Origin of the sequence: Nostoc sp. DedSLP04, from assembly GCF_034530775.1 — a bacterium.
Lineage (GTDB): Bacteria > Cyanobacteriota > Cyanobacteriia > Cyanobacteriales > Nostocaceae > Nostoc.
In genome coordinates this window covers 1-57,671 of sequence record NZ_JAVRCL010000014.1, presented here as the reverse complement: position 1 = coordinate 57,671, position 57,671 = coordinate 1, and the positions used below count along the sequence as shown (strand labels likewise).

The 57,671-nt window shown below is 42.2% G+C and carries 51 protein-coding genes and 1 pseudogene; 31 read left to right on the top strand and 21 right to left on the bottom strand.

Going from position 1 to position 57,671, the window contains the following annotated elements; all coding sequences use genetic code 11:
• Positions 1–14: 14 nt before the first annotated feature.
• Positions 15–1,478 (top strand): ABC transporter substrate-binding protein, encoded by a 1,464-nt coding sequence (locus tag RMX89_RS10875; protein ID WP_322688933.1) that lies wholly within the window; start codon positions 15–17, stop codon positions 1,476–1,478.
• Between the two features lie 263 nt (positions 1,479–1,741).
• Positions 1,742–2,794 (top strand): hemerythrin domain-containing protein, encoded by a 1,053-nt coding sequence (locus tag RMX89_RS10870; protein WP_322675242.1) that lies wholly within the window; start codon positions 1,742–1,744, stop codon positions 2,792–2,794.
• Positions 2,795–2,874: 80 nt separating this feature from the next.
• On the opposite strand, the gene RMX89_RS10865 is transcribed toward RMX89_RS10870, so the two are convergent.
• The 7 genes from RMX89_RS10865 to RMX89_RS10835 form a co-directional block, all read right to left on the bottom strand.
• Positions 2,875–4,059, bottom strand: a complete 1,185-nt coding sequence (locus tag RMX89_RS10865) for a M20 family metallopeptidase (protein ID WP_322688932.1) — start codon at positions 4,057–4,059, stop codon at positions 2,875–2,877.
• A gap of 283 nt (positions 4,060–4,342) precedes the next feature.
• A complete protein-coding gene (locus tag RMX89_RS10860; protein ID WP_322675240.1) occupies positions 4,343–4,906 on the bottom strand; it encodes a pentapeptide repeat-containing protein in 564 nt (187 codons plus the stop codon).
• 377 nt (positions 4,907–5,283) lie between these two features.
• On the bottom strand, positions 5,284–7,047 hold the full coding sequence (locus RMX89_RS10855) for a serine/threonine-protein kinase (protein WP_322688931.1): 1,764 nt from the start codon (positions 7,045–7,047) through the stop codon (positions 5,284–5,286).
• A 270-nt stretch (positions 7,048–7,317) separates the two neighbouring features.
• On the bottom strand, positions 7,318–7,506 hold the full coding sequence (gene rpsU / locus RMX89_RS10850) for a 30S ribosomal protein S21 (RefSeq protein ID WP_012407716.1): 189 nt from the start codon (positions 7,504–7,506) through the stop codon (positions 7,318–7,320).
• Positions 7,507–7,622: 116 nt separating this feature from the next.
• The gene (locus tag RMX89_RS10845) at positions 7,623–7,955 is read right to left on the bottom strand and encodes an RNA recognition motif domain-containing protein (protein ID WP_094351322.1); all 333 of its coding nucleotides are present in this window, start codon (positions 7,953–7,955) and stop codon (positions 7,623–7,625) included.
• Between the two features lie 541 nt (positions 7,956–8,496).
• Complete coding sequence (locus tag RMX89_RS10840; RefSeq protein WP_322688930.1) at positions 8,497–10,176, bottom strand: hypothetical protein; 1,680 nt, start codon at positions 10,174–10,176, stop codon at positions 8,497–8,499.
• 2 nt (positions 10,177–10,178) lie between these two features.
• On the bottom strand, positions 10,179–10,412 hold the full coding sequence (locus tag RMX89_RS10835; protein WP_322688929.1) for a hypothetical protein: 234 nt from the start codon (positions 10,410–10,412) through the stop codon (positions 10,179–10,181).
• Between the two features lie 1,067 nt (positions 10,413–11,479).
• Here RMX89_RS10835 and RMX89_RS10830 point away from each other — a divergent pair.
• On the top strand, positions 11,480–11,662 hold the full coding sequence (locus RMX89_RS10830; protein ID WP_322675236.1) for a CsbD family protein: 183 nt from the start codon (positions 11,480–11,482) through the stop codon (positions 11,660–11,662).
• Positions 11,663–12,012: 350 nt separating this feature from the next.
• On the opposite strand, the gene RMX89_RS10825 is transcribed toward RMX89_RS10830, so the two are convergent.
• Positions 12,013–13,107 carry a hybrid sensor histidine kinase/response regulator gene (locus tag RMX89_RS10825; RefSeq protein WP_322688928.1) on the bottom strand — a complete coding sequence of 365 codons (1,095 nt, stop codon included), beginning with the start codon at positions 13,105–13,107 and terminating at the stop codon, positions 12,013–12,015.
• Positions 13,108–13,694: 587 nt separating this feature from the next.
• Here RMX89_RS10825 and RMX89_RS10820 point away from each other — a divergent pair.
• The 9 genes and pseudogenes from RMX89_RS10820 to RMX89_RS10780 all read left to right on the top strand — a co-directional run bounded on the left by RMX89_RS10820 (position 13,695) and on the right by RMX89_RS10780 (position 21,958).
• Entirely contained in the window at positions 13,695–14,414 is a 720-nt protein-coding gene (locus RMX89_RS10820; protein ID WP_322675234.1) for a response regulator transcription factor, read from the top strand.
• 184 nt (positions 14,415–14,598) lie between these two features.
• A complete protein-coding gene (locus RMX89_RS10815; RefSeq protein WP_322688927.1) occupies positions 14,599–16,287 on the top strand; it encodes an NAD(P)H-quinone oxidoreductase subunit 4 in 1,689 nt (562 codons plus the stop codon).
• Between the two features lie 186 nt (positions 16,288–16,473).
• Positions 16,474–16,662: a hypothetical protein gene (locus tag RMX89_RS10810; RefSeq protein WP_322685876.1), complete on the top strand. Its 189-nt coding sequence runs from the start codon at positions 16,474–16,476 to the stop codon at positions 16,660–16,662.
• Positions 16,647–16,952: pseudogene (locus tag RMX89_RS10805) on the top strand (type II toxin-antitoxin system RelE/ParE family toxin). Before RMX89_RS10810 ends, RMX89_RS10805 begins: the two are co-directional and overlap by 16 nt.
• A gap of 108 nt (positions 16,953–17,060) precedes the next feature.
• Entirely contained in the window at positions 17,061–17,975 is a 915-nt protein-coding gene (thrB, locus tag RMX89_RS10800; RefSeq protein ID WP_322685874.1) for a homoserine kinase, read from the top strand.
• Positions 17,976–18,004: 29 nt separating this feature from the next.
• Positions 18,005–18,517, top strand: coding sequence for a hypothetical protein (locus tag RMX89_RS10795; RefSeq protein ID WP_322675229.1), 513 nt, complete (start codon positions 18,005–18,007; stop codon positions 18,515–18,517).
• A 550-nt stretch (positions 18,518–19,067) separates the two neighbouring features.
• Positions 19,068–19,604, top strand: coding sequence for a universal stress protein (locus RMX89_RS10790; RefSeq protein ID WP_322688962.1), 537 nt, complete (start codon positions 19,068–19,070; stop codon positions 19,602–19,604).
• A 286-nt stretch (positions 19,605–19,890) separates the two neighbouring features.
• Positions 19,891–20,256, top strand: a complete 366-nt coding sequence (locus RMX89_RS10785) for a DOPA 4,5-dioxygenase family protein (RefSeq protein ID WP_322688926.1) — start codon at positions 19,891–19,893, stop codon at positions 20,254–20,256.
• A gap of 298 nt (positions 20,257–20,554) precedes the next feature.
• Complete coding sequence (locus RMX89_RS10780) at positions 20,555–21,958, top strand: hypothetical protein (protein ID WP_322688925.1); 1,404 nt, start codon at positions 20,555–20,557, stop codon at positions 21,956–21,958.
• Between the two features lie 53 nt (positions 21,959–22,011).
• Here the strand turns inward: RMX89_RS10780 and RMX89_RS10775 are convergent, their stop codons facing one another.
• From RMX89_RS10775 to RMX89_RS10760, 4 genes are all read right to left on the bottom strand, one after another.
• On the bottom strand, positions 22,012–27,153 hold the full coding sequence (locus RMX89_RS10775; protein ID WP_322688924.1) for an eIF2A-related protein: 5,142 nt from the start codon (positions 27,151–27,153) through the stop codon (positions 22,012–22,014).
• The gene (locus RMX89_RS10770; protein ID WP_322688923.1) at positions 27,129–28,460 is read right to left on the bottom strand and encodes a P-loop NTPase fold protein; all 1,332 of its coding nucleotides are present in this window, start codon (positions 28,458–28,460) and stop codon (positions 27,129–27,131) included. The genes RMX89_RS10775 and RMX89_RS10770 overlap by 25 nt, the downstream gene beginning before the upstream one ends.
• A 656-nt stretch (positions 28,461–29,116) precedes the next feature.
• The gene (locus RMX89_RS10765) at positions 29,117–29,974 is read right to left on the bottom strand and encodes an SDR family oxidoreductase (protein WP_322688922.1); all 858 of its coding nucleotides are present in this window, start codon (positions 29,972–29,974) and stop codon (positions 29,117–29,119) included.
• Between the two features lie 71 nt (positions 29,975–30,045).
• Positions 30,046–30,276: a hypothetical protein gene (locus tag RMX89_RS10760; protein ID WP_322675223.1), complete on the bottom strand. Its 231-nt coding sequence runs from the start codon at positions 30,274–30,276 to the stop codon at positions 30,046–30,048.
• Between the two features lie 523 nt (positions 30,277–30,799).
• On the opposite strand from RMX89_RS10760, the gene tatC reads away from it, so the two are divergent.
• The 5 genes from tatC (at position 30,800) to RMX89_RS10735 (ending at position 34,142) form a co-directional block, all read left to right on the top strand.
• Complete coding sequence (gene tatC / locus RMX89_RS10755) at positions 30,800–31,594, top strand: twin-arginine translocase subunit TatC (protein WP_322673130.1); 795 nt, start codon at positions 30,800–30,802, stop codon at positions 31,592–31,594.
• 177 nt (positions 31,595–31,771) lie between these two features.
• Positions 31,772–32,200, top strand: a complete 429-nt coding sequence (locus RMX89_RS10750) for a hypothetical protein (RefSeq protein ID WP_322688921.1) — start codon at positions 31,772–31,774, stop codon at positions 32,198–32,200.
• Positions 32,197–33,411 carry an Nramp family divalent metal transporter gene (locus RMX89_RS10745; protein WP_322673128.1) on the top strand — a complete coding sequence of 405 codons (1,215 nt, stop codon included), beginning with the start codon at positions 32,197–32,199 and terminating at the stop codon, positions 33,409–33,411. The genes RMX89_RS10750 and RMX89_RS10745 overlap by 4 nt, the downstream gene beginning before the upstream one ends.
• A gap of 46 nt (positions 33,412–33,457) precedes the next feature.
• A complete protein-coding gene (locus tag RMX89_RS10740) occupies positions 33,458–33,826 on the top strand; it encodes a hypothetical protein (protein ID WP_322673127.1) in 369 nt (122 codons plus the stop codon).
• Positions 33,816–34,142, top strand: a complete 327-nt coding sequence (locus RMX89_RS10735; RefSeq protein ID WP_322682743.1) for a hypothetical protein — start codon at positions 33,816–33,818, stop codon at positions 34,140–34,142. Before RMX89_RS10740 ends, RMX89_RS10735 begins: the two co-directional genes overlap by 11 nt.
• 40 nt (positions 34,143–34,182) lie before the next feature.
• On the opposite strand, the gene RMX89_RS10730 is transcribed toward RMX89_RS10735, so the two are convergent.
• Positions 34,183–34,335, bottom strand: a complete 153-nt coding sequence (locus tag RMX89_RS10730) for a hypothetical protein (protein WP_322688920.1) — start codon at positions 34,333–34,335, stop codon at positions 34,183–34,185.
• A gap of 135 nt (positions 34,336–34,470) precedes the next feature.
• Entirely contained in the window at positions 34,471–34,779 is a 309-nt protein-coding gene (locus RMX89_RS10725) for a DUF3067 family protein (RefSeq protein ID WP_179063611.1), read from the bottom strand.
• A 230-nt stretch (positions 34,780–35,009) separates the two neighbouring features.
• Here RMX89_RS10725 and petC point away from each other — a divergent pair, with 230 nt between their 5' ends.
• From petC to RMX89_RS10695, 6 genes are all read left to right on the top strand, one after another.
• Positions 35,010–35,549 (top strand): cytochrome b6-f complex iron-sulfur subunit, encoded by a 540-nt coding sequence (gene petC / locus RMX89_RS10720; protein WP_292774200.1) that lies wholly within the window; start codon positions 35,010–35,012, stop codon positions 35,547–35,549.
• Between the two features lie 98 nt (positions 35,550–35,647).
• Positions 35,648–36,649, top strand: a complete 1,002-nt coding sequence (petA, locus tag RMX89_RS10715; protein ID WP_322688961.1) for a cytochrome f — start codon at positions 35,648–35,650, stop codon at positions 36,647–36,649.
• Positions 36,650–36,774: 125 nt separating this feature from the next.
• Positions 36,775–37,842 (top strand): SDR family oxidoreductase, encoded by a 1,068-nt coding sequence (locus RMX89_RS10710; protein WP_322688919.1) that lies wholly within the window; start codon positions 36,775–36,777, stop codon positions 37,840–37,842.
• Between the two features lie 30 nt (positions 37,843–37,872).
• Complete coding sequence (locus RMX89_RS10705) at positions 37,873–38,019, top strand: hypothetical protein (RefSeq protein ID WP_322688918.1); 147 nt, start codon at positions 37,873–37,875, stop codon at positions 38,017–38,019.
• A complete protein-coding gene (locus RMX89_RS10700) occupies positions 38,000–38,122 on the top strand; it encodes a hypothetical protein (RefSeq protein WP_322688917.1) in 123 nt (40 codons plus the stop codon). The genes RMX89_RS10705 and RMX89_RS10700 overlap by 20 nt, the downstream gene beginning before the upstream one ends.
• A gap of 9 nt (positions 38,123–38,131) precedes the next feature.
• Positions 38,132–38,719 carry a Uma2 family endonuclease gene (locus RMX89_RS10695; RefSeq protein ID WP_322688916.1) on the top strand — a complete coding sequence of 196 codons (588 nt, stop codon included), beginning with the start codon at positions 38,132–38,134 and terminating at the stop codon, positions 38,717–38,719.
• 57 nt (positions 38,720–38,776) lie between these two features.
• On the opposite strand, the gene RMX89_RS10690 is transcribed toward RMX89_RS10695, so the two are convergent.
• Positions 38,777–40,366 (bottom strand): glycoside hydrolase family 57 protein, encoded by a 1,590-nt coding sequence (locus tag RMX89_RS10690; RefSeq protein ID WP_322673121.1) that lies wholly within the window; start codon positions 40,364–40,366, stop codon positions 38,777–38,779.
• 483 nt (positions 40,367–40,849) lie between these two features.
• Here RMX89_RS10690 and RMX89_RS10685 point away from each other — a divergent pair, with 483 nt between their 5' ends.
• Entirely contained in the window at positions 40,850–41,365 is a 516-nt protein-coding gene (locus RMX89_RS10685) for a hypothetical protein (RefSeq protein ID WP_322688915.1), read from the top strand.
• Positions 41,366–41,442: 77 nt separating this feature from the next.
• Here the strand turns inward: RMX89_RS10685 and rsgA are convergent, their stop codons facing one another.
• From rsgA to dnaJ, 3 genes are read right to left on the bottom strand one after another with little or no spacing between them, the layout of a single operon-like run.
• Positions 41,443–42,564, bottom strand: coding sequence for a small ribosomal subunit biogenesis GTPase RsgA (gene rsgA, locus RMX89_RS10680; RefSeq protein WP_322688914.1), 1,122 nt, complete (start codon positions 42,562–42,564; stop codon positions 41,443–41,445).
• Complete coding sequence (locus tag RMX89_RS10675; protein WP_322688913.1) at positions 42,561–42,818, bottom strand: sulfurtransferase TusA family protein; 258 nt, start codon at positions 42,816–42,818, stop codon at positions 42,561–42,563. Before RMX89_RS10675 ends, rsgA begins: the two co-directional genes overlap by 4 nt.
• Positions 42,818–43,945: a molecular chaperone DnaJ gene (gene dnaJ, locus RMX89_RS10670; RefSeq protein ID WP_322668135.1), complete on the bottom strand. Its 1,128-nt coding sequence runs from the start codon at positions 43,943–43,945 to the stop codon at positions 42,818–42,820. The genes RMX89_RS10675 and dnaJ overlap by 1 nt, the downstream gene beginning before the upstream one ends.
• Before the next feature lie 167 nt (positions 43,946–44,112).
• Between dnaJ and RMX89_RS10665 the strand changes: the two genes are divergently transcribed.
• Positions 44,113–44,391: a hypothetical protein gene (locus tag RMX89_RS10665; RefSeq protein ID WP_322688912.1), complete on the top strand. Its 279-nt coding sequence runs from the start codon at positions 44,113–44,115 to the stop codon at positions 44,389–44,391.
• A 256-nt stretch (positions 44,392–44,647) separates the two neighbouring features.
• Here the strand turns inward: RMX89_RS10665 and dnaK are convergent, their stop codons facing one another.
• Together dnaK and grpE are read right to left on the bottom strand one after the other, a co-directional pair.
• The gene (gene dnaK / locus RMX89_RS10660) at positions 44,648–46,606 is read right to left on the bottom strand and encodes a molecular chaperone DnaK (protein ID WP_322688911.1); all 1,959 of its coding nucleotides are present in this window, start codon (positions 46,604–46,606) and stop codon (positions 44,648–44,650) included.
• Positions 46,607–46,832: 226 nt separating this feature from the next.
• Positions 46,833–47,582 (bottom strand): nucleotide exchange factor GrpE, encoded by a 750-nt coding sequence (gene grpE / locus RMX89_RS10655; RefSeq protein WP_322673113.1) that lies wholly within the window; start codon positions 47,580–47,582, stop codon positions 46,833–46,835.
• Between the two features lie 369 nt (positions 47,583–47,951).
• On the opposite strand from grpE, the gene RMX89_RS10650 reads away from it, so the two are divergent.
• The 6 genes from RMX89_RS10650 (at position 47,952) to RMX89_RS10625 (ending at position 57,397) form a co-directional block, all read left to right on the top strand.
• The gene (locus RMX89_RS10650) at positions 47,952–49,958 is read left to right on the top strand and encodes a GspE/PulE family protein (RefSeq protein WP_322673112.1); all 2,007 of its coding nucleotides are present in this window, start codon (positions 47,952–47,954) and stop codon (positions 49,956–49,958) included.
• Positions 49,959–50,086: 128 nt separating this feature from the next.
• Positions 50,087–51,214 (top strand): type IV pilus twitching motility protein PilT, encoded by a 1,128-nt coding sequence (locus tag RMX89_RS10645; RefSeq protein ID WP_289797446.1) that lies wholly within the window; start codon positions 50,087–50,089, stop codon positions 51,212–51,214.
• Positions 51,215–51,348: 134 nt separating this feature from the next.
• The gene (locus RMX89_RS10640; RefSeq protein WP_322688910.1) at positions 51,349–52,572 is read left to right on the top strand and encodes a type II secretion system F family protein; all 1,224 of its coding nucleotides are present in this window, start codon (positions 51,349–51,351) and stop codon (positions 52,570–52,572) included.
• A gap of 135 nt (positions 52,573–52,707) precedes the next feature.
• Positions 52,708–53,268, top strand: coding sequence for a hypothetical protein (locus RMX89_RS10635; RefSeq protein WP_322688909.1), 561 nt, complete (start codon positions 52,708–52,710; stop codon positions 53,266–53,268).
• A 467-nt stretch (positions 53,269–53,735) separates the two neighbouring features.
• Positions 53,736–54,845: a serine/threonine-protein kinase gene (locus RMX89_RS10630; RefSeq protein WP_322682731.1), complete on the top strand. Its 1,110-nt coding sequence runs from the start codon at positions 53,736–53,738 to the stop codon at positions 54,843–54,845.
• 524 nt (positions 54,846–55,369) lie between these two features.
• Positions 55,370–57,397: a serine/threonine-protein kinase gene (locus RMX89_RS10625; protein WP_322688908.1), complete on the top strand. Its 2,028-nt coding sequence runs from the start codon at positions 55,370–55,372 to the stop codon at positions 57,395–57,397.
• 61 nt (positions 57,398–57,458) lie between these two features.
• On the opposite strand, the gene RMX89_RS10620 is transcribed toward RMX89_RS10625, so the two are convergent.
• The coding region (locus tag RMX89_RS10620) for a hypothetical protein (RefSeq protein ID WP_322688907.1) at positions 57,459–57,671 on the bottom strand (213 nt) is incomplete at its 5' end.

Sequence of the window (57,671 nt, the reverse complement as noted above, 5' to 3'; positions counted from 1 at the left end):
ATTGGTAGTTATTCATGACAAATAAAAAAGAAAACTTGAGATTGCTTATTTCTCTTGGTCTGGCTGGGGTAATGGTAGCAGCTATTTTATGGTTGATTAACAAAGTATCTTCTACTATCGTAACAACACCATCAAACCCCACACAAACTTCATCTTCATTTACAAATAAGTCGTCATTAATGAATTTGGGTACAAGGATTTTGGTGAAAGTGCAAACATCCCCTGAAAAAACAGATGGAGTTAAAGCTTTTGCTGAAAAAGATTACATTACTGCTGTTAAAAAGTTTACTGATTCTCTGAAAAATAATCGCAACGATCCAGAAACTTTAATTTATTTAAATAATGCCAAAATAGCGCGAGATAATTCATCAGCTATAAAAGTTGCGATCGTCGCACCAATTAACTTCGACCCTAGTTTAGCAGAAGAGATTTTACGCGGTGTAGCTCAAGCTCAAAATGAAGTTAATATCCAAGGAGGAATTAATGGTAAAAAATTGCAAATTGTAATTGCAAGTGCTGATAATAGAGAAGATTCTGCACGGCTAGATAATGAATTAGTTGAAGATAAAAGCCTTGTAGCTGCTGTGGGTGTTAGACGTAACGCAGAAATATATAAAGAGAAAGGTTTGGTTTTAGTCTTGCCCGTCGAGCTACCAAATCAAGCAGAAAATTCAGGAAAGTTAGATAATAATGCATTAAATAGTCAGCCTAATAGTTTCACAAATAACTACTTATTTCACGTAAATCCGTTATATGATAATTTAGTAGATACTCATTCTCGCTACATTGCTCGACAAGCAAGGAATGTTGCTATTTGTGGCGATGTTCGTAATTCAAGAGATAATCCAACCTCTTCATCAAATCAGATACTTGTAGAAAAGTACACTCAAGCTATCAAAAATTATGGCAGCAACGTTATTAGTACGCCTTGCAATTTAGCAGATAAGAATTTTAACCCTAAAGCTTTTGTAGATAAAGCTATAGAAACAGAAAATGCAAGTGGCTTTTTACTAATGCCTTCAATCAGAAATATCTACTTTGCCACCAAAGTAGCACAAGAAGTTAAAGGTAGAAAGCCACTGTTTGCTTCTGAAACTATGTACAGTGCTACAACTTTGCAAAATGGCAAGGATCTCGAAGGAATGGTATTACCTGTGTATTGGCATCGTGATGCTAATAAAGATAACCCTTTTGCAAAAAATGCCTTTCAGCTTTGGAATGCTCAAGTAAATCAGAGAACAGCAGGAGCTTATGATGCACTCCAAGCAATTATTGCTGGTTTAAAAAAAGATAGTACCCGCGAAGGATTACAAAGGGTATTGTCTAATCCAAATTTTTCAACATCTGGAGCAACCGGAATGATTCAGTTTTCGGCATCTGGGGAGCGTCAAGGAGAAGCAATGCTTGTCAAAATTGAGCGTTGCGAGTCTTGCTCTAGTGGAACTGGTTACGATTTTGCCCTCTTGAATAAGAAGTAGTTTTTTTGAGCTTAATTGTCATTCTCAAGATAGAAATTGCTTTCAAATAGGTAATTTATTCAATTTGAATGTCATACTAAACTGCTTGATTTGATGGCAATCAAAAATTGAAGCGATCGCTTCGATTTTTCTCTAAGGAAAAGTTTTTTTCTCTACCCAGAGTTGTGAGCGCGATCGCTCAAAAGAAAGATGGAATCTCCCTAACCTCTGTGTCAAGGTTATATCAAGTAAGAATTACGAACGCTTTGCCGAGGAGAACACGGATGGTAACTACTTTAGATGATACGAAACGCAATGCTATTGCTGTAAAACTTGCAAGTCTAAAAGCTCTGCAACAGTTGGTCATCGAAAATGAACAATCGCTTTTGACGCAAGGGCTTGATGCTGAAATTGCCGATCGCATCCGAAATTTTATCAATGATGATGAAAAAAACCTTGGTATTTTAGAAACTGTAATTGGTCAGTATGGGATTCAGGCTGAACCCAAAGAAAATGTTACACAATTCATTGAAAAAGCTCGCGAATTGTTCAAAGGTTCTGAGTTAAGCCTGTATGAGAAAGTTTCTCAGCATGAATTGCTGAAACATCAAGTAGTAATGAGTGGCTTGATAGTTCACAAAGCTGCTCAAAAAGTTGGCGCTGATGTGTTGCTAGCGATCGGCCCATTAAATACCATTAACTTTGAAAACCGCGCTCACCAAGAACAACTTAAAGGCATTCTGGAAATTCTGGGTGTCCGCGAACTCACTGGACAAGATGCAGATCAAGGAATTTGGGCACGTGTTCAAGACGCTATGGCCGCGGTTAGTGGCGTAGTAGGTAGTGCTGTCACCCAAAACAGCGACAAAAAGGATCTAAATATCCAAGATGTCATCCGCCTCGATCACAACAAGGTAAATACCTTATTCACCGAACTACTGCAAAGCGACGATCCGCAGAAGATCCAAGAGTACTTCGGTCAAATTTATAAGGATTTAAATGCCCACGCTGAAGCTGAAGAGGAAGTAGTCTATACAAGAGTACGTCCTTTCTACGGTCAAGATAACACCCAAGAACTGTTTGATGAACAAGCTGAAATGAAGCAGGTGTTAGACCAAATTAAGGGTATTAGCCCTTCGTCACCTGAATTCAAAGATCGAGTTACACAGCTTATGGAAGCTGTTGGCGACCATATTCGTCAAGAAGAAAGCACAATGTTTGCTGCCATTCGTAACAACTTGAGCAGCGATGAAAGCGAGCAACTGGCTACTGAATTCAAAGCCGCTAAGACCAAAATTCAAGAGAAATTAGGTGTTGTTAGCGAATCCAATGTGTAGAAGGCTTTTGAGCTTTCTATAGCTGCTAAAAAGGTTAGTTAAACAAAAACTCCCAGCATTTATCTGCTGGGAGTTTTTGTTTACAAATTTTGCTGACAATATTTATAAGCTGTGTATGCCATAGTTACAACCCCGGTGATAATAGCAGATTCATCGACTTCAAATTGGGGATGGTGTAAAGGGTGGTTAATGATTCTTTCTTTGTAGCCTACACCCAAGCGAAACATAGAACCAGGGACATGTTCTAAATAAATAGAAAAATCTTCAGAGCCAAGGGAGGGTTCGGGTAGTACTTGAACGCGATCGCTACTCCAAGCTTCTTCTGCGGCTGATTGTAACAATTGCGTCAGGGCGTAATCATTTTGGACGCTGGGTACACCTTGGCGATAATTGACTTGATACTTTGCTCCGTAGGTATGGCAAACATTAGATACAATGTTTTCAATCCAGTTTGGGAGATGGGCACGGGTTTCAGGATGGAGCGATCGCACAGTTCCCAATAACTGCACTTTATCGGCAATTACATTCGGCGCTCTGCCACCATTAAATTTCCCTATACTCAATACTACAGGACGCAAAGGATTTTGTGTCCGGCTGATAGCTTGTTGCAGTGCCGTAATCACTTGGCAACCAATCCAAATCGCATCAATCGCCTCATGAGGACGCGCCCCATGTCCAGATTCTCCCATAATCAGAATCTCTAAATCATCAGCGGCGGCTGTTAATGCCCCGTAACGCACCCCAATAGAACCTGCGGGTATAGAAGGGAAAACATGAACCCCTAATAAAGCTGAGACATTTTGCATCGCCCCATCTTTCACCATCCAGCTTGCCCCTTGAGCAATTTCCTCGGCTGGCTGAAATAAAAACCGCACTTTTCCACCTAATTCCTCAGCCATTTGGGACAGCACCATTGCCGTTCCTAACCCTACAGTGGTGTGGACATCGTGACCGCAAGCGTGCATAATCCCATCTGCACGAGAGGCATATTCCAAATTAGTGCCCTCTTGAATTGGCAAGGCATCCATATCAGTGCGAATTGCCAATAAACGGTCATTTTGGCCAGTGCCTTGAAGTTCTCCAATGACACCCGTTTTGCCAACTCCTTCTTGTACGTGCAGTCCACTGGAAGACAAAACACCAGCTACGAAAGCTGCTGTTTGGTACTCGTGACCGCTGAGTTCTGGGTGAGAGTGGATGTGGCGGCGAATTTCAATTAAGCGGGGCGCTAGTTTTGCTGCTAAGTCTTTTATATGGGTAAGCATCGATTTAATTAATCTATAGGCTAGGCTTTTTTCCCATGATAAAGAACTGTTAACAAACAAAATGCTTTTGCTATACAAGGAGTGTTAAGAACAAGCAGGGGAGCAGGGGAGCAGGGGAGCAGGGGAGACAAGGGGACAAGGGGACAAGGGGGAATTATTGAACAAGTCTTTTCCTTTTTTCTTGTCTACCTTGTCTCTTCCCCATGCCCCATGCCCCATGCCCCATGCCCAATGCCCAATGCCCAATGCCCAATGCCCCATTCCCAATGCCCAATGCCCCAGTTTATTTTGAATAGCAAGTTGTGCCTAAAGTATTTTCGGGTTTAAACTCGTTACATTCTCTGGGATTTTGACGCTCTAACGACCAGCCATAGGGTTTGTCAGAGGTGACGACACCATTAGCCAGAGTTGTTAGTCGGTAGTTAGCCCCTCGAAAATTAGTAAACTGCAATATTGCATTTTTTAAGTTTGTTGCTTCCAAATTGGCGCTGATAAAACCGGCATAAGATAAATCAGCATTTTCCAGGGATGCTGATTTCAAATTTGCTCCTGTTAAGGAAGCACCACTCAGATTTACCGAATTCAGAATCGCACCTTCTAAATTTGCACCGGTGAGATCGGCATTCGTGAGATTAGCTTGAGATAATGTAGCGCCGCTCAAGTCAGCCCCTCGCAAATTTGCTCCAGTTAGATTCAGCCTAGTTAGGTCAGCGCCACTCAAATTACACCGAGGACAGGCACTTGTTGCCTTCAACTGATCCAAGTCTAGCTGATTTAACGCAAGAGCCTGCTCTGCAAACCCTAAACAAGCTAACAGGGAGACGGTGGCAATAATCTTAAGTTTCATATTTTTTACTGATATTTACAAAAATGACAAGTTACGAACATTACGTACTGTCATCCTTACATATACTGCTTCTCTAAGGAAGTACAGGGATGAAGCATTGATTAAGAAGCTGTAAAAATACTATAAATTCTAATAGTAAGACTACTCAAACGGAAATATAGGCTATAGAATCAAATCGTAAGGAACTATACCGAACCAATTATAGACTACCAAATATGTGATCCCCCTAGCTCGATAAAAATACGACTAGGGGGATCTTGTTTTTAGGCATTGGGCATTGGGCATTGGGCATTGGGCATTGGGCATTGGGCATTGGGCATTGGGCATTGGTTATTAATTCTTCCCCTGCCCCCTACTCCCCTGCCCCCCTGCCTTCTTCATCGCCATCCTAAAAGGCGCAGTCCAGGGACAATTAGGTAATAACTCACTCCTAACCAGAAGCTGATAAAGAAGCCTATAGAGCCAAAAAAAATTAGAGGTAACTGTAACTCTGACCAGGCTGGTTGACTGGTAAATTGGAAAATTGGAGGTGCACCTAACTTCAAAAGAATCAAAAGTGCATAGCCGATCGCACTGCCAAAGGCTGCGAACAGAGCGTACACTACATGATGGCTGCGAAGTCCTAAACTCAACGTGAGTAGGCAAACTGCCACTAAAATCACTGCCATTAAGCCCTCGCCGCTATCTTTTGGGGTGATTAATTGCAAAATCAACCAGCCAAAGCCATAGCTAATTATCCCCATCAGGGATGCCACTAAAAACCGCCGCCGTTGACCAAAACAACCAGATACTGTCAATCCCCATGCGGTTCCCCAGCCTGCGGCGACGAACACCAAAATATCTGCCCCAAAGACGGGCTGAGTATTTGGTACTAATTGATTTAGCTGACTCCCAATAAATTCTACAATCTGAGGCCCTAAGCTGGTGTGATAGGCCAAAATAAAACCAGCGATCGCACCAAAACAAGCGCCTATACTACTGAGGAGCATCGCCCAAATCGTCGCCAAACAAGCTCGGAAAATTTTGATGATTGTCTGAGCGATAAAAATAACGGTTTTGGTGAGAGCTAGGCTAAAGTTAGCTAAAACTTGTTCGATAGCTTGTGTTACCAGTGTAAATCTCTGGGAAACTTGCGTTGAGGCTTGCTTAATGTTGTCTTGCAGTTGGGCAAATAACCCTGGTGGCGGTAATGGTTGAGAAATCTTCGCCAAACGTTTTTGAATTATAGCTGCATTCGCTGGACGCGATCGCACATCCTCCTGCACCATCTCATCTAGCAAATCTGCTAGTTGCGGGTTGACATTCACCACAGTTCGCCATTGCAATTTACCCGTTTGCCGATCTTCCAACTCTAGCGGGTATTTGCCTGTTAGTAGTTCAATCACCGTTCGACCAAGAGCATAAAAATCGGCACTTGGCCCAACAATACCTCCAGTAACTTGTTCTGGTGGACTGTAGCCAGAAGAAAATAATCGCGTGGAACTAGACTGAGAACGCAGTTTAGAGGCACTAAATTGTTTCGCCCCACCAAAATCAATTAATACCAGGCGATCGCCCTCTGCTTGCCCTGGAGACGGGGTTACAGATGGCGAAGATGTACCCAGCATTAAATTAGAAGGTTTGATATCCCGGTGAAGAATCTGACGTTTGTGTAATTCTTGTAAAATCTGCACAGCTTGGGCAAACCAGTTTAAAACCAAACTCTCTGGACACCCTTGGGGAAAGTTTTTTAATATCTCCTCTAAAGTTTGCCCATTGATTTTTTCCATTACCAGGCAAGGCAGTTGGTGCGGTTTGGGGTTAAACAGTTGTATCTGAAAATACCCTTCGGCATCAACTCTGGGGACACCTGGATGGTGCAAACCGGATAAAACTGCCGCCTCTTGGGTAAATAACTCCAGTGCCTTGGGCGAATCTTCTACCAATACTTTCAACACTTTCTCTGTTTGAGTTTTTTCATCCCAAACTGTGTAGATTTGAGCAAATCCTCCCGATCCCAAGGGCTGAAGTGGAACATAGCGGTTTAACAACTCTAGCGGTGCGCCACAGCTGTTGCAAAATTTGTTTCCCCAAGGCTGAGGATAAGGACGTTGACAATCAGGATTTATGCAGTGAACCGCACTCTGAGTGATGTGGGACACAACCGCTACAATACAAAGGCTGACTTGATTTTAGCGTTTCTTTAGGTTTCGTGATTTTAAAATAGACAAAAGGAAAACCCTCATAGAATCTATGAGGGAATTCATTCATATTTACAGCGAATTTCAAGGAAGGTGAAGTACACAAGCTCGCGTCTCAAAGCAAGGTATAAAGCCTGTTTGACTTCTGAATTCTGAATTTTGACCGGAGGCAAAGCGTCTTCGGCTCCGCTCCTGAATTCAGAAGGACTGAATTCTGCTGTATCTCAGCCCTTAATTACGAAAACTTCTCTTACTTTGTCTGTGCTTGGCAACTTCTTTGCGCTTGCGTTTTTCTAAGGGTGTTTCAAAATGACGATGCTTTCTCATGTCTGGAAAAATTCCCGCCTTGGAAACTTCTCGTTTAAATCGTCGTAAGGCTGACTCAATGTGTTCATTGTCACCTACAATTACTTGGGTCATTATTTCTCCTACTAAGTTGACTTCATCAATGGCTATGCAGGCGGTAACATTACAAAAAAAAGACAGACTTTTGTTTGTCTGACCTTAAGACTCTTGGTAAGTTTTTGTTTCCAAGGTTAGTATCGTCCGCCACCGCCACCGCCACCGCCGCGGTTGCCGTATCCTCCTCTGTTACCACCACCAAAGGAACCTCTATCACCTCTGTCTTCCTTGGGTTTAGCCTTATTCACTTTCAGGTCACGACCCATCCACTCAGCACCGTCGAGAGCTTCAATGGCAGCAGTTTCTTCAGCTTCAGTTCCCATTTCCACAAAAGCAAAGCCGCGCGGACGACCTGTTTCACGGTCAGTAGGTACTTGAACGCGCTTTACAGTACCATATTCTGCAAAAATACCACTTAAATCTTCTTGTGTAACGTCATAAGAGAGGTTACCTACATAAATTGACATCGATTCTCTCCAAAATCATCACTGTGTAGAGATTTTAATTTCTCTCAGAAGTCTGTAAATACTAAAAGGAAAAAGCCTTTCAATACTAAAACCAAAGACATCACTGAATTAACTCTCATAAATCTAGGATGACATACGAGCCAACTCTTTGCATCCAGTAGATAGTTAACTAGTGATGCGATCGCTTAAGTGCGATCGCCCGCCCCCACATACCCTAAGTACAATCCACCGCAAAAAGGGGTTGGAAATGGAATAAGATAAATTCTGTAGGGTGATATAGAAAATCAGACATGCAGGGGCGCATCTTTAATATCCGAATTGAACGTTTGACTGCATTCACTATGAAGCATTACTTCAAGATTTTAATACGAAAGGCAAAGTCAGGCAACAAATATAAAACTATTGTGACTTGTACTCTTTGGGAAAACCTGCTATAAAAGCAACTGCGATGCTTATAGCAGCAAGCATCGCGAGTCTTTTTCTTTGGCGCTAGCCTCTTTTTTTGAAAAAGGAGAGTAAGTGGCGTAACATTCATGTTCGGCTAATTAACCAAAGTTGCAATCTTAAGTTGCCGAACATCACCTTTCCAAACAGTCTCTAATTCAGCTTTGACAAGTTGAGCGGCCTCATCTTTGCCTAGTGCCTGCAAAGTTGCCTGCAAGCCAAATAGAGAACGTCCATTATGGGGATATTTTTTTAAATCGGCACGAAAGACTTTCTCAGCTTCTCTATAGTCACCCTTAGCCAAAAGCACAGCACCCAAAGATTCCCGCGTTGGAAAGTACCAGTCTGGTGGTTCCACGTAATTAAGGGCATCTTCTGCTACTACTGCTTTTTCTAGTAATTGGATAGCAAATTCATAATCATGCTTTTCTCTAGCAATTTTGGCGTCTAGAACTTTTGAGGCAATGTCTAAAATATTACTGGCAGGACTAAATCCAATAGTTGCCTCGGTGGAAATTCCCTGTTTGGCAGCTAGTAATGCCCGACTTTCACTTGCTGCATTTTCAAGTTTGCCTGTGGCTGCGATCGCCATACCGCGAGCAAAATGCCAAAGTGCTGTGGTAGTGGGCAATTTAGCTGCGGGAGCAGGAGTTTTTAAGATGGCATCCCAATCACTAAAGCGTGTCTGAATCAGCATTTTGCTGCCGAGGAATCCCTCAAGCATTGGTGCATAGGGGTCAATTGCAGTAGCGTTTGCAACTAATTTATCTGCGGATTTCAGAGCATCTTCATATCTTCCTGCCATGCTACTGGCCACCATGAGGAAATGTACGTTGTGGTTGTAGTACATCATGGGGTAAGTGCCCTGGACTTGATATTTTTTGATGTAAATATCATCTTGAGCGATCGCCTGCTCATTTGCCTGCATTGCCCCTTGATAATCTCCCACACGAAAATAAATATGACTTGGCATGTGTACCAAGTGTCCTGCTGCTGGCGCTAGAGTTCCGAGTCGGTTAGCACTGACAAGGGCCCGTTCTGGAGAAGGTGAGGCTTCTACTGCATGGATATAGTAATGATTAGCTCCTGCATGATTCGGGTTACGTTTGAGAACTGATTCTAAAACAGCCACAATTTTTTCTGTATCTGGCTGTGGCTTACCATCTTTAGTCCAGTGCTGCCAAGGATGCAGATCCATCAGGCTTTCAGCGTAAAGTGTCGCCGCATCCAAATCATCAGGATAGCGCTTGACTAGGTTTCCCATTGCTTTGGCGTAATCTACCGCTAGTTGATACAAATCAGCATCGGTATCTTGAGAGTAACGTTTTGCTAAGGCGGTAATGTAGTCCCGTTCTTGGGTGGAAGCTTGGGTAGAAAGGGCCAAAGCTTGGTGTATCGCTTGATAAGCAGCTAATTCCCGATTGGGGTCTATTGCCGAGTTAATGTTGGGCCCCAAGGCTAAAGCAACACCCCAATATGCGATCGCTAAATGGGGATCGAGTTTGGCAGCGTATTGAAAAGAACGCACTGCCTCATCATGATTGAAAGCGTAAATTAAATTTAATCCCTGATCGAAAAACTTTTGGGCTTGGGGATTAGAAGTAGAAACTGGATGGTGGATTGTGCCAAGTCCAGATATTAAGTAGTATGGCTGTTTTACTTCAGCGTCAACGTGTTGGTATAAGCTTTCATCAAGAAGCGGCTTGTTATCAGATATCGCCGCGCTAGGAGCGACTAAAGAGAATATAAGCACCCAAACTAGAAATAAGTACTTCATTATTATTTTTCTTCAAGCTCTTTTTTAATATTCAAATGCCACAGTTTCTCTAAATAAGCAACTTGTCGGCAAAAAACAGCAGTCTGGTATTTCTTATAGATATTAAACCCAACAAACACAATCATTGGAATCAAGATAGAATATCCGATGAAAATGTTAACAGACGAATCAGTTGGCATTTTGTAGTCTATATATTGGAAGTTGGGAGTTGGTTGAGTACTAGAATTTGATTGCATAAATATCTTCATAAATACTACAAGTAAGAAGCTAGAAATCAATGTGGAGAATTGTTCCTGCTGTCTTTGAGCAGAAATTAATCACCAGTTCTATTAGGTACTTCAAAGCCGCTACTGAGACTTATCTATGCCTTCTTGCACTAGCTAAATTATTCTTCAGTTAAAACCTGAAAAATTATGTTGATTTCTGCTAAATTTTGTGACAAAATCCTTATTCTGCAAGCTACTGCTCCTACAGTATTTACTGAGATTTCCACTATTTTTAGTGTCAGTTATTTCTAGTACTTGCTTAATTAGTCAGAGTTGCAGAAGCAATATACAGCGGATTGCAAGTTAATAAGTGACTATTAAGAAAGATGTGACTAATATATAACTCAATACGCTTGCGTTAGCCCCAAAAACCTTAAACTACGTAAGTTGGGGAGTCACTGCGCCCTTGCGGTTTCCCGACTTGTATCCCTACAAAGAAGCAAGCTACGCTTTTAGCTTGGCATATTATTTTCAGTTCGTAGTGTACCCCTCCGGGGAAGCAAGCTACGCGTAGCGTCTCGCAGAGAGGACTTTAGTCCTCAAAATAAGGGCTAGAGCCGCTTACAACTACAAATCCGATTTTTTTATGACACTTGCGTAAGTCCTAAGTGATTAAAGACGAAAGTATTTTGAAGCATCTCCTCTCATTTACCCAGAAGTGAGTACACGGACTCGCTAATACTGCACTATCTACCACCAATTTGAAAGCCTGCGCACTCTGTTGACATATTTACCATATCCAGTGGTAATAAGCCAAGTTGCGGGTTATCAACATCACTATCTACCTGAAGTTATAAATGATTTTGTCTAAAGATAGAACAATATAATGATACCTTTCCCTCTTTTGGATATTACCTGAATTTCCAAAGATGATTTTCAAGGTTAAATAACTATGTACAATGGACACAAATATTTGTCATAAAAACATCGTCAGATAGAAGAAGCAAAAGTTATTTAAAAGTAATCTATAGATATTGCAGCGCTTTTCAAGCAAGCAATAAATAATCAACACTTAACCTACTTTAGGAGCAAAAAAGATGAGTATCGAAGATAAAGCAAAAGCTTTTGCTAAAAACGTCGAAGGAAAAGTACAAGAAGCAATTGGCGAAGTAACTGGCGATCCTAAAGATAAAGCTGAAGGTAAAGCTAAACAAGCTGAAGCCCAAGTCCGTCACACCACTGAAAATATCAAAGATGAAGTTAAAAAGACTTTAGACTAGTACAGCGTGATAGAGGTTTTCCTCGTTGTAACAACTTGTTCAAGTAGTTAGATTTTGATGGTAATGTAATAGGTGAAATTTTATTTAGGAAGAAGGTTTAAGTTAAATAATTATTTACTGAACCTTCTGCCTTTATTAGCTCTTTTTTTTACCTTCTTTTTTCAGCCATTTTGAAAATAACGATCGCAAAGCATTTTCTCAATCTATTACTGATTTTCTCAAAGGTGCTAATTCATAATTAATATTCTATTTACCTATCTTTTAACAGACATCCCAACATCACAAGGTAATTCTATTAATTCTATTGTACTAACAGCGTTATTAGGGTAATAATTTTTTGTCGCCTACTTTTAGTTTTCGTCAGCTAAAGGTAGGCGGATAGTAAATGTACTACCCTTGCCTGGTTCAGATGTCACATCGATTGTGCCTTGATGTGCTTCGATAATACAGCGAGAAAGATATAATCCCAAGCCACTACCAGAACGTTGGTGTTTTCCTTGACGAAATCGCTCGAATAATATTGCCTGATCTGGTTTAGAAATTCCTGGCCCTGTATCTTGGATATCAATATTCACAGCGATCGGAGTCAGATAACAGTGAATATTTACAGAACCTTTGTCTGTAAATTTGATAGCATTGCCGATAATATTTGTCAAAACTCGCCGCAGTTCTAAGCGATCGCCCATAATGGGGCTTGCAGTTTCACTTAGATCGATGTTTACAGCTAATCCTTTTTCTTCAGCTAAAGGAGTTAATTCTTGGCAAACTTCACTAACTAATTCCTGAATATTGCAGGCAGAAATTTTTAAGGTTTTACAGCCCGCTTCATGACGATAAACTTCTAATAAGGTATTTACCATTTCCAGCAGGTCTTGATTGCTGCCAATCATGGTATTAATTATTTCTTGCAATTGTGGCGAAACATCGCAAAACCTGCCTTCCAGCAATAATTTTAATACGCGGTTAGAGGCTACTAGAGGGATGCGTAAGTCGTGAGTAAAACGGGAGACAAAATCCGCCCGGAGGTTCGCCATCTGATCTCGTTCGTCGATACTATGCTTGAGGCGCAGGAGCGATCGCACCCTTGCATGTAGTTCATCAGGATCGAATGGTTTGCGAATGAAGTCATCTGCACCAGCGTCTAATCCTTCAACAACGCTAGACTCATAGTGAGCCGTAAGCAGCAGAATCGGGATAAAGGGCAACGCCTGATTCTGTCGGATGCGCCGAGTGAATTCATAGCCATCTAGCTCCGGCATCATCACATCTAAGAGAATTATGTCTGGCGGTGACTCTTCAACCATAGCCAGAGCAATCTTACTATCTTCTACCAAGCTAATTTCATAGTCCTCATCTTCTAGGACTGCTTCTAAGACCAGTAGATTGTCAAAAATATCATCAACAACGAGAATTTTATCTTTTTTGACAGTTTTAGGTAAAGACATGGCTATATAAAAAAGAAGTGCTTGGCTATCCCTAGCAAATCTAGTAATAGCTTACTTCACCAGCGCTGAGATTATTAAGGATTAACATTTTCTTTTAGAGTTTTCTGAGTTTAATACCTTTTTCCTGCGTAATTACACTGTTTTTTTTTTAAAATATGTACCCTTTATCTTACAAAAATACTCTTCTCATAAGTATATTAGTCGCCTAAATTCTCCAATTAATATGAGTGCCTGAGTGCTAGAGTGAGTTATTTTAGTCACTTTTATGTGCATAATACCGCTCAACGCAAGGATAATTACTTAATAATCACCTACTTTTACTTGCTATCAGATTTCTTCAGAAAATTTGTATAACATAACACATCGGGCATTGGGTTTATGTATAAAAATATTTTTTGATTGAATTATATTGTCATATCGAAACTCTTGCCTTAGAAAAGCTTACGATATAAGGTTATCTATGTCTAATGGTAGATGAAGTTCAGGGAATAATACCAAACGCATTGCTTTTTGTATAAGATCCCGAATAGAAGAACGAGATTATTTTAATCTGTACTTTAGATAAATAACAGTAAAGTTAAGCAACTATGAGTGAAATCAAGATCCTTGTGATTGAAGATCACAACCTGACAAGAATCGGCTTGCGGTCTGCTTTACAAACCCAGCCAGAGTTTAACATTGTTGGTGAAGCAGCCAATGCAGCCGACGGTATCAAGCTTCTGAAAACTCTCAAGCCGGATGTTGCTACTATTGACATTGGTTTGCCTGACATGGATGGTATTGAGCTAACACGCACATTTAGGCAATATCAGGCAGAAAATGAGGACTATACAACAAAGCTGCTAATTTTAACGATGCAAAATAGCGAACAAGCAGTTTTAGCAGCATTTGCAGCAGGTGCAGATTCTTATTGTATGAAGGATATAGAAACTGAGAAACTAGTAGAAGCTGTACAAACGACTTATGCAGGTAGCTCATGGATCGATCCAGCGATCGCAGACGTTGTACTACAACAAATACGTCAAGATTTCACCGATGGCAACAAAAACGCATCTGGAAAAAGAGTTTTGATTGAAGGTATTGACCCAGATGTTGAGAAAAGTATAGTCAGCTATCCTTTAACTCATAGAGAGATGGATGTTTTAGAGTTGATTGTCGCTGGCTGTGACAATGCAGAAATTGCCAAAAGGCTCTATTTAACAGTCGGTACTGTCAAAACTCATGTTCGAGGTATTCTCAATAAACTCTGTGTTGCTGACCGGACACAAGCTGCTGTCCGTGCGTTGCGGGCCGGATTAGTACCGTAAGCAAGTAAAACCATTATCAACTGCGTACACAAGAACACTTAACAAATAAAAATATTTCTTTCCCAGTCTCCAGTAAATTGTTTTTTGGTCAAAGCAGTTAACTGGGACAAAGATTTATGAAGAAATCGTTACAAAGTTTAGTAGAATGACATAATTGACTAAATAAGTATTTTTCTATACATACATGATAGCGGATCGATTTCCCTGGCTTACCGCAATTGTCTTACTGCCACTTGTTGCTTCCCTGCTTATCCCTGTGTTGCCTGATAAAGATGGTAAACTCGTGCGGTGGTATGCACTAAGTGTAGGTATTGCAGATTTTGCCTTGATGTGCTACGCCTTTTGGAAGCATTACGATGCCAGCAGTGCTAGTTTTCAAATGGTGGAAAATTATGCCTGGATACCTCAGTTAGGTTTTAACTGGGCGGTATCAGTCGATGGGCTTTCAGCGCCACTTGTGCTTTTAGCCGGATTTGTCACCACACTCTCGATATTTTCAGCTTGGCAAGTCGATCGCCGACCCCGCCTCTTCTATTTTTTAATGCTGGTGCTGTATTCGGCACAAGTAGGGGTGTTTGTTGCTAAAGACTTGCTGCTATTTTTCATCATGTGGGAAGTAGAACTGATTCCCGTCTATCTATTAGTCTGCATTTGGGGTGGGCAAAGGCGTCGTTATGCGGCTACAAAATTTTTGTTGTATACCGCAGCTGCTTCTATATTTATTTTAGTGGCAGCCCTGGCAATGGGGCTATACGGCGGCGGTGATATGACGTTTGATATAACCGCCCTGGCTAAAAAGGAATATCCTCTTGGACTACAACTGCTACTTTATGCAGGATTGTTGATTGCATTTGGTGTCAAGCTTGCTGTTTTCCCGATGCATACTTGGTTGCCTGATGCCCACGGCGAAGCATCATCTCCTGTATCGATGATATTAGCTGGTGTGTTGCTGAAAATGGGCGGATATGGACTGATTCGCCTGAATCTTGAGTTGCTTCCCGATGCACACATTTATTTTGCGCCAGTTCTAGCCATTCTCGGTGTTGTCAACATTATCTATGGTGCATTGAACTCCTTTGCTCAAACCAATATGAAGCGGCGTTTGGCTTATTCGTCGATTTCTCACATGGGGTTTGTACTGCTTGGGATTGCCTCCTTCACTGATTTGGGAATCAACGGCGCAATGTTGCAGATGATTTCGCATGGTTTAATTGCATCAGTGCTGTTCTTCTTAGCAGGTGTTACTTACGATCGCACCCACACAATGGTAATGAAAGATATGGGCGGTATTGGTCAAGCCATGCCCAAAGTCTTTGCCCTGTTTACAATCGGAGCGATGGCATCTCTGGCACTTCCCGGTATGAGCGGTTTTGCTGGCGAACTCTCGGTATTTGTTGGAATGACAAGCAGTGACGTTTACAGTTCAACTTTCTGCACCGTCACAGTTTTTCTCGCCGCAGTTGGAGTTATCCTCACACCGATTTATCTACTTTCCATGCTGCGAGAAGTATTTTATGGTAAAGATGCAGCGCTGCTATGCGACATTAATAATGCAGGCTTGGAAAATCGAGAAGATGAGGGAACAGTTTGTTTTGGTACAGACTGTCTCGTACCAGAAGATGCAGTTTACGAAGATGCTAGACCGCGTGAAGTATTTATCGCCGCCTGTTTTCTGCTGATGATTATTGGTATTGGTTTCTATCCCAAAATGGCGATGCAGATGTACGATGTGAAGACTGTCGCAGTCAATGCTAATCTTCGCCAGTCTTATGCCATAGTCTCGCAAAGCAATCCTCAGATTTATGCCAAGGGATTCTTGGTTCCGCAAATTTCCGAGGTTGAAGTAGCGCCCGTTTTAGGAACTTTGAAGTAAGCTTTTTGACCAATAGACTTGTTAAAAAGAGCGAACTCTAGCTATCTTTCTGAGGAATAATAGAGCATTGATAGCCGCTCACTATGGGTAGGCTATCAATTTCATATTGGAGTTATATTAATGATGGCGGACTCTACACCCAACCATAGCGTTCAGTTGCTTTATTAATAAACTAAAAATCAAGCTATGAATACCACAAAAGAAAAAGTTCAATCTCTACTGAATCAATTGCCAGACGATTGCTCAATCGAAGATATCCAATACCATCTATACGTAATTGAGAAAGTTAGTCGTGGATTAGAAGCAGCCGATATAGAAGGAGTAATTACACAAGAAGAAGCTGAAGAACGTTTGAGCAAATGGCTTATCAAGTAGTTTGGTCTTCCAAAGCACTAGAAGATGTAGAAGCGATTGCCACATATATATCTCGTGATTCGACTGCTTATGCTGCGGCAGTGGTTCAGAGCATAATCGATGTAACTCGTCACTTGAGTAACTTTCCTTTATCAGGTCGAATAGTACCAGAGTTTGGCGATGATACTATTAGGTAAAAGTTTGTATACAGTTATCGAGTTATCTATCGAATTCAGGATGACACTTTAACTATTGCAGCAGTGATTCATGGAAAAAGACTATTGGATAAATTGGATGCAGATTCAGGGTAAGTCAAAGTAATTTGTAATTATTTTGATTACTTACAGACAATTAATATAATTCATGAGCAAGTCAACCCTTTACATGGGATGCTAGTTGATGATTAGTGAGTTTTGCCAATGTCTGTTGTTTCTGCCATTACTGTTACCGTTCCCGCCACAACTGCTAATTTGGGGCCTGGTTTTGATTGCATCGGTGCAGCTTTAAAGCTGTACAACGAGTTCAAGTTCACTCGGCTGGAAGAAGGTGGGTTAACTATTCATGTCACTGGTATAGAAGCTGAACGAGTCCAAACTGATGAGAGTAATCTTCTCTACCAAGCGTTTGTCAAGTTCTATCAACATATAGAGCAGACACCGCCGACTGTGAAAATAGAGATTAAGTTAGATGTCCCTTTGGCACGGGGTTTGGGTAGTTCTGCGACAGCAATTGTTGGTGGATTAGTTGCGGCTAATCAACTTGAAGGTGCTACTCTTTCTCAGTCGCAGGTGATGGAGTTAGCGATCGCAATGGAAGGACATCCTGATAATGTAGTTCCAGCCTTGTTGGGAGGATGTCGTCTGGCTGCTACTAGTGGTGCAGGTTGGGAAATTTGTGATGTTCCCTGGCATAAAGATGTTGTGCCAATTGTGGCTATTCCTAATTTTGAACTTTCCACTTCAAAAGCGCGAGGCGTTCTGCCAACAGAAGTAAGTCGTGCGGATGCGATTTTCAATACCGCCCATTTGGGCTTATTGTTGCGCGGCTTGGAAACTGGTAACGGACAATGGTTAAAGACAGCTTTGCAAGATAAGTTGCATCAGCCCTATCGTAAAGCTTTGATTCCTGGTTATGATGCTCTCAACATTGCAGCTGTTAGTGCTGGTGCTTATGGTATGGTGATTAGTGGTGCGGGGCCGACACTGTTAGCTTTGGCGGATAAGTTACACTCAAAGGAAGTGGAGGCGGCGATGTTAGCTGCTTGGCAAGAAGAAGGAATTACAGCCGAGGTGCGATCGCTTTCTCTGGATACCCAAGGCGCAAAAAGCTTTTAATATTTTACTCAGCACTTAAAACTCGATTTATGGAGCAAACTCAGGCTGAAATAGCAGCGCTTAATTCTCAAATTCAGGCTCTTTTAGAAGAACGCGCTGCACTCACTATAAAAAATAATGTCATCTCTGGCGAGAATGATTCACCCCAAGCGATGGTGGAAGCTTACCGCCGTCAAGCCAGGGAAAATGCCCAATTATCAGTTGAACTCCAAGGCATAGATGCAGCGATCGCCGCTTTAGAAGGCAAGATAAAACAAAAACAAGGTAAGTTAGTGCGTTGGCAAGGTGAATCCAAACAACTTATCCAACAGCAGCAGCTAGAGGAAGCGAAAGAAGTAGCTCAGGCTCATGCTGAACGCATTAATCAACTAGCAAGTGAACTGGCCGCAGAAGTCCGTTTTCTTAAGGCTTGTGCCAATCAACTGAGTCCAATGTATTGGCAGATTTATTACAAGCCCTTCATCACTGGCTTTAAGACAATCTCCGTTCCCTATGTCCGCTCTGATGGAGAAGTGTGGACAATTGTCAACCGGATTGTTTAATACTTTAGTTTTTTCGGTTGTATGCAATATATTGACTTCTCTCTTTTTAGGCTATCCATAACCCAAATCTTTCTCAACAAAAATATAACTTACTTAAAACAAGAGCAAAAACATTGATAGGTATCTACTCAAATTCTCCAGTTTGTAGTTAGCGATCGCCTAAAAAATTTTTGTCATTTACATTCTTCTGCTTTTGTCAAATATCCGCAGATCGCGTTGTTCTACAATCCTGTTGCTGGCTCATTTGCAACAATATTAAGAAAAATGTGACTAATGCATAGCAATTTTGAGAAAGGGATTTAGGCTCGAAACCCAAAGATATTTATTCCAAAATGAGATGCTCCCTCATGCTCAAAGATAAATGCTGGCTTTCCTCACAAGTTCCTCAAATTGTTTTGCTATAAATATAAATATAGTGCGAAAACCTTTAAGAGATTTAAAATTCAAAAGTCGCTAAACATAGTTGAGGGATTAGTCATTTTTGACAATCCAGCATCTGGAAACCCGAAACCGTAAAGACCAATTACCAATGAAATCGGAGGTCTATATGATGTTTAAAAAGATTCTAGTTGCATTAGATCGCTCGGAAATAGGGCAACAGGTTTTTCAGGAAGCATTAGATTTAGCAAAGTTAACACAAGCTAGCTTAATGTTACTTCATGTTCTGTCTTCTGAAGAAGAGGGTAGTCCTTATGTACCCATGCTGTCTAATATGGACTACTATCCAGGATTGACCAGTCAAAGCTTTGAGTTATACCAACAACAGTGGGATACCTTTAAAAATCTAGGAATCCAGATGTTGCAATCTTTTTGTGCCCAAGCAAACACAGCAGGTGTGACTACGGAATTTACACAAAATGTTGGTAATCCTGGTCGCATTATTTGTGATTTAGCCCATAGTTGTGGTGCCGATTTAATTGTTATGGGGCGTCGGGGCCATTCTCGGTTGATGGAACTATTTCTCGGTAGTGTGAGTAACTACGTTCTGCACCATGCTCCTTGTTCAGTGCATGTTGTGCATCTTTCAGTTACTCCTAAAAGAGATGAAGTTGTCAAAGAAACTACAAGCACTTTCAGCGTTAACTAACTACTAAGCTATTCCACATTTAACTTGCATAATTAGGGTGGGCAAAATGGCGCGATCGCTACTTCTCTGCAAGAGGCCGCGTTAACGATAACGCTCAGTATGCTGCCTACCCCATAAAAGTTAGTTATCTCAATCAACGATCTCTGTAAATTGAATCTCCAACAAGCGATCGCTAACTACACTGTATTGGGCTAAAATTGAGCGTGGGCGTAGCTCGTCGTAGATTTATAGTAAAAAATAAAAAGTCAGCTACCCAAAATTAGAGTTGAGAGCGAAAAGTGGATCTATGAAAGAAGATACTATCGAGATCGCTGGTTTTCATGCTCATGTTTACTTCGATCCTGCGAGTCGAGATGTAGCTGCGCGTGTACGTGAAGGATTAGGCGCTAGGTTTGACGTGCAACTCGGACGCTGGTTTGACAAGCCCATCGGGCCCCATCCAAAAGCGATGTATCAAGTTGCTTTCTTACCGAATCAGTTTGAGAAAGTCGTTCCTTGGTTAATGCTCAATCGTGAGGGATTGGATATTCTCGTTCATCCTGAGACAGGGGATGCTGTGGCAGACCATGCAGTTCATTCCATATGGTTAGGAGAAAAGCTAGATTTAAATATTGAGTTTCTTCAACAGCTTAGTCCGACTTTATCCAATTAAGAAAAGTAAACAACATTGTTGGGTAAAAGTTTTGCTTTGAGGCGTGAAACTTTTTCTATTGTGACTAATTCTGGTGAAGTTGAAAAAGTCCAATTTCCCAATAAATAAAGGTTTCAGCCTATGCGTAGGTGTTTTAGCGGTTTGCTGCAAGTGTAATAAAGGAAAAATAAGAATTGGTATTAAACCCTTAATTGCAGATAACCGTTTATAAACAGTTTCGTTGAAAAGAGAAATAAGACATCCGTTTTGCAGAATGATATGCTGTTAAGCAGCATTCTCATAAAAAGGAATTTGTCCGATGAAAAACATCTCTGCGAAAGAAAAAATTGCAGGCATTTCCCAATTCGGCAAAGCTAATTTCACAGTCACGAAGAAACAGATTTTATTTAGTACTCTTATTCTCTGCCTTGGTTTGCTGGGACTAGGTGGTTTCTGGTTTAAATCCAGATATAAATTTGATAATCAGATGAGTGTAAAACTACAAGAATTATCTAATGTTGATTATCCAGCCAACCCTGCACCGTTAGGAAAAAATTTTAAAAGATATTCTAATCGAAAATTAACACTGATTAAGAAAGATGATACGCATTTCGATTTTGTACTGGAAGCAACAGATAAAAACACGGCAAAAATAGTTATAAAAAATGTTGATTTAGAGCTATTGGTTCCTAAAGCACCTGAATGGGTTAAAAAAGATCGAGGTTTAGAAATAATCGCTTTTACAGATAGGGAGTGGAATAGGCAACAGATTAGTTTTCCTGCTAATTCCAAAAATATAGAAATTGTAGGAGGAGATGGTTTTGAAAAACAAAATATTGTAGAGATAGCTTTGGCTAATAATTGCTTAAATGCCGGATTTTGGGAAATTTTACTTTTTACTAAAGAGGATAATAACAAAACCCTTTATTATCAAAGTTGGTTTACTTTCCCAATTGGACATTACAAAAAGATTTTTGAAAAAATTAATAAGATTTCATATTGGCAGCATTGGTGGAAATTAGAACACTGGCAAGATCCGAGTGGCACAGTAGTCAAAACTAATCTTTTAAGAAATGTAATCGATCAAAAAGAAGTTGCTACTCAGTTCCCCCTTGATGAGAGGATAATTGTATCAGGAGAGCAAAGTAGAAAAGTTAGAACTACGCTAGCGACCAATATCACCAAATGGAGAGATTTTTACGACGTTAAAAATGAAGTTAAGTTTGCAAGTTTTCGAGCGCCAGGATTTTACGATCAAAATAAGCCTTGGGGAAATCAATACTGGAGAATAGGCAAATTTGATAAAGCGATTTTAAGGAATATTAAACCGATTGGCGTGGAACAAAATTTACAAGAAATTGAGTTAGGATTCACAGATACCAAGACTGGCGAACAAAATAAATTATTCATTAGTGGCATTAATCTGAAAACGCTTCCTCAATTGGCTGTAACAGATTATCCTAAAGGCTTATATATGCCGATGGGAATTGGGATACCTCCTTTTTATCAAAGCTATGAAGAATTAACTAAAAATCATCCAGATGTCAGCCCCTATTTCAGTTTTTTACTAGATTCACAGGAGCGGTGGATAGATCATCACCACTTAGCAGTTGATGGTTCAGTGATGCACCTTGATAAAGATAACCCAAATCTTTTGCATCTTTACTTGCTATCCTATGAAAGAAATACTTTAATAGCTCATTTTTTGATCGATTTAACATAGATATAGCTGTTCAAGAAGCCCGAAAATCATTAATGAAGTCGATTAATTTCAAATCACCTACTAGAACACAAGGCGCGATCGCTTTTCATTACTTTCTGGTTAGTCTGCAAATAATCATGTAGCAAATCGCAACCGCGTGCCAGTAATTTATCCAGTTGGATATCTGCTAAATCTCGGAAAATTACTGTGCTATTACCACTACCCGCAGCCAGAGTCTTGCCGTCATGGCTGAAACTGACGCTGGTTAACTCATCTTTATCGCCTTTCAAAGCAATTAGCAACGTTCCTTCTCGGTTCCAAATCCTTACTTTGTCATCACTGCTGGCTGCCAGAGTCTTGCCATCGGGGCTAAAACTGACACTGATAAAACTATCGCCATCGCCCGTGAGATTATTTAGCAACTCACCGTCTCGATTCCAAATCTTCACTGTGCTATCAATACTAACTGAGGCAATGCTTTGACCATCAGGCGACCAAGCAACTCCATTTACTCGGCGACTATGACCAATTAATGTATATAGCAATTTACCCTCTATAGTCCAGATTTTCACGGTTTTATCATCACTGGCTGAGGCTAGCAACTTGCCATCTGGGCTAAAGCTTACCCAATTCACCGCTTCTTGATGTCCCTGCAAGGTATTGAGCAGTTTACCGTTGCGACTCCAAAGTTTTACTGTTTTATCTTTACTAGCCGAGGCAATTACTTGACCATCAGGCGACCAAGCTACACTCAAGACGGTATCATTATGACCTTGTAAGGTGTTGAGCAGTTTACCGTCACCACTCCAAAGCTTCACCGTTTTATCTTTACTAGCCGAGGCAATTACTTGACCATCGGGCGACCAAGCTACACCCCAAACTTGACCCTGATGCCCTGTGAATGTACGAAGTAGTTTACCGTCTCGACTGAAAAGTTTTACAGTTTTGTCTCGGCTTGCTGCTGCTAAGGTGCGATCGCCTGGGCTAAAACTGATGCTAGTTACCCAGTCATCATTATCGGCTTTGGGCTTTCGCAGTAACACATCGTCCCAATGCCAAAGTTTAATAGTTTTGTCCCGACTGGCGGAAGCAAGGGTGCGACCGTCTGGGCTGAAGCTGACACTGTTAACCCAATTATTATGTCCCTTCAGGGTTCCCAGCAATACACCTTCAAAACTCCAAAGTTTGATTGTTTCATCGGTACTTGCAGAAGCGATCGTGTTACCATCGCGGCTAAAACTGACGCTGGTAACTCCTGCGCTATGCCCCGATAAGGTTCGCAGTAGCTTACCCTCCAAATTCCACAGCTTGATTGTCTGGTCTAAACTAGCAGATGCAATTGTTTGACCATCGGGCGACCAAGCTACACTTTTGACTGCATCCTCATGTCCCTGCAAGGTTTTGAGCAGTTTACCATCCCGACTCCATAATTTCGCCGTTTTATCAGCACTCCCAGAAACTAAGGTTTGACCATCGGTTGACCAAGCCACACTTAAGACTGCACCATCATGTCCTTGCAAGGTTTTGAGCAGCTTACCATCGCGACTCCACAGTTTCACTGTTTTGTCTGTACTCGCTGAAGCAATAATCTGACCATCTGGGCTGAAACTCACACTATTCACCACACCCTGATGTCCTAATAAGGTAGCAAGCAGTTCACCCTCTCGACTCCAAAGTTTTATCGTCTTGTCTTGACTGGCGGAAGCAATGATTTGACTATCTGGGCTGAAACTGACGCTATTAACTACATCTTCATGCCCCGACAAGGTTTTAACTAAGCTACCATCGGGACGCCAGAGTTTGATTGTAGTATCGGCACTGGCTGAAGCAATTAAAGAGCGATCGCTGCTAAATGTAGCACTATTGACGCCAGATAAATGCCCATCCAAGCGGTTATATTCTCTTACCCCGGAAACAGCTTGATAAAGTGCCGTCTGTACTTGTTCTCTTGTATAAGAATCTATCCAGACTGTTTGTTGTAATTTTCTCCCTGCCTTTAAAGCTTCTTTTAAAGCATCAATACCTTTTTGGGAGGCAAAGAGAGCTTCACTGGATGCACTGAGAGTTTTAATTTCGCTATCTACTGCTGTGACGATGGAAACACTTAATCCGAAGATGGCGAGAACAGAAGCGGTGAGGGCAATTTTCAGCGAACGATTTAATTGAGCTTCACTAAGTCTTTGTTTCTTTTGACTTTCTGCAAGTTTAGCTGTTAACTCTTTTTCTTTGAGTTCAGCTCGTAATTGTTCAATTTCTAACTGACTTAATTCTTCTCGCTTGTGTAATTCTCGCAATTCTGTTAATAAGTCTAATCCCTGTTGGGGATGAGAATCTACCAATTTAGAACGCTGGTTATTCTGACTAAGTTCGCTTTTCAGTCGCTCAATCTCAGCTTGACTTTGTTCTACTTTGTAGCGCAACTGATTTAGTTGTACCTGTAAGCTCGATTCTTGTTGTTGCAGGTAGCGAATCAAGTCTACTAAATAATCGTGAATCAGTTGATAGCGTTCTGGTACATCAGGGAATAGTACCACTAAACCGGAGCGCACTAAAATTTCTAAGACTAACTCTAATTTGTCAGCATCTTCTAATTCTGATAGCTGCGCTGCTAACTCAGCACGAGTTTTAAAAGGTCGGTTGTTGCTTTCATCTGTTAATAAGTATAAGACGAGTAAAGCCGCTCGTTCATTTTCTGGGCCGCAGTCTTTAATCAGTTCCTTGATATATCTCTCGATGAGTTTGTTCGGTCTATATGGTTGATATTCTTCTAGGGTAGTAATGCGCTCATCTTGAATTTGCGCTCCCACAACTTGTAATTCAATCGGGCGGACTTCTCCAAATTCTGTGGATAAATCTTCGATTAAAGCATCAATTAAAGCGGGTTCTAAATTAAATTGCGATCGCTCTGTCAATTTTCGGATAATTGCTTTAGCATATTCTGGCGAAAAGTTATTCAACTGATAGCGGATATGCTTGTCGAGAATATTATTATTAATCGCTTCCAGTGCCGAGAGATGTTTAAAGTCTAATAACCGATGTAAATAATCTTCTCGCAAGGAAAGGATAACTTTAACAAAAGGTATATTCAGACAATCGCTAATAAATTTATCAAACTCTTGTTTTTGATTGCGATCGCTATAACCAAAGAAAAATTCTTCAAACTGGTCAAAAATTAAAACTGTGATCAAATGGCGATCGGCATTCTCTTGGAGTTGTTGTAAAATGCTACCAATGGTGAACGATATGCCAGAGTAAGGCAAAGCTTCCGCTTCAAGGGCTGCTTCTAGCTTAATATCAGCATAAATCGCCAGGGATGTATCACTAGACATCGCCTCACTTAAAGACTTTCCTAATTCCCGTGCCCAATCGGTATAAACTTGCAGTACCACAGGCACGGCTATTTGATCGCCAATAGCTCGATTTTGCAGTGCTGGAACTAAACCCGCCGTGACAGTAGAACTCTTACCCACCCCCGATGGGCCGTGAATTACTGTCAGCTTTTGATCGGCGCGGCTAATTCTGCCAATTAAGTTATTGATATCACGCTCTCGACCAGAAGCCGCAATTTCTAAAGCAATGCTGCTACTTCCAGAAGGTGACATTAATGCTGGGTTTGTCGCTTGTCTTTGGGGTTGCAAGCGTCCTGCACCAATAAAAGCCCGAAAACCATACTGTTGCTCAACAGAACGCCGTTTCTGTCGAATGTAATAGGCTTCTAAATATCGCCCTTCTTCAAAGTAGAGCGATCGCAGTCTCCGCAATAAGCGAATATAACGATGGGCATCGTATTGATGGGCACTGCTTTCTAAGGCTGCGGGCAGTTCTTTTGTCGCCTTATCTAAATATTCACGAGCAACTTCTAGCTCACCAACATTTCGCTGTGCTTTCGCTAAAACTAAATAGTAAATCTGCGCCAATAATAATGGAAATAAGCAGTTATAAGGGTCATTCTGCTTTTGCGCCTCACCTAATTTCAGCAGTGATACGTGTGCTAAGATACTCGCTTGTACCCACCGCGACTGCTGCACAGCCACTTGCGCCAGAAAACCGTAGTCACAAGCTAATTGGATTTGACTACCATAAGTTTGATGTAACTCCAGAGACTTTTGGGCAACTGTCTGCAATTCTTCCCACTCTTGCAGATATTGCAAAACCTCAGCAAGTTGATTAATAAATCCAGCAACTATATCTAAACGCCCAGCCACCTGCAAAATATTCAAGCACTGCTGAAAATAAGATTTAGCAGTGTACCAATGGCGGCGGTTTTCTATTTGATTTTGCTCTGCAAAACGGCAATAACACAGCCCAATATAAAACAGCAAAATTCCCTGTCGCAACAGTAGGGCAGATGGAGGATTAGGAGGCGTAGACGAAGAAAATACTTCTTCATCCCCCCCTGCTTCCCCTGCTTCCCCTGCTCTTTTATCCTCTATTTCTACTAACTTCTGCCAAATTTGCAAGCTTTGCTGAAAATGGCTTAAACCTGTATTGATGCGATCGCTAATATAATTATCTAGACCAAAAACAAATTCTAAACTAGCGTGGAGTTCTGGCTCTAAGGTAATACCACGATTGTGCAACTCTCTAATGGCAAAGTGCAGTTCATAACTATGTTCCCAGACTTGCTCGACAGTGGAATAATGCTTTGCAAGTTGAGGAGGTTGGTGTTGTGCGGCATCATTTGCTAACACTGTGGCAAATAAAGAGTCAGTTTCCTGTTGCAGAAATTGCAGCAGTGATTGAGTTGTCATTTCAAACCGAATCGGTGTCGCCGCCCAACTAGCAAAATCTGGTGCTAAACGGACTACTTTTTGCAACACTTCCTCATTCATCCAGACAATCATTGGAAATGGGTGGCGTTTGCGAAATTCATCCCGAATATGATTAATAGACCTCAGAAAATCGTCGAGTCCATCTACTGACTCTAAACCCAAAATCATCAACGCCGATGGCGGATTAGCTTCGGTTAGCAGTTGTAAATGAATGCTTGTATAAAGACTTCTGGCATTATGCGGCAGAACTACCTTTTGAATGTGGTGTACTCCTGAAGAGAGTTCTTCGAGTCGTTGCAACATTTGCTCTTGCAAAACTCGATAATTGCAGCACACCAAAACTAGGGAAAATTGACCGCTAGAAAGGGTAATTGCTCTCCCCAAACTCCGCAAAGCCCGCTCGTTAGCTGCTCTGATATCTACTTGTGCGTGTCGTTCAACCATGATTTAAATTTTTCCGTCTCTGCTAAAACTGGGTTGACGGCAAACCAAGCTCCCTGATGATCGCGATATTCAAATACAAATAGACTTCGCAAGAGGGTGTGGTATTCTATATCACCTCTAACTCGTTGCTGTTGCACCACCTGAAAGATTAATTCCCACTCATGAGGATCGATAGCGTTGGCTCGGTAATCCCGCTGTCTTTGAATTACCAGTTCGACACATTCCCGCTCAAAGGGTGGATCTTGTTCTCGCAGACAGTCAAACAGTAAACCTAATAAGTCGCGTACATGACCACCACTGATCAGGCACAATCGATCTAAAGTTTCTAAACTATCAAACACCTCTGTAATTAAGCCTAACCGATCGCTAGGTAAAATGTCTGGAAAAGCTCTAGCTAGCACCATTTGCCGCATCATTGTTAGCCCTTGGGGAAAAATCTCACCAGAGCGCAAACGCACAGGTATCATCGGTAACATTTTTGGGGCAACTCCACCCCCCAAACGATGCTGAAGTTCGGCGCTATCGTTAGAGAAAGTTAGGGCTAAAGGAATAGTATAGACTACATGACAATTCAGTTTGCGTAATTGTTCGCCACGCTGAATAAATAAATATTCTGGCAGCGATCGCCCCGATGGTAAAGGTCGAATTGCGACTCGATCCAAGTTATCAACAATTACCACTAATCCTTTTTTACTCCTAGCTTTCAGTTCTTTGTTAGCAGGTTCTAGTAATTCTTGATTAATTGACTGTAAAATATTTGCGGTTCGCGGTTCTAAATAATCTCGTAACCGCCGTCGCAATTGAGGACTTTCTTTTGTTTTCGCGGTAATTTTGGCAATCCCCACAGACAACTCTGCTTCTACCCCAACGTCAATTGGCGTCTGCAAGAAATCTACAACTTCACCAAACAACTTGCTAAAGTAGCGAGGCTTGAGCCTAATTTTCATCGCTTCTAGACTTTCACTCACCTGTCCAGCGATCGCCAACAAAATATCAGTCACATCCACATCAGCCATTTCTAAGACGTGGGTAGACTCAAAGTAAACTACATGAAATTGCTGCGCTTCTAACTCAGCTTTCAGGCGTAACAACTCCGTTGATTTTCCACAACCGAGATGTCCGGTAAATAGTTGACAGGTTGGTGTATCTGGCGATATTCTAGCGATCGTGCGCTGCAAAGCTTCGATAATTTTGCCACCCCGCACCGCAGCAAAATCAATATAGTACCTGCGATCGCTAGCGTTTCCTATAATTAGAGGTCTGCTCGGATTGCAAGCTTGATAAAATCTTTCTAAATCTAGGAGCATAACTAATCAAGTTCACTCAGAAATGGGGATACAAAAATTTACTAGTAGATAAATATATTGATTTTAGGTAATTTATGCCTTATTTTAATCAAACTACTAACTAAACTAGCAGCATTCAGGATAATTGATTATATTTATGTTCGACCTAGCACATCTTAATCGTGATGTCTTAATTAAAGTAAGCAAAAATACTATTATAAGTACAAATAGCAAAAGTATCTAAGATTAAATAAGGTACTCTTATGAATATTAAAAATATCCAACACAAAAAAAGGTACTGTTAAGTACAATTTTGTCGCTCTCTTGAACCGATCGTCAGCTTGATTTATTAACAAGCTTTCGTTAATTTTACAAAAAAATAATCTACAATCCTTATAGCATATCGCTTTTAATAAAAACGTTGGTTAAGTCAACTTGAGTTCAGAGTCACTTTTTAACTAGATTTTGCTTCTCGTTCTGAAATCAGCACGATTTTATTGATGAAAATCATGATTTTGTTGATGAAAATATGATTTTGTTGATGAAAACTATAATTTTGTTGATGAAAATATGATTTTGTGAATGAAAATCATGATTTTGTAATGAAAATCATGATTTTGTTAATGACAGCCTTTGCATTCAGAGTGACGACCTCTGAAGTATTGACAACCAGTAATCTAAAGCCCCATTGAGTATAAAATTATCTTGTCATGTAGCTTGTCAGGCAAAATATGCTTGATCAGCGCTCCAATTTTGGCATCTTGTCCAACAAGATAGCGCGTCTTGGGTTTTTTTGCAGTCAGCGCGTGGACAACAACTTGAGCCACAATATCCGCAGAAATTCCCTTAGATGCGATAATCTGCATTTTCTGGCGGACAATATTCATCGCTTGTCCGTAGAGATGTTGTGCCGTTTCGGGTAAATCCTGCTGTGCTACTTCAGATTGACTTAGGGACTTGTCCCAAATTGGGGTAGCAATAGAACCAGGTTCAACAATTGAAACTGAGATTCCCCAAGGTCGTAACTCCATCCGCATCACATCAGTGAGTGCTTCCAAAGCAAATTTAGAAGCATTATAAGCGCCCAAAAACGGCGTAGGACTTCTACCAGCAATAGAACCCATATTGATAATTCGACCCCGACTTTGGCGTAGAAGACCAAGAAATGCTTGTGTCACAGCTAATTGTCCGGTGACATTAACCTGCATCTGGTGTTGAAATTCAGCGATCGCTAATAATTCTAACGGCCCGGGAACAGCAATGCCGGCATTATTCACTAAACCTAAAATTCCCACACCACCAACTGCATTTGTTACCGTATCAACCGCAGCTGCGATCGATTCAGCATCAGTAACATCTAAAAAAATCGGAATCAGCCTTTGCGACCCTTTCTGTTTCAGTGTTTGAGCATCAGCATCTTGACGCACTCCAGCAAAAACAGAAAAGCCCAATTGGTCTAAAAGCAAAGCACACGCTTGACCAATTCCTGTTGAGGCTCCTGTAACCACTACTGTACGTTGATTTTCTACAACCATTAATTTTCTTTGATGATAGAGCTGCCGTAATTACGAATTACGAACTACGAATTACGAATTACGAATTAGTATCAATCTTTGCAAGTGCCAGCACGAAGGCAATCTTCGGTTTGGTCATCTCTAGCCGATATTTGCCACGGCAAGATGCGTAACTGAGCATTTGTACGGTAAGCAATTAGAGCAGCTATTGTGGGATACTTGTTTTTAACAATTGCCACGTCGCTACTAGAAGTATTGCCTAGCCCAACATTGTATAAATAAACAGGCAATGCCATGAGGGCAATGCAAATTATCCGGTTCATACCCAACCTCAGCTAACAATTTCCGATTACCATCTGTATAGATGCCACCTAGATGAACCGGATTTTTAAAACTGAGTATTAAATGTTGATGTTGTGCTAATTTACTCAGCGCAGTGGTCTGTCAAGTTGAAATTGATGGGTAAGCCAGTTCGTAGTAAGGACTTTAGTCCTTCATTCTCTAAACACTCAAGTACTTACTTACAAACTCATCAGAATTAAAATGACAGACTACTAACCGCAGAGACATGATTTCTAATTTATCGGTTCCACCCTTTTTTATTTTAGGTTAGGCATTGCCTACAAGATGTCTTCCTACTAACTTATGCAGATGCAAACCCAAAAAACAGGACAAAAACCCACAGTACCCAAAAACATATCTTAGTAGCTGCATTCCCCAGATAAAATAATGAAGAGTGCTGAGTCACCAAAATGGTCGATGACCGAAAAAAAGATACAATCCCCTAAATTTATTTATGGCATTGTTAATTTTGAATTTTGAATTTTCAATTCGGAGCGAAGCGAAGTGACGCCTTCACAAGACGTAGATACTGTAAACGTTCCTAACCTCGACCCAGAAGGATATGGCAATTCAGACACCGATCCTCTTGATGAGTTGCCTGGTGAAGTCGAAATGTCCCTTTTCGACCATCTAGAAGAGTTGCGACAACGGATTTTCTATTCGTTGATTGCCGTAGCAGTAGGCATTATTGGCTGTTTCTTTGCCGTTAAGCCGATTGTCCAGTTACTTGAGGTTCCAGCACAAGGAGTAAAATTTCTCCAACTTGCACCTGGAGAATATTTCTTTGTCTCTTTGAAAGTTGCCGCCTACACTGGCATCGTACTTACTAGTCCTTTCATTCTTTACCAAATTATCCAGTTTGTGCTTCCAGGACTGACTCGCCGCGAACGCCGTTTACTGGGGCCTGTGGTTTTGGGTTCGAGTGTGCTATTTGGAGCAGGTTTAGTATTTGCCTATTTACTTCTTATCCCCGCAGCCTTGAAATTCTTCATTAGCTACGGAGCAGATGTAGTCGAACAACTTTGGTCAATTGATAAATATTTTGAATTTGTGCTGCTACTGTTATTCAGCACAGGTTTAGCATTTCAAATTCCGATTATTCAACTGTTGCTCGGTAATTTGAATATTGTCTCATCAGAACGAATGGTTTCTGGTTGGCGTTACGTGATTATGGGAGCAGTGGTTTTAGGAGCCGTCCTCACACCTTCTACTGACCCCTTGACTCAAAGTCTTTTAGCAGGAGCAGTTTTAGGGCTTTATTTCGGCGGTGTGGGACTAGTGAAGCTTACAGGTAAATAACGATTTGCAATAGGTTATGGATGAAAGTGAATAAGTTTTAATACCAATTCTCTAAAATGAAGCAACACATTCAAACCCCGAAAGCCAGACCATATCTGACTTTCTTAATTACGAATTACGAATTACGAATTACGAATTACGAATTGGTATAAGGAGGACTACGAAGACAGACATCTGATGAAAAGGATATTTATAGGTTATTTATTAGGGTTGACATTATTAACCGCTTGTAGCGAAGCAGCCACAGATAGGCTTACACAAGAACTACGAACTGTCAAATCATGGACAGCTACAAGCAAAATGGTTGCTGATGCTTGGGTACGAGGTGCTGTGCCAAAAGTTTATGCGAAACAAACACTCAAGAAAGCACAGCAAGAGTTGCAAACAGAAACCGACAACATAGCCCAGATAGAATCATCTACAGCTATTCCCCAGCCTTACAAGTTAGAACTTTTAGGTCATATTAAACGGTTAGCAAAAATCACAGAGCAAATGTCAACCGCAGTCGAACAAGAAAATTATTCTGTAGTAGCACAAAGTATTAAGGATTTATCGCTAGAAGGACGAACCCTAGACTCGCAACTACCACAGCAGAACAAACCATGAAGAAAGTTTTGGAAATTGCGCTGGGGATTGTGACTAGTATAGGTGGCTTCTTAGATGTGGGTGCGATCGCTACAGCAGCAGAGGCTGGATCTATTTTCGGCTTTCAACTAATCTGGGCGATTATCCTGGGTACAATTTGTGTGATTTTTTTGGTAGAAATGTCTGGGCGGTTAGCAGCAGTTAGCAAGCATACTTTAGCTGCTGCGGTACGCGAACGTTTTGGGTTTAATTTTTATATTATTCCACTGATTGCCGAAGTGATAGTTGATTTTCTAGTGTTAGCAGCTGAAATTGGTGGTGTTTGCATTGCCTTACAACTGCTAACAGGTATTAGCTTTCAGTGGTATGCTTTACCCGTTGCCTTTGCAATTTGGTTGCTAATTTGGTACGGCAACTTTGGCATTATTGAAAATGGTATTTCCGTATTAGGGTTGGTGACACTAGTTTTTGTTGTCGCTACTTTTAAGTTGCATCCATCTCTAACACAACTTGGTAGTGGTTTGTTGCCAACTCTGCCACAACAAGATACCGCTCATTATTTATATCTTGGAGTTGGCATTTTGGGTGCTTTGATTAGCCCCTATTTATTTTACTTTTACTCATCTGGGGCAGTAGAAGATAAATGGGATGAAGGGTATATCGGTGTAAATCGCGCAGTTGCCGGTTTAGGAATGAGTTTTGGTAGCATTGTATCGCTAGGAGTGCTGATTGTGTCAGCACTCGTACTCAAACCCAAAGGCGTTGAGGTAGATAGCTACGAACAAGCAGCGTTGATGTTGACAGAGACTTTTGGTTACTGGGGCTTTGTCCTATTTGCAGCATCCTTGGGCATTGCTTGCTTTGGCGCAGCACTGGAAGTGACTCTCGACACAGCCTATATTGTTGCTCAATCCTTTGGTTGGAATTGGGGCGAAAATCTGAAACCTAAAGATGCCGCACGCTTTAGTTTGGTCTACACTGTGTTTGTCTTTCTCGCTTCTTTATTAATGGTATTTGGAATTGACCCGTTGCAATTGACTTTGTTTTCAATGGCGATTACAGCAGTGATTTTGCCGCCTGTGATTGTGCCATTTTTGGTATTGATGAACGATGAATTATATATCGGCAAGTATCGCAACGGTTGGATAAGTAATAGTGTGGTGATCTTTACAATTGTGCTGACATTCGTGTTAGCGATCGTTGCTATTCCACTAGAAATTCTTGGAGGGTAATCGCTGGTGGGCGTTCTTGTTAATCATCAACTGGAAGTGATAGAAAATGAACATTATTAGAGATGTACTTGATAACCAATTAGTTGACAGCGATCGCCGCCATCTAGGCAAAGTCGATGGCATTGTCATAGAGTTACGCGATGGAGAACCGCCACGACTCACTTATATCGAAACTGGTATGACAACTCTTGCACGACGTATTCATCCACGTTTAGGCAGGTGGGTAGCAGCAATTGAAAGTAGTTGGGGTGCTAAACAAAGTGAACCCTTTAGAATTCCGTGGTCAAAAGTGCGGGATGTTGGTATTGATGTTGAAGTCGAGATTGAAGCTGACCAAACTCCAGCATTAGCTTATGAAAAATGGCTTCAGAAACACATTATTGGCCGAATTCCAGGGGCAGAACATGGCAAGTGAAATTCATCTGGAACTGCTACTAGGGAAACAAGTATTGGATTCAACTGGCAAACCCGCCGGACGCATTGAAGAAGTACATGCCCAACAGCAAGGTGAAGAATGGGTTATTCAAGAATATCTGATTGGAACCACTGCTATCTTAGAAAGACTATCGGCTTGGGCAATTGGGTTGAGAATCTTACACTTCCTTGGGGCGCACAAGATCCACAGTGGCTATACAATATCTTGGGAGCAGCTAGATTTGACTGACCCTGAAAAGCCTCGTTTGCTCTGTACTTTAGATGATTTAAAAGCATTAGAGACTTCCAAAAAATAAAAATCCAACGTATGTTTGACTGCTCTGGCTATCGAGCAATTTAACGAGAGATGAGGGCTATGGGACTTGCGATCTTCAGGAAATAGCCTTGGAGAATATTTCTCGCTAGTGGGATAAGTTCAGGTTTTGTATCTGTAATTTCCTTTGGAAGTTGAGGTTTAAGAAGAATTTCAAATGTTGAGATAAAAGCCATTAGCTTTTTCCTTGAACAGGTGTATTTTTTCTTACCTTACCAATAGGGAAAAGGATTATACAGGACGTTATAGTATTTTTTATTCAAAAATACTGCAATTACTCATAAATTGATTAAAGTTAATGAAATAATTGGTCACAATATCCATTCTGAAGAACGTTCGCCCAAATCTAGAGGAATGCTGACAGCCTTGCCAAGTCGGGGGCGATCGCGTGTTTGGGCAATAAAAGTTTGTACCTGTGTTGACCCACCCAAGGCATGAAGATAATTGGCAATGCTATCGAGATGTTCTTGGTACTCCGCCTCACTCAAGGGAAAAGAAGCTTGCTCTAGATATTTCCACATTACTTGCAAAAATATCTTTCCCTGTGCCCGCCGGAACTGGACATCATAAGAATATCCCCACTTATCAAGCAATATCTGACGTAATTCCTGTCCTGTCATAGTCTTTTCTCAATCAGATTTTACATTTAGTTATGATGTTAAGTTCCGTGACTCCAGTATGATAAGGATATAAAGAAATGTAATGCTAACAGAAAAGATGCTGTTTATATCTTGGAACAAAGAATTATGGCATCGTTGTGAGCGCTAGCATTTCGACTTAGACAAGAGTTGCTCAAGTATTAGTACTTTTGTCAAAATGCTTAACAAAATACACAAAGAGCGCGTAGATTATGGCTCAATTTTCTGAATCAGCAGACGTGCCCGATATGGGGCGTCGTCAGTTCATGAATCTGCTCACTTTTGGGACTGTCACTGGAGTAGCTCTGGGTGCATTGTATCCCGTTGTCAAGTACTTTATTCCACCAGCAGCAGGTGGCGCAGGTGGCGGTGTAACAGCAAAAGATGAGCTAGGTAACGATGTTAGCGTCACTAAATTTCTAGAAAACCGGAATGCAGGCGATCGCAACCTAGTCCAAGGACTAAAAGGAGATCCTACCTATATTGTGGTAGACAGCAAAGAGGCGATCAAAGATTATGGCATTAACGCCATCTGCACCCACTTAGGTTGTGTCGTCCCCTGGAACGTTGCTGAGAACAAATTCAAGTGTCCTTGTCATGGTTCTCAGTATGACGAAACTGGTAAAGTTGTTCGGGGCCCAGCACCTCTGTCTCTGGCTTTAGCCCATACCAACGTAAACGACGACAAAATCGTCTTAACCCCTTGGACTGAAACCGACTTCCGCACAGGTGATGCACCTTGGTGGGGTTAATAATTTTGTCCTTAGTCATTTGTCCTTTGTTCAGGGCTTAATGACTAATGACTAATGACCAATGACTAATGACTAATTCAATTGTCGCCCTTATAGAGATGAGAAATGTTTTCCTAACAGCGAGATTAACTCGCAGTGCTAGAGCGATTGTAAAAACATTGCTCATAGCGATCGCTACTGTGACATTTTACTTCACCAGCGATTTAGCACTTCCTCAATCAGCTGCCGCCTATCCCTTTTGGGCACAGCAAACCTATCCCGAAACCCCCCGCGAACCAACAGGGCGAATTGTTTGTGCCAACTGTCACCTAGCCGCCAAGGTTACAGAAGTGGAAGTTCCCCAATCGGTGCTACCTGACACTGTATTCAAAGCTGTGGTGAAAATCCCTTACGATCTCACTGCCCAGCAAGTTGGTGCTGATGGTTCCAAGGTTGGCTTGAACGTTGGTGCTGTACTGATGCTACCCGAAGGCTTTAAGATTGCTCCTGAAGACCGTCTTTCTGAAGAACTTAAAGAAGAAGTTGGCGACACATTCTACCAACCCTACAGTGAAGATAAAGAAAACGTCGTCATCGTCGGCCCTTTACCTGGCGAACAGTATCAGGAAATCGTCTTCCCAGTTCTTTCTCCCAACCCTGCAACCGACAAAAACATCCACTTCGGTAAATATTCAGTTCACGTAGGTGGTAATCGGGGACGCGGACAAGTTTATCCCACTGGTGAAAAGAGCAATAACGCTGTTTACAATGCTTCCGCTACTGGCACAATTACCAAGATTGCTAAAGAGGAAGATGGAGACGGTAACGTTAAATATTTAGTCAACATCCAACCCGAAACTGGTGATGTTGTCGTTGATACGATTCCTTTAGGGCCAGACCTGCTTGTTTCCGAAGGGCAAGCAGTTAAGACTGGTGATGCTTTGACCAGCAACCCGAACGTCGGTGGATTCGGTCAAACAGATGGAGAAATCGTACTGCAAGACGCTTCCAGAGTCAAATGGATGATTGCGTTCATCGCTCTTGTAATGTTGGCTCAAGTTATGCTTGTGCTGAAGAAGAAGCAGGTTGAAAAAGTTCAAGCTGCTGAAATGAATTTCTAAATTCTTTGCTAAATTACTACTTGTAGGACAGGCATCTTGCCTGTCTTTTTTAACGTTAGTTACACGAAGCCTGGAAATTTGGGGCTTAGGATTGCTATAGAAAATTTCCCTACTGGAGACACGACATGGATGGGACAGCCTTAGTTGTGGGCGCAAGCGGCATCATCGGCAGCAATCTTGCGAGAGAACTGATCGCGAATGGATGGACGACCTATGGGTTGGCCCGAAATCTTAAAAAAGGGGTGGAAGGGTTACGCCCTGTTACTGCCGATCTGCTCGATCTAGCTAGCCTGAAAACTGCGCTGTCAGACATTGCCCCGACGCACATCTTTATCACGACGTGGATGCGTAATGCGACCGAGGCCGAGAATGTCAGGGTCAACGGCACGATGGTTCGCAATCTGCTGGATGTTCTGTCACTGAAAGACTCAGTGCAGCACGTCGCCCTCGTCACCGGTCTCAAGCACTATCTCGGGCCATTTGATGCATACGCCAGAGCCGGATCGCTGCCAGAAACTCCATTGCGCGAGGAGCAGCCCCGACTCGACATCGAAAATTTCTATTATGCTCAGGAAGATGAGGTCTATGCTGCAGCAGCCCGTGACGGTTTCACCTGGAGCATTCATCGCCCTCACACTGTCATTGGAAAGGCGGTCGGCAATTTGATGAACCTCGGCACGACGCTAGCCGTGTATGCCGCGATCTGCAAGGAAACCGGGCGCCCGTTCCGCTGGCCAGGTTCTGAAGCGCAGTGGAAGGGCATCTCCGACATGACCGACGCGCGGGTGCTGGCGAAGCACCTAGTCTGGGCGGCGAAGACCGAAGCGGCCCACAACGAGGCGTTTAACGTTGTCAATGGCGACATCTTCCGCTGGATATGGTTGTGGGGGCGGCTGGCTGACTGGTTCGGCATCGATCCCATCGGCTTCGACGGCACAACCCACCCGCTCGAAGCTGAAATGGCGAATGAAGATGCTGTCTGGCGCGAGATCGCAAAGCAGCATAACCTCACCGAGCCGGATCTGAGCCGTCTATCGTCTGCATGGCACACCGATCTCGATCTTGGGCGTCCGATTGAGGTTATGACCGATATGTCGAAGAGCCGCAAACTCGGCTTCTCCATATACCAGAAAACGGACGAGTCGTTTTTTGACCTGTTCGAGCAACTACGCGCAGATCGGTTGATTCCTTAGAACCTGGGTGGATGGCACTGGTAGCGTTTTATGGATGCCGAACGACAGCAACTCGGACTAAGCAGCGATGTCTACGACGGGCTACGCCTATGCAATCTGGAATTTTTGGTGATTTCACAACCTCCCAGTCATGGCGATCGCATTTTGAGCGATAGTATTGAATCTAGCCCTAGTTGAGTTGAGGTATCTGACCATGACAGCCTCAGTAGAGTATATCCCCGTTACGCCGATTGAGTACCCAGATGAGGATGGTAAGCCAATGGCTGAAGGTGATATCTAGTTCAGTTACTTGGCTTATGCAATAAATGCGCTACAGATTTATTTTCAAAATCACCCAGATGTATACGTCGCTGGTAATCTATTTATTTACTACGAAAAAGGTTATCCAGAATCAGTTGTCGCACCAGATGTATTTGTGGTGTTTGGAGTGGAAAACCGTGACAGACGCTCTTACAAAACCTGGGAAGAAAATAATCAAACCCCAGATTTTGTCTTAGAGATTACCTCAAAAACCACCCGCAGCAAAGACCAAGGTGCAAAGAAAGGAATTTATGCCTTTCTGGGAGTGCGTGAATATTTTCAATATGACCCCACAGGCGATTATCTCAATCCCCAACTTCAGGGTTTACAGTTGGTTGATGGAAATTATTTCCCAGTGGCAACCAATATCTTGCCAAATGGTACAGTGTCCCTATCCAGTGAAGTTTTAGGGCTAGAGTTGCGTCTAGAGGCGGAACTGCGCTTTTACAATCCAGCTACGGGTCAAACACTGCTAACTCATGAAGAGGAAGCAACTGCACGACAAGCCGCAGAAGAGAAAGCGCAAAGATTAGCTGCTAAACTCCGAGAATTAAATATTGATCCAGATAGCCTTTAGCTAATAATATAGGGTGAGCAATGCCCACCCTACTGCTGTTAATTATTTTTTGTGAAACTATAGCGGACGGTAGACGCGATAGTTGATTTCGGGGAAGATATTATCCATTAATTCGACTTTTTCCAGCCAACCGCTGTCAATTTTACCGATTTTCACGTCTTCATAGAGCTTATTAAACCGCATCAGGTGCGATCGCGTCCGTCTAACTGCATAGGGTACCATTGTTCCTGTCCGCATAATAAATGCCCAGTCGGAAGATTGTGCTAATAACAATTCCCGCGCTGCTTGGTTCAATGCTTTCCACCCCAACTCATCTTCTGGTTCCAGTTGCGAGATTTCAATCATCCGTTCAGCAGCTTTGTGCAAATGCGGATAAACCCAAGCGTTCGTCTCATTCAACCAATACTCGTGGAAACCCTTGAAACCCCAACTAGACTGCGAAGGACGACAAACTTGCTGCGTCGGCTGCTCCCGCAAATAGTCTGCTAAATGGGTCATTTGATATGTTTTTTGGTCATACCATGACTTGCGGAATAGGTAATCGATGAACCAAGGGCCTTCATACCACCAATGTCCAAATAACTCTGCGTCATAAGGCGAAACGATAATTGGCGGTCGCTGCATTATACCATATAGATGCTCAGATTGCCGCTCTCGATTATACATAAAATTAGCAGCGTGTTCTGCTGCCTTTTCCCTAGCCCAATAAGGATCGTAGAGCGCCTTATCTGAGAGACCTAAGCCCCGCCCCGTAATTTTGTGATACTTAATGCCCGTATTTTTTCGCTGACCATTGGGCATGATGTAGGGCTTGATGTACTCATATTCTGCTTCCCAGCCCAAATCTTTGTAAAATTCCCGATATTCCGCCGCCCCAGGATAACCCACTTCAGAAGACCATACCTGTTGGGAAGATTCATGATCTCGACCAAAGACAGCAACACCAGTTTCTGTATAAATTGGGGCATAAGTGCCAAAGCGCGGCCGGGGACGGGCGTAAAGGATGCCATGCCCATCAGTGAGGAAGTAGCGTAACCCAGCATCGGCTAGCATCCGGTCTAAACCTTCATAGTAGGCGCATTCCGGCAACCAAATGCCTCTGGGTGCTTGTCCAAAGCTTTGTTCGTAATGTTCGCAGGCTACCTGAATTTGCGCCCACACTGCTTGTGGATACATTTTCATCAACGGTAAATAGCCGTGAGTAGCGCCGCAAGTGATGATTTCCAGGTTGTTACTGTCTTGGAACTTCTTAAAAGCTGTCACCAAGTCACCGTCGTAGCGTTCCCATAGCTGACGCGCTTCACTAAATTCAGTTGCGTAATGTTCAGCTAAATAACGAAGATGTCCGTTGTTGACATTATGTTCTGCTTCTAGTGCTATAAGTTCTTCTAGTTGAGCTAAGTGTGCTTCGTAGCGTTCTTGAAGCAAAGGATCGCGAAGCATTGACACCAAAGGGGGTGTCATACTCATCGTGATTTTAAAGTCAATACCGTCTCGCTTTAAGCCTTCAAATACTTTCAATAAGGGGATGTAAGTTTCTGTGATGGCTTCATAGAGCCATTCTTCCTCCAGCACGTAGTCACTTTCTGGGTGACGAACGAAGGGTAGATGTGCGTGGAGTACAAGCGCGACGTAGCCGATAGCCATAGTGATTTTGGGTGATACTTATAAGTTGAAGGTCGAGAGGTTTGGCTGAAATTAACAATATTTTAAGACTTTATGGGGATCGTAAGAATAGTTTTCAATATGAGTTAAATACAGTGTTTGTAGGGGTACAGCCAATATTATTGTATTGTTGTGCCTCCACTGCGTGTTTTTGCTGTCACGTAAAAATTAAACTCAGGATTTGCCAAAATCTTATGATTTGAACATTACACAGATGGTAAGCGTTCACAGGGGCCTACCGAGATCGAGCGAAGAGTACAGTACATACTGTTTGCTAAAGGAGAAGTAAATATTCGCAATAAGCACCGCAAGTATTTCATGTTCAAATCAGGCTTGGCAGTTCCTTAACTAGTCATACAAAACTGATTTAGAGCAGTTATATAAAAAATTCTGCATAATAAATAGTTGTGCAAATACGTATAACTTAATGAGTCATCCGCTACTGTATAACGATGAGTTGTTATTATGTCCTTCCATAACACAATCTATCGCATAGTTGATGGTGTAACCATTCCTGGCGTATTTTTGCAAGCCTTTATCAAGAATGGAGAGCAATATTTTGTCACTGAAATTAAGGTCTACAAAGACGGCAGAATTGATTGCTGGGGGATGGTTGACTTTGATGGTTTCAAAGAAAAGGTGAGCAAAGGTTGGATTACAACTCATCTGTCTGAAGGAGCAAGAGTATCAATGATGGTGTCTGGTCTTAATTTCACCGCCTATCAAGTGAAGTCAAGAGTTGAGGAGCAAGAGTTTGTTAAAGAAGTTGAAGACGAGATCCGACGACTCAATGGGCAGCTAACAACAGGAGAGATTTGCCGACAGAGATTAACACAATACAAGCATGAGCCAAATGAGACAAATAAGCAGTATTTGCGCCAAGCGTATGATGCTGTTCCTAAACACTGTCGTATATATTTAGGTGATATGGATGACAAAGATTGGGAATATCGCTCAATTTTAAACAAATGGAGCGACTAGGAGGAACCAACATCGATACAATATTTTGTTTATAGATAGAAATGTGTAGGCGCAGCCCGTCGTAGACATCGCACACTTTATTCCTCATCCCGATATAACTCTTGCAAGTCTTGTAACTGAGTCTTGCGGGAAATTCGCCGATATTTTTTACTTTCTAGCTTGGGTTCGTATTGACTCTGCCCTTTGCCTTTGCTTTTGCTTTTTAACTTCATGGTGGATTCTGGATCGGCTTGTTGGTGTAGCTGTGTTTGATGAGCGATCGCCGCATCCAAAAATTCTAAATAATGTTCGTATCGTTCCCAGTCTCCCCGCACCACGCACTCAGGCTCGTCTCGATGCAGACAATCACTAAAACGACAGCTAGCAACTGCTAACCGCTTTCTGGCTTCTGGGAAATAATGAATTAATTCTTCTGGTACACAATCCATATCCGGCTGATTAAAACCGGGAGTGTCTGCAAGCATTCCACCACTAGGTAACTCAAATAATTCTATATGGCGAGTGGTATGACGACCACGAGCCAGTTTACCAGAAACTTCTCCGACTCGCAGCTGAAGAGAGTCAATCAGCGTATTAATCAGGCTGGATTTACCAACGCCGGAAGGCCCAGCGATTACGGTAATTTTATTGCTCAGGTATTTGGCTGCTTGGTCAGTATTGATACCATCTTTAACGCTGATAAATATTGGTTCATAACCCCAACCGAGCAGGCGATCGCTAACTTGTTGTTGTTCTGGCGCTGAAATTAAATCACTTTTATTCAAGCATAAAAGCACATCCAAACCAGTAGACTCAGCCTTAATCAGAAACCGACTCAGTTGATAGGGTTCCAAAGGTGGATCGGCAACGGCAAATACCAATAAGATTTGGTTGACATTGGCGATCGCCGGACGATCTAACTCACTTTGGCGGGGTAAAACCTCAGCGATCGCACCCCGTCCTCCAGCCCAATCTGGCTCTTCTACCACAACACGATCGCCTACCATCACCTGTTGTCCAATTTTTTTCAGACGTGTTCGCCGAGTACAAAGCAAAAGAGGAGGCGAGGGCAAAGAGGCATTTAAATCCAGTTTCTCCTCTGCTCCCCTGCTCCTCTGCTCCCCTGCTTCTTGATCCATCTGTACTCGGTAAAAATTAGCCTGTACAGCCACCACCGTACCCAATAACTGTCCAGTTGCGGCAAAATTTTCCCCTGTCATTGGCTAGCAACTGGACGGCGCACTAACAGAGAAAAATAATTAGTGCAGTCTGTAATTTGTTCCACCTGATAACCTGCCATTGTCAAACTATCAGGAACCTGCTCAATCGGCTCACCAGGGTCTAACCAGACTTCTAGCAAACCTCCCAATGGCATTTTCTCCAGACGTAGTTTTGTCCGCACGAAATTAATCGGGCAAGGGGTGCCGCGTAAATCAAGTTGAGCATCGGGAGTTAAAACAGAAGAGGGCATCATCACTTAAATAAATTTCCCAAGAATCCTTCTAGACCGCCTTTACCAGTGCGATCGCCCTTAATTTTAGCTAGCTTCTCCAGTAGTTCCCTCTCCTCTGGGGTGATTTTATTGGGAATATCAATTAATACGTTCAGCATGTGATCCCCACGACTTACGGGATTACCCAAGCGGGGTACGCCGCGATTTTCCAACTTCATCACTGTATTCGGCTGAGTTCCAGCTGGAATGATTAGTTCTACTGGCCCATCTACTGTATCTACCTCTAACCGACAACCTAAAATCGCTTGCAGGTAGCTAATTTTGATTTCCGAGAGAATATTAATTCCATCTCGTTGAAATTCCTCGTCCTCATTTACGAACAAGTAAACGTATAAATCCCCAGGAGGCCCACTACGTTGACCAGCATCTCCCTCACTTGAAATCCGCAAACGTGTGCCATTATCCACACCCGCTGGAATAGTAATTTTGAGTTTCTTTGTGACTTGATTTGCGCCCTTACCATCACACGCGTCACACTTATCTTCTATTACCATCCCTGTTCCATTACAGGTGGGACAAGTCGAGACCTGGGTGAAACTGCCAAAAGGTGTTCTAGTCACACGCCGTACTTGAGCTGAACCGCCACAAGTCGAACAAGTCCGAGGGCGGGTTCCAGGTTTAGCACCAGAACCGCTACAAACTTCACAATTTTCTAGATGGGAAATGCGAATTTCTTTTTCGCCGCCAAATATTGCTTCCCGAAAGTCTAACTTCAGGTCTAGCCGCAGGTCATCACCTCTCGCAGGCCCACTGCGGCGTCTTTGTTGGGTGGGATTACCCATACCACCAGCAAAGCCACTAAAAATGCTTTCAAAGATATCGGCAAAACCACCCATATCGCCGACATCTTGAAAGCCCGCGCCAGCACCAGAAACACCCTCTGGACCAAAGCGATCGTAACGAGCGCGGGTTTCGGGTTCTGAGAGTACCTCATAAGCGCGGTTAATTTCTTTAAAGCGATCCTCCGCCCCCGGTTCTTTGTTCACATCTGGGTGATATTTCCGGGCTAGACGGCGATAGGCTTGTTTGATTTCTTCTTTGTCAGTGTCACGAGAGACACCCAGGATTTCATAATAGTCGCGGGCCATATAGCAAAGGTAAAAGTTAGAAGGAAGAAAGCAGAAGTCAGAAGAACGTCATTCACGGTCACTTGCTACCCTATGGATTAAGTGTTTTGCCTACAGAGATGTAAGAGCAACACATTATCCTTTAGAGGGCGGCTTGCCGGAGGGCAGGCAGAAGATAAAATTAATTTTTGTTAATAACTGATTTTACCCTTTACCTTTTACAAAAATCACCGACAAATCTTGAGCAACAGGTGCTTTCCTCGTGGGAGACGACAAAAGCTATAGAAGTTAGGAACAGGGGGAGCCTCTGCTCAGACTTCTCACTGCCGAGTCGGCTGTCTCTTTTACAATTGTGCTACGTAGGAGAGGAAAACCTCGCCCATCAACCAGAGGGGCTAGCCGCACCAAGAGGTGTGGAAAACCACCCTTATGCAATGGAAGTGGCTCTGAACTTGCACATTGCCTAGCCCAAAGTAATTTGCTTCTACAATCTAGCAAAGGACTGAGGTCTTGTGAAACTTCGTTAAATATTTAAATATATTAAAATATCTTCATAAAAATTTACAAATTAGGATATTGGGGATTGGGGACAAGGGGACAAATCAATTCAAAATTCAAAATTCAAAATTCAAAATTCAAACATTTTTGAACTTCTGCCTCCTCTTTCCCAATGCCCCATGCCCCGTGCCCCATGCCCAATCCCCAATCCTTAGTCCCCAATCCCTAATCTATCGCCTCATAATCAGCCTGAGCTGTACTTTCTTCGTCAAAATCAAAGTTGAATTGTGGTATGAGCGTGCCATTCATTGGTGAGTCTACTTCTGGGGTAAAGTGACTAGATGAACCCCCTTCAATCTCATCAGTTTGGCTGTTAGCTCGATTGTAGACATCAGCACCAATTGCAAACAAGGTTTGTTGGAAGTCGTCTAAGCGCTGCTTAAATTCCACTGTGGAAATGCTGGAGTCAATCATTGCAGCTTGGAGTTGTGCAACTTTTTCACTGGCCAAGGTCTTCATCTGATCGCCGATAAAGTTGCTATTATCCTTGATTGTAGATTCATAACTGAACAACAAATTATCTGCTTGGTTTTTGAGTTCAACCAGTTCTTTACGTCTTCTATCTTCTTCGGAAAACAGTTCGGCCTCTTGGCGCATCCGTTCGACCTCGTTGCTACTCAAACCACCTGTATTGGTAATCCTGATACTCTGTTCTCTACCTGTACCTTTATCTTGGGCAGAAACCTTGAGGATGCCGTTGACATCGATTTCAAAGGATACTTCAATTTGCGGTACACCACGGGGCGATGGGGGAATTCCTGCTAGCAAAAACTTGCCGAGACTCTTGTTATCTCGTGACATCGCTCGTTCACCTTGGAGGATGTGAATTTCCACTGAGGTTTGCCCATCAACGGCGGTGGAAAAAACTTGTGACCGACTCGTAGGAATTGTAGTGTTGCGTTCAATGATTTTGGTGAACACTTCACCTAAAGTTTCAATTCCCAAGGACAGAGGGGTAACATCCAGTAGTAAGAGATTATCGACTTCACCACCTAACACACCTGCTTGAATAGCTGCTCCCAATGCTACAGCTTCATCAGGGTTGATGGAGCGATCGGGAGCTTTGCCGTTGAAAAACTTAACTAGCGCGTTTTGGACTGCTGGAATACGGGTAGAACCACCTACCAAAATAATCCGATCTATAGCTTCTGGTTTGAGATCCGCATCTTTGAGCGATTGGATCAGTGGTTCGATGGTCGCTTCAATTAATTTCGCGGCGAGTTCTTCAAATTTCGAGCGACTGAGTTCCATCTCCAGATGCTTTGGCCCAGTGTCATCCGCTGTGATAAAGGGCAAGTTGATGGAGGTATTCACCATGCTGGAGAGTTCAATTTTTGCCTTTTCCGCAGCTTCCCGCAGGCGTTGCAGTGCCATTTTGTCTTTGGAAAGGTCGATTTTCTCTTGTTCTTGGAAACGTTCCATCATCCAAAGGACGATCGCATTATCAAAGTCGTCTCCACCCAAGTGGTTGTTACCACAAGTCGCCTTCACTTCAAAAACGCCATCCCCAAGTTGCAGGATCGATACGTCAAAAGTACCGCCTCCCAAGTCAAATACTAAAATTAGCTGCTCTTGGTCTTGCTTTTCCAATCCGAAAGCTAAAGCCGCAGCTGTTGGTTCATTAATGATTCGCAGAACTTCTAGTCCAGCAATTGTGCCAGCATCTTTAGTTGCTTGTCTTTGGGCATCTGTGAAATATGCTGGTACGGTGATCACTGCTTGAGTGACTTCCTCACCCAAAAAGTTTTCTGCATCCTGCTTCAGCTTTTGCAGGATCATCGCGGATAATTCTTGGGGCGTATAGTTTTTTGAGCGAATTTGGACATCAACAGTCTCATCTCGACCTTTGATGCAGTTGTAGGGGACGCGATCGCGTTCTACTTCAGTATCTTCCCAACGCCGCCCGATGAATCGTTTAATACTGTAAATTGTGTTTTCAGCATTGGTTACGGCTTGGCGCTTTGCCAATTGACCAACCAAGCGATCGCCACTCTTCCCAAATCCCACAATACTTGGAGTAGTTCGTCCACCTTCAGAATTGGAGATCACAAGTGGTTGACCACCCTCCAAAACTGCGACGCAACTGTTAGTAGTGCCTAAGTCGATCCCAATAACTTTTCCCATCTTTACCAGTATTTTTACTGAATATTTCTGCTGTAATATGTCGCGGACTAACTTTTTTGCTAAGAACAAAGGCTAGCGGATAACATCTGTGGAACCCCTGTTGCTGCTAGCAAGAAAGAAGTTGAAACACAGAGAGTTATCCAAAGCCTTGTTTTTGTTTTGGTACGCGATGCTCGTCCTTGCTATAACCCAGGCACTTGAGGTCAGCGAGACGAGCGACTACAGCTTAACTGCTGGCTGAACTCGACTGATCTTCTGGTGCAAAAGGTGTATCTTCCTTGGGAGCAGCTACTTTGACCATTGCATGGCGTAGCACGCGATCGCCCAAGTAATATCCGCGCACTAACTCTTCTAACACTGTTCCTTCAGGATGTTCATCCGTAGGTTCCCGCATTACTGCTTCGTGCAGGTTAGGATCGAATTCTTGACCTTCGGGACGCATTGGCGATACACCCAAGCGTTTCAAGCTATCTACTAATTGTTTGTAAACGCCTTGGTAACTTTTGTGCATGGTCATTTCGCCCTCAGACTGCGGTTTGAGGTGCGATCGCGCCCGCTCAAAATTATCGACTATTGGTAGCAATTCCAAAATCGTATTCCGCTTCACCTGCAACTCTAGGTCTTCTTTTTCTTTGCTAGTGCGTTTCCGGTAATTCTCAAAATCAGCGGCGATCCGCATATATTGAGTACTACGCTCTTCCAGTTGCGTTTTGACGGACTCGATTTGTTGAGTCAGTTCTGCCAAAGCTGCTGTTTCCACTCCAGTTTTCTCAGTTGCAGCGACGCTATTTTCTGAATTGACGGTAGCAGTATCCCCCGATACATTTGTTTGGCCCGCCACTTGCTCTGTCACCTCGCTGCCAGATTCATTGAAATTAACTTGGGCTGGGAAGTCACTCTTCATTGCTTGCTTTACCTCTGTTGGTTCACCCAATTGCTGGCTTGTATTGTTTATCTGTTTATTTTCATCGATCATTGTCTATTCATTCCAGATCCTATTTATGGCAGTGTATCTCCACAGCTTGCAACCGTCGTCATCCACGACATGCCACTGAGGCTGATTTTATTGCCAACAAGTTCCTGGAAGTGATGTAACCGTCCTCTTATTGTGACAAATGGTGAACACGTTAGCCCAGACGCTATTAAGGCGGGAACCCGAACGAGTAATTTGTAATAGTAGCGCTGAATGCGATTTGCCCCTTATGTTATTTGAAAATATTTTGAATTTTGAATTTTGAATTCAAAGCAAAGCGACGTGACTCAGGACTTTTTTGGGAAATGAGAATTCTGTCTCAGAGTAGGGGAATACTTTAAGCAGAGGTTCCCCCTACTCATTCGCTCATTTATGACTTACTCGTCACCACAACGGCGCAGTACCGCTCTAACTACCAGAACAGAGTTTTCGCCCTTCGGCAACAAGCTAGTGCAATCTGGCTATGTCAATACCGAACAGATGAGGCAGGCATTAATTGAAAGCCGCAAATCTGGCAGACCCTTAACGGAAGTATTAGAGTCAATCACTGGGCAACAACTATCGCCTGAGTTGCTCAGGCAATACAAAAAACAGCAGCTATTTGAACTGAAAATATTATACGGAGTTGAATTCCTCGATCCAGAAGTCAATTCCGTTGGCAACACGATGATGGGGAACCTGATTGAAACCCTCATCCCAGTGGATATCTGCCGTCGCCATCGCTTAGTACCACTGTCAAAACACGAAGACCAAACCCCGCCCTCAGTTTTAGTGGCGATGGTTGCTCCAGATAATCTAGAAGCTTCTGATGACCTGAACCGCATCTTGCGCCCCCAAGGCTTGGCGTTGCAGCGCATGGTGATTACCCAGGAAGATTACCAACAGCTAATCAACCAATATTTGGATGAAATGGCTGTTAAGCAGAAGCACCTGGAACGAGAAAACTCTACAGATATTAGTCAAGATTTAGAAAATCTCGGAAATCTTGATATTTCGGATGCTCCTGAAGAAATGGAGGCCGATCTAGGAGCAGCGATGAAGGGTGCAGAGGATGCCCCAGTTATCAACCTAGTTAATAGAATCCTAGCTAAAGCCTTACATGAGGGCGTTTCTGACATTCATATCGAACCGCAAGAAGAAAACCTACGCATCCGCTTTCGGAAAGATGGTGTACTGCGTGAAGCTTTCCCCTCAATGCCGAAAAAAATCATCCCGGCGGTGACAGCCCGATTTAAAATCATCTCCAATCTAGACATTGCTGAACGCCGTCTACCTCAAGATGGACGCATCCGGCGGCTGTTTGAGGGACGTAAGGTGGATTTCCGGGTGAATACCTTACCCAGTCGCTACGGGGAAAAGGTGGTACTGCGGATTTTGGATAACTCCTCCACCCAACTGGGATTAGATAAGTTAATTACCGATCCAGAGACTTTGAATATTGTCAAGGATATGGTTAGCCGTCCGTTTGGGTTAATTTTGGTAACTGGGCCAACTGGTTCGGGAAAAACAACTTCGCTGTATTCTGCACTTTCAGAAAAGAACGATCCCGGTATTAATATCAGTACAGTAGAAGACCCAATTGAGTATAGCCTTCCAGGGATTACTCAAGTACAGGTGATTCGGGAAAAAGGGCTAGATTTTGCTACCGCTCTACGGGCTTTCTTGCGGCAAGATCCAGATGTGCTACTGGTGGGTGAAACGCGGGATAAGGAAACGGCAAAAACCGCAATTGAAGCTGCCTTGACCGGTCACTTAGTATTAACTACCTTACATACCAATGATGCCCCAGGAGCGATCGCTCGTTTGGGAGAAATGGGGATTGAGCCTTTCATGGTTTCTAGTTCCCTAATTGGCGTTTTAGCTCAACGTTTGGTGCGGCGTGTATGTTCTGAATGTCGTGTCCCCTACACTCCCACAACCGAGGAACTAGCTCGTTATGGTCTATCAGCTTCCTCTGATGTCGGAGTCACCTTCTATAAAGCTAACACCTTGACATTAGATGCGATCGCAGATGCCAAAGCCAAAAATCACCTTTGCCCAAAATGTAATGGTGTCGGCTACAAAGGGCGTTGTGGTGTTTATGAAGTCATGCGAGTCACCGAAAACCTGCAAACTCTGATCAACGAAGATGCACCCACCGAACGCATCAAGGAAGTGGCAATAGAAGAGGGCATGAAAACCTTGCTGGCTTACAGTTTGGACTTAGTGCGTGAAGGTTCCACCACTCTAGAAGAAGTAGAACGAGTGACGTTTACTGATACTGGCTTGGAAGCAGAGTTAAAAGCCAAACGTAAGACAGGTCTTACCTGCCGAAGTTGTGATGCCACATTGAAACAAGAATGGCTGGATTGTCCTTACTGTATGACAGCTCGGTTTTAAGAATAGTCATTAGTCATTAGTCATTAGTCATTGGTGAATGCTTAATAACTTTAAACAACTGACAAATAACAAAGGACAAATGACAACGGACAAATGACAAATAAAAAACATTAAAAGGAAGCAGAACTATGGAAATGATGATTGAAGATTTGATGGAGCAGTTGATTGAATTGGGTGGCTCGGATATGCACTTATCCGCAGGTTTGCCTCCTTACTTCCGCATCAGTGGCAAACTTACGCCCATAGGTGAGCATGTATTAACAGCAGATCAATGTCAAAGGCTAATTTTTAGTATGCTCAACAACACCCAGCGTAAAACCTTAGAGCAGAACTGGGAGTTGGATTGTTCTTATGGTGTAAAAGGTTTAGCTCGCTTTCGAGTCAATGTTTATAAAGAACGTGGTTCTTATGCTGCTTGCTTACGAGCATTAAGTTCTAAGATTCCTAACTTTGAAAAGTTAGGTTTGCCAGATATCGTGCGGGAAATGACAGATAAGCCCAGAGGACTAATTCTGGTGACAGGCCCTACAGGTTCAGGCAAGACAACAACCCTAGCGGCAATGATTGACTTGATTAACCGCACCAAGGCAGAGCATATTTTGACGGTAGAAGATCCAATTGAATTTGTCTACGAACCAATTAAAAGTTTGGTTCACCAACGGCAATTAGGTGAAGATACTAAAAGCTTTGCTAATGCTTTGAAAGCAGCTTTGCGGGAAGATCCAGACATTGTTCTGGTAGGGGAAATGCGCGATTTAGAAACAATTTCTTTGGCGATTTCCGCAGCAGAAACAGGACACTTGGTATTTGGTACACTACACACCAGTTCCGCTGCACAAACGGTTGACCGGATTATTGACGTTTTCCCCCATGAAAGACAAACCCAGGTGCGGGTGCAACTGTCTAACTCGTTAGTGGCGGTATTTAGCCAAACCTTAGTGTCCAAGAAAAGCCCTAAACCTGGTGAGTATGGTCGGGTAATGGCTCAAGAAATTCTGATTGTCACTCCTGCTATTTCCAACTTGATTCGAGAAGGTAAAACATCTCAAATTTATTCAGCGATTCAAACTGGTGGCAAATTGGGAATGCAAACCCTGGAGAAGGTTTTAGCTGATTTTTACAAAGCAGGAACAATTTCTTTTGAAGCGGCAATGTCTAAGACTTCTAAGCCTGATGAAATTCAACGTCTCATCGGTACTTCTGTACCACCGCAGGCAGCAGGTGCTAAACCTGGTGCGGCAGCCAAAGCACATTAAAGGAACTGGGGAGTAATAATTTTAGATTTTAGATTTTGGATTTTAGATTGAAATTTAATCCAAAATCCTCAATCCAAAATCAAAAATAAAATTATCTCATGCCCAATTAATAACAACTATTTTGAATTTATTTTATGCCAAACTTCGTTGCCCGTGTTCGGGATTCGCAAGGGAAATCTCGAACAGAAAAAATTGTTGCTGAATCCTTGGTACAAGCTCGTACTAATCTTAGAGATCAAGGTTTTGTAATCCAAGAACTCAAGCAATCTCAGGGATTTCAGCCAGATGTTGCCTTCAAAAATTTCCAGAATTCCTTAGTTAAGGTTTCTGTGAAAGACAAAGCCGTTTTTTCGCGTCAATTTGCCGTTTTGATGAATGCGGGAGTTGCGATCGTTAGAAGTTTGGGGGTGCTTTCCGAACAGTGTAGTAATACTAAATTGAAACAAGCCCTTGTAGACATTAGCACCGATGTTCAAAGCGGAATGAATCTTTCAGAGGCAATGCGGAAGCATCCTGACTGTTTTGATGGATTATATGTGAGTATGATTCAAGCTGGCGAAGTTGGTGGTGTTCTAGACGAAGTATTAAATCGTTTAGCTAAGTTGTTAGAAGATGTTGCCCGGTTACAAAACCAAATTAAATCAGCACTGTCTTATCCAACGGTCGTGGGTTTTATCGCAGTTGCTATCTTTCTTGGCATGACTATTTTTCTTATTCCAATTTTTGCCACTATTTTTGTACAAATTGGAATCTCATTACCACCTCTAACGCAATTCTTGATGGATGCTAGTAAATTTTTGAGAAGTCCAGGTGCTTTAGTTCTTCTTGCTGCTCTTATCGGACTGAAATTTGCCTTTACACAATACTCTAAAACTCCTGTTGGTCGCATCACAATCGATCGTTTTTCCTTGAAGATGCCATTGTTTGGTGATTTAATTCAAAAATCTTCAGTTGCCCGCTTTAGCCGGACTTTTGGTTCTTTGACTCGTTCAGGTGTACCAATTTTAACTTGCTTAGAAATTGTCCGAGACACATCAGGAAACCAAGTGATTGCTAATGCCATAGACGCAGCCCGGATGGAGATTCAACAAGGAGGCATGATTAGCATTGCTTTACAAAAAGATGCCGTTTTTCCGGCTATGGCAATTCAGATGATTAGTATCGGAGAAGAAACTGGAGAATTAGATGGAATGTTGATGAAAGTTGCCGATTTCTATGAAGATGAAGTCGAGCAAGCAGTAAAAGCAATGACCAGTATTTTGGAACCGGTGATGATTGTGGTTCTAGGGGGAATGGTTGGAACCATTTTGCTAGCGATGTATCTGCCTATGTTTGCAGTATTTGAAAAGCTGGGATAAAGGATTAATAGTTAAGAGTTAGAAGTTATGAGTTAGGAATTAAAATTTTTTATTCCTAACTTTTAGCTTATCACTAATTAATTTTATTCTTAACTCCTAACTCCTCACTCCTCACTCCTCATTATTTAATAAACTATGACTGTGCAAAAATCTCAGTACGAAGCGAGTTTGGCAGAGTACAGCAATCATCTAGCTGCGATCGCCTTACTAAAGCAATATCGGCCCTACTTGGAGATGATTCCCAGTCTGCGCCGTCCAGATGAAAGTGTCATTACTATACCCTTGCCAATTGTTCGGCTTCGCAATCCTGCTACAACAGCCTTAAAAACGATTTGCTTACCCTGTGATGTGGCAATTTTGATGTGCGATCCAGAGTGGAAAATCAAAACTGGTGCAGAAATTTTAGTCTTTATTCATCGCGCTGACGAAGACTTTTCTGATTTGTTAGGACGTTGGCGACAAACCCAAGTTTATCTAGACAATGATTATGAGTGGTTGATGCCTCTCCGTCAGAGTCATATTTTGAGTGAGGGAGCTAATACTGTATATCCTCTGTTTATCGTTTTTAGTGAGACTTTAGAACGCATCCAAAGAGGTCTTGTGGGAGCCGAACTCCCATTTATTATGCAAACACCAGATTTGCTGGTTGAGGATAATTTCACAGATATTTTCCCTTCACAAACTCCACCAGCTTAGGGACTTACAGCAGAATTCAAAAGTAAAATACGCTTTATACCTGGGTAACAGACGAATCGTTGTGTACCTAAGTAATTTGAAAGCTGCTGTATAGTCAAAAAAATATCCCATCTTTGCGGGACGCTTTGCGAACGTAAGAATGCAAGTCCTTACATTTATAGAAATGTACTAAGTGTAAAACTACATATTTTTATCCCCGGCTACGCCGTCCCCCTTTTGTTAAAATAGAGGGGTTTTATTATGTGTATCTTCATACAAAATTTTTATAAATACCCACGCAACAGACTTTCACCTTTACAAAACTACAAATTAGATCGTCACACATCCGTGAAAAGACTAGTTCTACAAAAATTTATTTTTACTTTTTGAAGAGTAATGAGGATTTGACAAAGATTCAGTAATCTTACTGTTGCCAATAAAGAATTGTCATAGAATTAGAAACATTTAAAAGCAGATACTTTATACTAATGAATCGTTTTCCTCAAAAAACAACGAATTATCAAGAGAGCATTTCACAACCAACTCAGTTGAGTCAGATGTGTGGTTCCAAACGGCTATTTCGCGATCGCTATGAAATACTGCAAATTTTAGGTAGAGGTGGTTTTGGCGTAACATTTTTAGCCAAAAATGCCGTATTACCTGGAAAGCCACTGTGTGTTATTAAACAGCTTTGTCCAAAAGTGACTAGTCCTCAAAGTTGGCAAAGGGCATGTATGCGCTTTGAAAAAGAAGCAAGAATTTTGGGACAACTCGGTAGTCATTCGCAAATTCCCATGTTATTAGACTACTTTCAGGCAAATGGAGAGTTTTTTTTAATTCAAGAATATGTGCCAGGTTTGACTTTGGCGCGAGAAGTGCGGCAAACTGGGCCCAAAAGTGAATCCTCAGTTAAGCAGTTCTTACAGGAATTATTACCTGTCTTACAGTATCTTCATAAACATCATGTAATTCATCGGGATATTAAGCCTCAGAATTTATTGCGGTGTGAATATGATGGGCGCATAGTGCTGATTGATTTTGGTGCGGTGAAAGAGAAATTAGTTGATGCTTGTGAAAACTCAATCAATCAAGCTGTAAAAACCAACTTTATCGGTACTAAGGGATTTGCACCACCAGAACAGTTTTCTTTACGTCCAGTTTATGCCAGTGATATTTATGCACTGGGTGTAACCTGCATTTTTATGTTGACTGCTAAAAGTCCTTTAGAATTGGACTACGACCCAAAAACTGGTGAAATATCTTGGCAAAAACAGGTAAATATCAGCAACAGTTTCGCCCAGATTTTAGGAAAAATGGTGAAAATTACTTTAGAGGAGCGGTTTAAGACTGCCGATGAAGTGATGAAAGCTTTAAGTAGTGAAAGTTATTTGCCTACTTTGGCTAACTGTTTAACTACCCAAAAATTAAATAATAAAAGTATTACACAACACGAAATTACACAACACGAAATTACACAAACCAAAATTACACAGCATGAAATTATACAACACGAAAATTATGATGTATACATGCCACCTGTAGCTAGAACTGCTAATGCCATTCGGAAATGGAGAGCAAGATTCAAGGAAACAAGATAACATACAGCAGAATTCAGAATTCAGGAGTAAAACATGCTTTATACCTGGGTAACAGACTTAGCTTGTGTATCGCATCGACTTGAAATTTGCTGTAAGTTGCAGCCTTTTTAGCTGAAGTATCAAATGAATAATTAATTATGGGCAATTGAAAATAGCTAAAACAAATTTAGTAAGCATTTTAACTATATTTGATAGTCAGTAATGATTCATTAATCAGGGTTTATATTCAATACTTAGTCAGTTGTCGCTTGCTAAGATACAAGCAAAATTACTAGGTTTAAAAGTTAAAAAAAATATTTTTATTTAGATTATTATATAATCGATAGAATAATTAATCTTATGGCTCTCGTAGTTTTCCACAGATGAGGAAGACTGACTACTATTTACAAAAGCTAACTATATAAGTAATTCCCCAATCCCCAGAACAGGGTTTATCTACCACAAGTAAGCGAGAGTCAATTATTTTAAGGGAAAGTTCGGGACAAACTTAGCCTAAGTTGTCATGCAGTCGCGCCTGTCAGATCATGATCTGCTGCTTAAATCCCGATTGCTCAAATCCCCTGAATCCCAATGGAAAGAAGTTTTGCCAAAGTTGTAGCACCCCGCTGGTGTCACTTTTAAGAAATCGCTTTCGTGTGATCCGAGTCCTTTCAGATGAGGGGGGATTTGGCAGAACCTATCTATCAGAAGACGTAGATAAACTCAATGAACGCTGTGTTATCAAGCAATTAGCTCCAAAATTCCAAGGAACTTGGTCGCAAAAAAAGGCGATGGAGTTGTTCGCCGAAGAAGCGCAGCGACTACAAGACCTTGGGGAACATCCTCAAATTCCGACTTTGATAGCTTATTTTGAGCAAGACGGCTGCCTATATTTGGTGCAGCAGTTTATTAATGGAGATAATTTGTTAAAGGAGTTGCAACAGCGCAAAGCTTATAACGCTAGAGACATTCAATCTATTTTGCTAGATTTACTACCCATCCTAAAATTTATCCACGATCGCAAAATTATTCATCGAGACATCAAGCCAGAAAATATTATCCGCAATAAAAATGATGGGCGATTAAGTTTGATTGATTTTGGCTCCTCAAAGCAATTTACCGCCAAAGTTCAGCAGAAATCTGGCACATCCATTGGTTCGCATGGTTATTCTCCCCTAGAACAAATTAGAGATGGGAAAGCTTTCCCCGCCAGCGACTTGTTCGGTGTGGGGGCTACCTGCTTTCATCTGCTAACGGGAAATTCCCCATTTCAGTTGTGGATGGAATCTGGGTACGCTTGGGTAAGTAATTGGCGGGAATATTTGCGAAGTCCGTTAAATCCTGAGTTGGATTTTGTCATCGACAAGCTTTTGAAAAAAGATATCCAGGAACGTTACCAGTCAGCCGAAGAAGTCCTGAGAGATTTGACTCCAAAACAACTCCTCGCACTGCCACCTGCGGGTAAGTCATCTGGGAAATTACCACCAACTAAAGCACCAGCTTTACCAAAAAGCTATCCCTTACTGAGAATTTTAATTTTGGTAAGTGCTTTCATTCTGTTATTTGGATTCAGCGAATCTTGGTATAAAAATTTTCGCCAGATTCAAACCAGTTTGGTCTCTAGGTTGATGCAACAAAATAGTCCTAGTAAAAATGATGCGATTTTGAGCCAGATTAGCTTGGGTAAAGTTTCCTTAGCTAACACCCTCCAAGGACACGAAAACTCAGTTTTATCTGTCGCCATCAGTCCTGATGGTAAAACCATAGCCAGCAGTGGCGACGATGGCACTATCAAACTTTGGAATCTCGCAACCGGAAAACTAATCGCTTCACTCAAAGGGCATTTTCAGCAGGTGAATGTCGTCGTAATTAGTCCAGATGGCAAACTTCTAGTTAGTGCTAGTGATGACAACACGATTAAAATCTGGAATTTGGCAACGCGAAAACAAATTCGCACTCTTATAGGGCATTCTGACTCAGTTCATGCCCTAGCCATCAGTGCTGATAGCGAGACTTTAGTTAGTGCTAGTGATGACAACACGATTAAAATCTGGGATTTGGCAACAGGAGAGCAAATTCGGACACTAACAGGGCATACATTTTGGGTGCGGTCAGTGGCTATTAGTCCTAATGGTGTGATTCTGGCCAGTGGCAGTTTTGACAAGACGATCAAAATCTGGAATCTAGCAAAGGGATACCCAATCCGCACACTAGAAGGAAATTCTCAAACAGTGACAACTGTGGCTATTAGCCCAAATGGTAAAACTTTAGCCAGTGCTAGCCGCGATCGCACCATTAAACTTTGGAATTTAGCTACGGGAAGAGAACTTCGCACCTTAGCCGGACATAGCAATACTGTCACATCCGTAGCCTTCAGTCCCGATGGTAAAATTGTTGCTAGTGGTAGCCGCGATCGCACTATCAAACTGTGGAATACAGCTACAGGAGAAGAAATTCTCACATTAGCAGGGCACACCAACACCGTCACATCTGTTACCTTCACTCCTGATGGCAAAACCCTTGTTAGCGGTAGTGAAGATAACACGATTAAGATTTGGCGGTTGTCTCAGTGAGTGAGAATTAGGGATTGGGGATTGGGGATGAAGGAGAGTTATATCAATTCAAAATTCAAAATTAAGAAAGCCAGACAGAACAAAGGTATGTCCGTATGTATCTGTCGCATTCTTTTTTCAAATTGGTATTAGAATCTCGTTCATCCACCTTTGAACTGGATGAATCCACATCAAAGACTCGTTCATCCACCTTTGAACTGGATGAATCCACATCAAAGACTCGTTCATCCACCTTTGAACTGGATGAATCCACATCAAAGACTCGTTCATCCAC

Bases quoted from the DNA above. Each gene is read 5' to 3' on its own strand.
- RMX89_RS10845 (WP_094351322.1), bottom strand. From the start codon at position 7,955: ATGTCAATTTATGTAGGTAACCTCTCTTATGACGTTACACAAGAAGAT.
- RMX89_RS10860 (WP_322675240.1), bottom strand. From the start codon at position 4,906: ATGAAACTTAAGATTATTGCCACCGTCTCCCTGTTAGCTTGTTTAGGG.
- rpsU (WP_012407716.1), bottom strand. From the start codon at position 7,506: ATGACCCAAGTAATTGTAGGTGACAATGAACACATTGAGTCAGCCTTA.
- RMX89_RS10865 (WP_322688932.1), bottom strand. From the start codon at position 4,059: ATGCTTACCCATATAAAAGACTTAGCAGCAAAACTAGCGCCCCGCTTA.
- RMX89_RS10645 (WP_289797446.1), top strand. From the start codon at position 50,087: ATGGAAATGATGATTGAAGATTTGATGGAGCAGTTGATTGAATTGGGT.
- RMX89_RS10640 (WP_322688910.1), top strand. From the start codon at position 51,349: ATGCCAAACTTCGTTGCCCGTGTTCGGGATTCGCAAGGGAAATCTCGA.
- RMX89_RS10780 (WP_322688925.1), top strand. From the start codon at position 20,555: ATGAAAAACATCTCTGCGAAAGAAAAAATTGCAGGCATTTCCCAATTC.
- RMX89_RS10740 (WP_322673127.1), top strand. From the start codon at position 33,458: ATGAACATTATTAGAGATGTACTTGATAACCAATTAGTTGACAGCGAT.
- dnaJ (WP_322668135.1), bottom strand. From the start codon at position 43,945: ATGGCCCGCGACTATTATGAAATCCTGGGTGTCTCTCGTGACACTGAC.
- RMX89_RS10650 (WP_322673112.1), top strand. From the start codon at position 47,952: ATGACTTACTCGTCACCACAACGGCGCAGTACCGCTCTAACTACCAGA.
- RMX89_RS10785 (WP_322688926.1), top strand. From the start codon at position 19,891: ATGAAAGAAGATACTATCGAGATCGCTGGTTTTCATGCTCATGTTTAC.
- RMX89_RS10710 (WP_322688919.1), top strand. From the start codon at position 36,775: ATGGATGGGACAGCCTTAGTTGTGGGCGCAAGCGGCATCATCGGCAGC.
- RMX89_RS10775 (WP_322688924.1), bottom strand. From the start codon at position 27,153: ATGGTTGAACGACACGCACAAGTAGATATCAGAGCAGCTAACGAGCGG.
- RMX89_RS10745 (WP_322673128.1), top strand. From the start codon at position 32,197: ATGAAGAAAGTTTTGGAAATTGCGCTGGGGATTGTGACTAGTATAGGT.
- RMX89_RS10630 (WP_322682731.1), top strand. From the start codon at position 53,736: ATGAATCGTTTTCCTCAAAAAACAACGAATTATCAAGAGAGCATTTCA.
- RMX89_RS10705 (WP_322688918.1), top strand. From the start codon at position 37,873: ATGGATGCCGAACGACAGCAACTCGGACTAAGCAGCGATGTCTACGAC.
- RMX89_RS10625 (WP_322688908.1), top strand. From the start codon at position 55,370: ATGATCTGCTGCTTAAATCCCGATTGCTCAAATCCCCTGAATCCCAAT.
- petC (WP_292774200.1), top strand. From the start codon at position 35,010: ATGGCTCAATTTTCTGAATCAGCAGACGTGCCCGATATGGGGCGTCGT.
- dnaK (WP_322688911.1), bottom strand. From the start codon at position 46,606: ATGGGAAAAGTTATTGGGATCGACTTAGGCACTACTAACAGTTGCGTC.
- RMX89_RS10810 (WP_322685876.1), top strand. From the start codon at position 16,474: ATGAATACCACAAAAGAAAAAGTTCAATCTCTACTGAATCAATTGCCA.
- RMX89_RS10790 (WP_322688962.1), top strand. From the start codon at position 19,068: ATGTTTAAAAAGATTCTAGTTGCATTAGATCGCTCGGAAATAGGGCAA.
- RMX89_RS10875 (WP_322688933.1), top strand. From the start codon at position 15: ATGACAAATAAAAAAGAAAACTTGAGATTGCTTATTTCTCTTGGTCTG.
- grpE (WP_322673113.1), bottom strand. From the start codon at position 47,582: ATGATCGATGAAAATAAACAGATAAACAATACAAGCCAGCAATTGGGT.
- RMX89_RS10635 (WP_322688909.1), top strand. From the start codon at position 52,708: ATGACTGTGCAAAAATCTCAGTACGAAGCGAGTTTGGCAGAGTACAGC.
- RMX89_RS10870 (WP_322675242.1), top strand. From the start codon at position 1,742: ATGGTAACTACTTTAGATGATACGAAACGCAATGCTATTGCTGTAAAA.
- RMX89_RS10750 (WP_322688921.1), top strand. From the start codon at position 31,772: ATGAAAAGGATATTTATAGGTTATTTATTAGGGTTGACATTATTAACC.
- RMX89_RS10735 (WP_322682743.1), top strand. From the start codon at position 33,816: ATGGCAAGTGAAATTCATCTGGAACTGCTACTAGGGAAACAAGTATTG.
- RMX89_RS10840 (WP_322688930.1), bottom strand. From the start codon at position 10,176: ATGAAGTACTTATTTCTAGTTTGGGTGCTTATATTCTCTTTAGTCGCT.
- RMX89_RS10795 (WP_322675229.1), top strand. From the start codon at position 18,005: ATGGAGCAAACTCAGGCTGAAATAGCAGCGCTTAATTCTCAAATTCAG.
- RMX89_RS10835 (WP_322688929.1), bottom strand. From the start codon at position 10,412: ATGCAATCAAATTCTAGTACTCAACCAACTCCCAACTTCCAATATATA.
- RMX89_RS10760 (WP_322675223.1), bottom strand. From the start codon at position 30,276: ATGAACCGGATAATTTGCATTGCCCTCATGGCATTGCCTGTTTATTTA.
- RMX89_RS10820 (WP_322675234.1), top strand. From the start codon at position 13,695: ATGAGTGAAATCAAGATCCTTGTGATTGAAGATCACAACCTGACAAGA.
- RMX89_RS10770 (WP_322688923.1), bottom strand. From the start codon at position 28,460: ATGCTCCTAGATTTAGAAAGATTTTATCAAGCTTGCAATCCGAGCAGA.
- RMX89_RS10825 (WP_322688928.1), bottom strand. From the start codon at position 13,107: ATGTCTTTACCTAAAACTGTCAAAAAAGATAAAATTCTCGTTGTTGAT.
- petA (WP_322688961.1), top strand. From the start codon at position 35,648: ATGAGAAATGTTTTCCTAACAGCGAGATTAACTCGCAGTGCTAGAGCG.
- rsgA (WP_322688914.1), bottom strand. From the start codon at position 42,564: ATGACAGGGGAAAATTTTGCCGCAACTGGACAGTTATTGGGTACGGTG.
- RMX89_RS10685 (WP_322688915.1), top strand. From the start codon at position 40,850: ATGTCCTTCCATAACACAATCTATCGCATAGTTGATGGTGTAACCATT.
- RMX89_RS10675 (WP_322688913.1), bottom strand. From the start codon at position 42,818: ATGATGCCCTCTTCTGTTTTAACTCCCGATGCTCAACTTGATTTACGC.
- RMX89_RS10830 (WP_322675236.1), top strand. From the start codon at position 11,480: ATGAGTATCGAAGATAAAGCAAAAGCTTTTGCTAAAAACGTCGAAGGA.
- RMX89_RS10730 (WP_322688920.1), bottom strand. From the start codon at position 34,335: ATGGCTTTTATCTCAACATTTGAAATTCTTCTTAAACCTCAACTTCCA.
- RMX89_RS10725 (WP_179063611.1), bottom strand. From the start codon at position 34,779: ATGACAGGACAGGAATTACGTCAGATATTGCTTGATAAGTGGGGATAT.
- RMX89_RS10690 (WP_322673121.1), bottom strand. From the start codon at position 40,366: ATGGCTATCGGCTACGTCGCGCTTGTACTCCACGCACATCTACCCTTC.
- RMX89_RS10815 (WP_322688927.1), top strand. From the start codon at position 14,599: ATGATAGCGGATCGATTTCCCTGGCTTACCGCAATTGTCTTACTGCCA.
- thrB (WP_322685874.1), top strand. From the start codon at position 17,061: ATGTCTGTTGTTTCTGCCATTACTGTTACCGTTCCCGCCACAACTGCT.
- RMX89_RS10765 (WP_322688922.1), bottom strand. From the start codon at position 29,974: ATGGTTGTAGAAAATCAACGTACAGTAGTGGTTACAGGAGCCTCAACA.